Annotated in this window: 54 protein-coding genes and 2 pseudogenes (1 of these 56 only partly in view); 26 read left to right on the top strand and 30 right to left on the bottom strand. The window is 66.4% G+C overall.

From position 1 onward, the window contains the following. The 3 genes and pseudogenes from VET27_RS14225 to VET27_RS14235 form a co-directional block, all read left to right on the top strand. Window positions 1-113 (top strand): annotated as a pseudogene (locus tag VET27_RS14225) (rhodanese-like domain-containing protein); the annotation flags it as partial. Window positions 114-118: 5 nt separating this feature from the next. Then, window positions 119-988 carry a sulfite exporter TauE/SafE family protein gene (locus VET27_RS14230; RefSeq protein ID WP_526519134.1) on the top strand — a complete coding sequence of 290 codons (870 nt, stop codon included), beginning with the start codon at window positions 119-121 and terminating at the stop codon, window positions 986-988. 77 nt (window positions 989-1065) lie between these two features. After that, window positions 1066-1335, top strand: coding sequence for a metal-sensitive transcriptional regulator (locus VET27_RS14235; RefSeq protein ID WP_526519279.1), 270 nt, complete (start codon window positions 1066-1068; stop codon window positions 1333-1335). 33 nt (window positions 1336-1368) lie between these two features. Here the strand turns inward: VET27_RS14235 and VET27_RS14240 are convergent, their stop codons facing one another. Further along, the gene (locus VET27_RS14240; protein ID WP_526519136.1) at window positions 1369-2463 is read right to left on the bottom strand and encodes an Rv2629 family ribosome hibernation factor; all 1095 of its coding nucleotides are present in this window, start codon (window positions 2461-2463) and stop codon (window positions 1369-1371) included. Between the two features lie 228 nt (window positions 2464-2691). Here VET27_RS14240 and VET27_RS14245 point away from each other — a divergent pair, with 228 nt between their 5' ends. Next, a complete protein-coding gene (locus tag VET27_RS14245) occupies window positions 2692-3048 on the top strand; it encodes a hypothetical protein (protein WP_526519138.1) in 357 nt (118 codons plus the stop codon). A gap of 1 nt (window position 3049) precedes the next feature. Here VET27_RS14245 and fdxA read toward each other — a convergent pair whose 3' ends face one another. Continuing rightward, window positions 3050-3379: a ferredoxin gene (gene fdxA / locus VET27_RS14250; RefSeq protein WP_526519140.1), complete on the bottom strand. Its 330-nt coding sequence runs from the start codon at window positions 3377-3379 to the stop codon at window positions 3050-3052. Window positions 3380-3452: 73 nt separating this feature from the next. Beyond that, window positions 3453-5624, bottom strand: coding sequence for an acetate--CoA ligase (locus tag VET27_RS14255; protein WP_526519142.1), 2172 nt, complete (start codon window positions 5622-5624; stop codon window positions 3453-3455). Between the two features lie 175 nt (window positions 5625-5799). On the opposite strand from VET27_RS14255, the gene VET27_RS14260 reads away from it, so the two are divergent. Further along, window positions 5800-7188, top strand: a complete 1389-nt coding sequence (locus tag VET27_RS14260; RefSeq protein WP_526519144.1) for a wax ester/triacylglycerol synthase family O-acyltransferase — start codon at window positions 5800-5802, stop codon at window positions 7186-7188. A 30-nt stretch (window positions 7189-7218) separates the two neighbouring features. Here VET27_RS14260 and VET27_RS14265 read toward each other — a convergent pair whose 3' ends face one another. After that, window positions 7219-8109 (bottom strand): universal stress protein, encoded by an 891-nt coding sequence (locus VET27_RS14265; RefSeq protein WP_526519146.1) that lies wholly within the window; start codon window positions 8107-8109, stop codon window positions 7219-7221. Window positions 8110-8134: 25 nt separating this feature from the next. Then, complete coding sequence (locus tag VET27_RS14270; protein WP_526519148.1) at window positions 8135-9625, bottom strand: bifunctional aminoglycoside phosphotransferase/ATP-binding protein; 1491 nt, start codon at window positions 9623-9625, stop codon at window positions 8135-8137. A 158-nt stretch (window positions 9626-9783) separates the two neighbouring features. Here VET27_RS14270 and VET27_RS14275 point away from each other — a divergent pair, with 158 nt between their 5' ends. The 6 genes from VET27_RS14275 (at window position 9784) to VET27_RS14300 (ending at window position 16669) form a co-directional block, all read left to right on the top strand. Continuing rightward, complete coding sequence (locus VET27_RS14275; RefSeq protein ID WP_526519150.1) at window positions 9784-10782, top strand: Acg family FMN-binding oxidoreductase; 999 nt, start codon at window positions 9784-9786, stop codon at window positions 10780-10782. 99 nt (window positions 10783-10881) lie between these two features. Then, window positions 10882-11751: a universal stress protein gene (locus tag VET27_RS14280; protein WP_526519152.1), complete on the top strand. Its 870-nt coding sequence runs from the start codon at window positions 10882-10884 to the stop codon at window positions 11749-11751. A 31-nt stretch (window positions 11752-11782) separates the two neighbouring features. Continuing rightward, on the top strand, window positions 11783-12430 hold the full coding sequence (gene dosR / locus VET27_RS14285) for a hypoxia response regulator transcription factor DosR/DevR (RefSeq protein WP_526519154.1): 648 nt from the start codon (window positions 11783-11785) through the stop codon (window positions 12428-12430). A 53-nt stretch (window positions 12431-12483) separates the two neighbouring features. Next, the gene (locus VET27_RS14290) at window positions 12484-14196 is read left to right on the top strand and encodes a sensor histidine kinase (protein WP_526519157.1); all 1713 of its coding nucleotides are present in this window, start codon (window positions 12484-12486) and stop codon (window positions 14194-14196) included. A gap of 142 nt (window positions 14197-14338) precedes the next feature. Beyond that, the gene (locus tag VET27_RS14295) at window positions 14339-15688 is read left to right on the top strand and encodes an acyltransferase family protein (protein ID WP_526519159.1); all 1350 of its coding nucleotides are present in this window, start codon (window positions 14339-14341) and stop codon (window positions 15686-15688) included. An 87-nt stretch (window positions 15689-15775) separates the two neighbouring features. Then, entirely contained in the window at window positions 15776-16669 is an 894-nt protein-coding gene (locus VET27_RS14300; RefSeq protein ID WP_526519161.1) for a universal stress protein, read from the top strand. Between the two features lie 542 nt (window positions 16670-17211). Here VET27_RS14300 and VET27_RS14305 read toward each other — a convergent pair. Further along, window positions 17212-18102 (bottom strand): universal stress protein, encoded by an 891-nt coding sequence (locus tag VET27_RS14305; RefSeq protein WP_526519163.1) that lies wholly within the window; start codon window positions 18100-18102, stop codon window positions 17212-17214. A gap of 176 nt (window positions 18103-18278) precedes the next feature. Between VET27_RS14305 and VET27_RS14310 the strand changes: the two genes are divergently transcribed. After that, window positions 18279-19022 carry an HAD family hydrolase gene (locus VET27_RS14310; RefSeq protein ID WP_526519165.1) on the top strand — a complete coding sequence of 248 codons (744 nt, stop codon included), beginning with the start codon at window positions 18279-18281 and terminating at the stop codon, window positions 19020-19022. Here the strand turns inward: VET27_RS14310 and VET27_RS14315 are convergent. Next, window positions 19006-19596, bottom strand: a complete 591-nt coding sequence (locus tag VET27_RS14315) for an Rv1733c family protein (protein WP_526519168.1) — start codon at window positions 19594-19596, stop codon at window positions 19006-19008. The genes VET27_RS14310 and VET27_RS14315 overlap by 17 nt on opposite strands. 237 nt (window positions 19597-19833) lie before the next feature. Here VET27_RS14315 and VET27_RS14320 point away from each other — a divergent pair, with 237 nt between their 5' ends. From VET27_RS14320 to VET27_RS14330, 3 genes are read left to right on the top strand one after another with little or no spacing between them, the layout of a single operon-like run. Next, window positions 19834-20652: a universal stress protein gene (locus tag VET27_RS14320; RefSeq protein ID WP_526519170.1), complete on the top strand. Its 819-nt coding sequence runs from the start codon at window positions 19834-19836 to the stop codon at window positions 20650-20652. Between the two features lie 36 nt (window positions 20653-20688). Further along, complete coding sequence (locus VET27_RS14325) at window positions 20689-21567, top strand: universal stress protein (RefSeq protein WP_526519172.1); 879 nt, start codon at window positions 20689-20691, stop codon at window positions 21565-21567. A gap of 3 nt (window positions 21568-21570) precedes the next feature. Further along, window positions 21571-22113, top strand: a complete 543-nt coding sequence (locus VET27_RS14330; protein ID WP_526519174.1) for a GNAT family N-acetyltransferase — start codon at window positions 21571-21573, stop codon at window positions 22111-22113. Window positions 22114-22126: 13 nt separating this feature from the next. Here VET27_RS14330 and VET27_RS14335 read toward each other — a convergent pair whose 3' ends face one another. Continuing rightward, the gene (locus VET27_RS14335; RefSeq protein WP_526519176.1) at window positions 22127-23119 is read right to left on the bottom strand and encodes an Acg family FMN-binding oxidoreductase; all 993 of its coding nucleotides are present in this window, start codon (window positions 23117-23119) and stop codon (window positions 22127-22129) included. A 169-nt stretch (window positions 23120-23288) separates the two neighbouring features. Between VET27_RS14335 and VET27_RS14340 the strand changes: the two genes are divergently transcribed. After that, window positions 23289-24020, top strand: coding sequence for a hypothetical protein (locus tag VET27_RS14340; protein WP_526519178.1), 732 nt, complete (start codon window positions 23289-23291; stop codon window positions 24018-24020). A 24-nt stretch (window positions 24021-24044) separates the two neighbouring features. Here VET27_RS14340 and VET27_RS14345 read toward each other — a convergent pair whose 3' ends face one another. After that, window positions 24045-24482: a pyridoxamine 5'-phosphate oxidase family protein gene (locus VET27_RS14345; protein WP_526519180.1), complete on the bottom strand. Its 438-nt coding sequence runs from the start codon at window positions 24480-24482 to the stop codon at window positions 24045-24047. 407 nt (window positions 24483-24889) lie between these two features. Between VET27_RS14345 and VET27_RS14350 the strand changes: the two genes are divergently transcribed. Next, window positions 24890-26494, top strand: a complete 1605-nt coding sequence (locus VET27_RS14350) for a sensor histidine kinase (RefSeq protein ID WP_526519281.1) — start codon at window positions 24890-24892, stop codon at window positions 26492-26494. Between the two features lie 20 nt (window positions 26495-26514). On the opposite strand, the gene VET27_RS14355 is transcribed toward VET27_RS14350, so the two are convergent. From VET27_RS14355 to VET27_RS14385, 7 genes and pseudogenes are all read right to left on the bottom strand, one after another. After that, entirely contained in the window at window positions 26515-26604 is a 90-nt protein-coding gene (locus VET27_RS14355; RefSeq protein ID WP_526519283.1) for an SHOCT domain-containing protein, read from the bottom strand. A 265-nt stretch (window positions 26605-26869) separates the two neighbouring features. Continuing rightward, window positions 26870-28144, bottom strand: a complete 1275-nt coding sequence (locus VET27_RS14360) for an NRAMP family divalent metal transporter (protein ID WP_526519182.1) — start codon at window positions 28142-28144, stop codon at window positions 26870-26872. Then, window positions 28102-28887, bottom strand: a complete 786-nt coding sequence (locus VET27_RS14365; RefSeq protein WP_526519184.1) for a magnesium transporter MgtE N-terminal domain-containing protein — start codon at window positions 28885-28887, stop codon at window positions 28102-28104. The genes VET27_RS14360 and VET27_RS14365 overlap by 43 nt, the downstream gene beginning before the upstream one ends. Before the next feature lie 124 nt (window positions 28888-29011). Beyond that, a complete protein-coding gene (locus VET27_RS14370) occupies window positions 29012-29446 on the bottom strand; it encodes a pyridoxamine 5'-phosphate oxidase family protein (RefSeq protein WP_526519186.1) in 435 nt (144 codons plus the stop codon). Between the two features lie 230 nt (window positions 29447-29676). Then, window positions 29677-30582, bottom strand: coding sequence for a universal stress protein (locus tag VET27_RS14375; protein ID WP_526519188.1), 906 nt, complete (start codon window positions 30580-30582; stop codon window positions 29677-29679). Window positions 30583-30688: 106 nt separating this feature from the next. After that, window positions 30689-32399: pseudogene (sulP, locus tag VET27_RS14380) on the bottom strand (sulfate permease). Then, a complete protein-coding gene (locus VET27_RS14385) occupies window positions 32369-32707 on the bottom strand; it encodes a hypothetical protein (protein WP_526519190.1) in 339 nt (112 codons plus the stop codon). The pseudogene sulP and the gene VET27_RS14385 overlap by 31 nt, the downstream one beginning before the upstream one ends. 261 nt (window positions 32708-32968) lie before the next feature. On the opposite strand from VET27_RS14385, the gene VET27_RS14390 reads away from it, so the two are divergent. The 5 genes from VET27_RS14390 (at window position 32969) to VET27_RS14410 (ending at window position 36603) form a co-directional block, all read left to right on the top strand. After that, window positions 32969-33286 carry a hypothetical protein gene (locus tag VET27_RS14390; RefSeq protein WP_526519192.1) on the top strand — a complete coding sequence of 106 codons (318 nt, stop codon included), beginning with the start codon at window positions 32969-32971 and terminating at the stop codon, window positions 33284-33286. Further along, window positions 33283-35328, top strand: a complete 2046-nt coding sequence (locus VET27_RS14395; RefSeq protein ID WP_526519194.1) for an erythromycin esterase family protein — start codon at window positions 33283-33285, stop codon at window positions 35326-35328. Before VET27_RS14390 ends, VET27_RS14395 begins: the two co-directional genes overlap by 4 nt. A gap of 105 nt (window positions 35329-35433) precedes the next feature. Further along, complete coding sequence (locus VET27_RS14400) at window positions 35434-35724, top strand: hypothetical protein (protein WP_526519196.1); 291 nt, start codon at window positions 35434-35436, stop codon at window positions 35722-35724. A 94-nt stretch (window positions 35725-35818) separates the two neighbouring features. Then, a complete protein-coding gene (locus VET27_RS14405; protein WP_526519198.1) occupies window positions 35819-36184 on the top strand; it encodes a dsRBD fold-containing protein in 366 nt (121 codons plus the stop codon). Beyond that, the gene (locus VET27_RS14410; protein WP_526519200.1) at window positions 36169-36603 is read left to right on the top strand and encodes a pyridoxamine 5'-phosphate oxidase family protein; all 435 of its coding nucleotides are present in this window, start codon (window positions 36169-36171) and stop codon (window positions 36601-36603) included. Before VET27_RS14405 ends, VET27_RS14410 begins: the two co-directional genes overlap by 16 nt. A gap of 261 nt (window positions 36604-36864) precedes the next feature. On the opposite strand, the gene VET27_RS14415 is transcribed toward VET27_RS14410, so the two are convergent. The 8 genes from VET27_RS14415 to VET27_RS14450 all read right to left on the bottom strand — a co-directional run bounded on the left by VET27_RS14415 (window position 36865) and on the right by VET27_RS14450 (window position 48269). Continuing rightward, window positions 36865-38217, bottom strand: a complete 1353-nt coding sequence (locus VET27_RS14415; protein ID WP_526519285.1) for a sensor histidine kinase — start codon at window positions 38215-38217, stop codon at window positions 36865-36867. 150 nt (window positions 38218-38367) lie between these two features. Continuing rightward, on the bottom strand, window positions 38368-39924 hold the full coding sequence (locus VET27_RS14420) for a peptide ligase PGM1-related protein (protein ID WP_526519202.1): 1557 nt from the start codon (window positions 39922-39924) through the stop codon (window positions 38368-38370). 8 nt (window positions 39925-39932) lie between these two features. After that, entirely contained in the window at window positions 39933-41042 is a 1110-nt protein-coding gene (locus VET27_RS14425; protein WP_526519204.1) for an adenylate/guanylate cyclase domain-containing protein, read from the bottom strand. Continuing rightward, window positions 41042-43186, bottom strand: coding sequence for a hybrid sensor histidine kinase/response regulator (locus tag VET27_RS14430; RefSeq protein WP_526519207.1), 2145 nt, complete (start codon window positions 43184-43186; stop codon window positions 41042-41044). The genes VET27_RS14425 and VET27_RS14430 overlap by 1 nt, the downstream gene beginning before the upstream one ends. Before the next feature lie 157 nt (window positions 43187-43343). Then, on the bottom strand, window positions 43344-43856 hold the full coding sequence (locus tag VET27_RS14435; RefSeq protein ID WP_526519209.1) for an FHA domain-containing protein: 513 nt from the start codon (window positions 43854-43856) through the stop codon (window positions 43344-43346). A 101-nt stretch (window positions 43857-43957) separates the two neighbouring features. Next, a complete protein-coding gene (locus VET27_RS14440) occupies window positions 43958-45253 on the bottom strand; it encodes a vWA domain-containing protein (RefSeq protein ID WP_526519211.1) in 1296 nt (431 codons plus the stop codon). Beyond that, window positions 45250-46185 carry a PP2C family protein-serine/threonine phosphatase gene (locus tag VET27_RS14445; RefSeq protein WP_526519213.1) on the bottom strand — a complete coding sequence of 312 codons (936 nt, stop codon included), beginning with the start codon at window positions 46183-46185 and terminating at the stop codon, window positions 45250-45252. Before VET27_RS14445 ends, VET27_RS14440 begins: the two co-directional genes overlap by 4 nt. 89 nt (window positions 46186-46274) lie before the next feature. Next, a complete protein-coding gene (locus tag VET27_RS14450) occupies window positions 46275-48269 on the bottom strand; it encodes a tetratricopeptide repeat protein (protein ID WP_526519215.1) in 1995 nt (664 codons plus the stop codon). 1 nt (window position 48270) lies between these two features. Here VET27_RS14450 and VET27_RS14455 point away from each other — a divergent pair, with 1 nt between their 5' ends. Further along, the gene (locus VET27_RS14455; RefSeq protein ID WP_526519217.1) at window positions 48271-48450 is read left to right on the top strand and encodes a hypothetical protein; all 180 of its coding nucleotides are present in this window, start codon (window positions 48271-48273) and stop codon (window positions 48448-48450) included. 40 nt (window positions 48451-48490) lie between these two features. Here VET27_RS14455 and VET27_RS14460 read toward each other — a convergent pair whose 3' ends face one another. From VET27_RS14460 to VET27_RS14470, 3 genes are read right to left on the bottom strand one after another with little or no spacing between them, the layout of a single operon-like run. Beyond that, entirely contained in the window at window positions 48491-49630 is a 1140-nt protein-coding gene (locus VET27_RS14460) for a hypothetical protein (RefSeq protein WP_526519219.1), read from the bottom strand. A 5-nt stretch (window positions 49631-49635) separates the two neighbouring features. Next, entirely contained in the window at window positions 49636-50598 is a 963-nt protein-coding gene (locus VET27_RS14465; RefSeq protein WP_526519221.1) for a glutamate ABC transporter substrate-binding protein, read from the bottom strand. Continuing rightward, a complete protein-coding gene (locus tag VET27_RS14470) occupies window positions 50595-51857 on the bottom strand; it encodes a GlnX family signal transduction membrane protein (protein ID WP_526519223.1) in 1263 nt (420 codons plus the stop codon). Before VET27_RS14470 ends, VET27_RS14465 begins: the two co-directional genes overlap by 4 nt. A 408-nt stretch (window positions 51858-52265) precedes the next feature. Here VET27_RS14470 and VET27_RS14475 point away from each other — a divergent pair, with 408 nt between their 5' ends. Beyond that, window positions 52266-52622 carry a hemophore-related protein gene (locus tag VET27_RS14475; RefSeq protein WP_526519225.1) on the top strand — a complete coding sequence of 119 codons (357 nt, stop codon included), beginning with the start codon at window positions 52266-52268 and terminating at the stop codon, window positions 52620-52622. A 329-nt stretch (window positions 52623-52951) separates the two neighbouring features. Here the strand turns inward: VET27_RS14475 and nagA are convergent, their stop codons facing one another. Genes nagA through VET27_RS14490 form a run of 3 tightly spaced genes read right to left on the bottom strand, consistent with a single transcriptional unit; the run spans window position 52952 to window position 55381 of the window. Beyond that, entirely contained in the window at window positions 52952-54124 is a 1173-nt protein-coding gene (nagA, locus tag VET27_RS14480; RefSeq protein WP_526519227.1) for an N-acetylglucosamine-6-phosphate deacetylase, read from the bottom strand. Continuing rightward, complete coding sequence (nagB, locus tag VET27_RS14485) at window positions 54125-54910, bottom strand: glucosamine-6-phosphate deaminase (RefSeq protein WP_526519229.1); 786 nt, start codon at window positions 54908-54910, stop codon at window positions 54125-54127. After that, on the bottom strand, window positions 54911-55381 hold the full coding sequence (locus VET27_RS14490) for a PTS sugar transporter subunit IIA (RefSeq protein ID WP_526519231.1): 471 nt from the start codon (window positions 55379-55381) through the stop codon (window positions 54911-54913). Between the two features lie 141 nt (window positions 55382-55522). On the opposite strand from VET27_RS14490, the gene VET27_RS14495 reads away from it, so the two are divergent. Together VET27_RS14495 and VET27_RS14500 are read left to right on the top strand one after the other, a co-directional pair. Further along, window positions 55523-57112 carry a PTS transporter subunit EIIC gene (locus tag VET27_RS14495; protein WP_526519233.1) on the top strand — a complete coding sequence of 530 codons (1590 nt, stop codon included), beginning with the start codon at window positions 55523-55525 and terminating at the stop codon, window positions 57110-57112. A 151-nt stretch (window positions 57113-57263) separates the two neighbouring features. Next, on the top strand, window positions 57264-57348 hold the 5' portion of the coding sequence (locus VET27_RS14500) for an alpha/beta hydrolase family protein (RefSeq protein WP_526519235.1). 1661 nt of this gene lie beyond the right edge of the window; the window shows 85 of its 1746 coding nt (coding positions 1-85); its start codon is at window positions 57264-57266; its stop codon lies beyond the right edge, outside the window.

Here is a 57348-nt window from a genome sequence, read left to right on the forward strand (position 1 = left end):
GCGCGATGGGCATGGCCCTGTCCAAGCTGCCCTACAACCGCGGCGCCACCTGCGACGCTCAAACGGTCGTCTCCCAACTCGTCGGCCCCCCCACCGACCAGAAGGCGACGTAACCGAAATGATCGCCTTGACCGTTGCCCTGGCAGTCCTCGTCGGCGTCGCCCTCGGTCTGCTCGGCGGCGGCGGATCCATCCTCACGGTGCCCCTGCTCGCCTACGTAGCCGGGATGGACGCCCGGCCTGCCATCGCCACGTCACTGCTCGTGGTGGGGGTCACCAGCACGGTCAGCGCGATCACGCACGCCAGGGCCGGTCGGGTCCAATGGCGCATCGCCGCCATCTTCGGCGTGGCGGCCATGGTCGGCGCGTACACCGGCGGCCGCCTCGCCCGATACGTGCCCGGCACCGCGCTGCTCATCGCGTTCGCAATCATCATGATCGGTGCCGGTGTCGCCATGCTGCTCGGCCGCAAGGACGTTCAGCGGTACGACGGTGGCCAGCCGCTACCAGTGCTCAAGATCACGCTGCTCGGCGTCGGCGTCGGCGTCGTCAGCGGACTCGTCGGCGCTGGCGGCGGTTTCCTGCTGGTACCGGCGCTGGTCCTGCTGACCGGCCTGCCCATGCCCGTCGCGGTCGGCACCTCGCTGGTCGTCATCTCGATGCAGTCGTTCGCCGGCTTCGCCGGACACCTCGCAACCGAGCAGGTCGACTGGCGTCTGGCCGCATACGTCACCGCCGCCGCAGTGGTCGGCGCGCTGATCGGCGGGCGCCTGGTCGCCATGGTCAACCCGGCGACACTGCGCAAGCTCTTCGGCTGGTTCGTCCTACTCATGGCTTCACTGATGCTCGCAGAAGAAGTCCACCCGGCACTCGGTGTCGCCACCGCGGCCGCGACACTGCTGGCAGCGGCCGTCTCGGTCGCCTGTACGCGGTACGAGCACTGTCCGCTCCGACGCATTTCTCGGCGTCGCTTGTCCGCGGCGGGATGATTCGAGGCTCCGGCAACGTATATACCCCCGTAGGTACCATGCGAGTACCAGTGGAACTAGCGACGGAGGACGGACGAATGGTTGGCGACGAGGACAGTATTGCCGCTGTACTGAACCGGCTTCGGCGGGCGCAGGGTCAGCTCAACGGGGTGATCTCGATGATCGAACAGGGTCGGGATTGCAAGGACGTCGTGACCCAGCTGGCCGCAGTCTCTCGCGCACTGGACCGGGCGGGCTTCAAGATCGTCGCCACGGGACTGCGCGAATGTTTGACTGGTGAGGGCGCTGACGGTGCGAAGCCGATGACAGAGGCGGAACTGGAGAAGTTGTTCCTCGCGCTCGCCTGACGCCGTCAGCCGGGGTCATCGGCGACCGGGCGGTCAGCTGGCCCGATACCGCAGGATCGCACCGATGCCGTCCGCGGGGTGGCAGTTGGAGCCGGCACGCACCAGCGCAGCCCCGCATCCGATGGCGGCGAAGGGCAGCGCCTCGTCGGCCCGAACCACTCGGTTCACCGGCTCGCCGAGGTCGGACAACCCGTCCGCGTCTGGCGCGACCACTCGTCGCTCCGCTCCAGTAACCACCGTGGTGTCGCGGAGATCTCCGACGATCAGCGTGTCGACGTCCCCGGCACGCAGAGCTGCGCAGACCGCCGTCATCCCCTCTGCGGCGAGCCCCGACCGTCGGGCGAGCTCGGCCTCGAACTGCTCCACGCTGTGCGCATCCTCGTAGGCCCGTCGCCGACCGAACTCGGCGGCGACGGCGTCGTCGATGTCGACCTGATGGGTCATCGAGCCGCGGGGGGCCGCGTGCAACTGGGTGACACAGGACGCGATGCGTGGCGGCAAGGCCGCAACCACCTCCGTGCGCGACCGCACTGCACCCGCGACGAATACCGCCTTGGCGTCGACCCGATCGACGAGCACGGTTAGACGGTCAACCACGGCGCGGGTGTTCTTCCGAATCGCCTCGTCGGTCCGCGGCTCTGGATCGCCGTAGCCGTCGGCCCTCGCCGATGCCGCCCGATGCACCGGATGGCCCGGCCCGTCGACCTTCTCGGACCACACTCGCGTTCCCCTACTCACCACGAGGTCGGCGCCGGTGTGGTCGACGCAGGCGAATACGTAGGGCGACCGGCTGATGCCGAACTCGACGAACGGCATGACATACGGATATTCGGACACCCGTACCACCGCGGCGACCGGTGGTCGCGACAACACCTCGTCGACCATTACGCCGGAGGACGTCGCGATGATTCCGCGGCCACGCCGACCCACCGTCGGCTTCCGGTGCAACACAGCACCTTCGAGGGTCTTCATCATGGTGTCGTCAACGCCGTCGAGCTCCTTGCGCAGATCACACCATCGCGCCTCCAACTGCCTCTGCGCGTCCGCAGTGTCATGCGAGTCGTCGAAGTGCACGGACACGAACGGGCCCGGTTGGGATACCAAGGGTCGAAATTGCTGCGAGTGCACGAAGGCCTCCTAAGTGGGTCGGACGACCGACGTCAACGGGGCACCGGACCCACAGTCGTCGGTGCCCACCTCCGACCCTAGAAGTTGCTGATTGCGTTGGCGCAGAGGCCTTTGCCCCTCGAGTCAGGCCTTTGGTCCCTACTGCGGCGCGGCGAACGGGGCCTTCCGGCTCTAACACCGACGACGACGCGATGGTCGAATTCGTGGTGAGTCCACGAGAGGCTGGGCATGAAGCAAGAGACAGAACTCGTCATGAGCCCCAGCGGAATCGGCACCGGGAACGCCCGGTCGGGGCTGAACTGGGCGTTGACACTGCTGACCATCCCCGGCGCGGCGCTCGTCATGCTCTTCGCGATGGATCAGGTGATGGGCACCGCCGGATGTACCGACGAGTCGTGTCTGGACACGGGACCGGGCGACTTCTGGTTCGGCGTGTTGTGTTACGGCGCACCGATCGTCGCCTTGGCGACGATCGGTCTTTCGTTCTTCACGGCGAAGAAGAAGTTCGGCATCGCAGTGCCGCTGATCGGTCTAGCCCTTCTCGGCGCTCAGGCCGCGGTCCTATCGATCACGTTCGGACACTAGCTCAGAGACCGGCTACCAGGGGCGTGTCGACGCCCACCCGGCCGAGACCGTCCGCGCCGCCAGGCATCCCCAGCGGGTGCTCCCGGCCTGGCAACACTTCGCTGAAGAACGCTGCGTTGTCGGCCAAGTGCCGGTACTGGTCCTCGGGCAGATCGGTCTCGTAGTAGATCGCGTCGACTCGACAGGCAATCCTGCACGCACCGCAATCCACGCATTCGTCGGGCTGGATGTACAGGATCCTGTCGCCTTCGTAGATGCAGTCGACGGGACACTCCTTCACGCACGACTTGTCCATGACGTCGACGCAGTCGCTTCCGATCACATAGGTCATAGTGGGCAGACTATCCAGAGTGGCCGCTGCTCGGCGGGGGCCGAAGGGCACATTGTGGAGGGCCCTAGGGCCTTCACGGCTGCAGGATCGGGCGCAGCGCGTGCAGCACTGCCGGATCCTCGATCGTGGACGGAATGGGCTCGTCCTTGCCGTGAGCGATACCGCGCATCGCCTTCCGCAATATCTTTCCCGACCTGGTCTTCGGCAATGCGAGGACGACGTCGACGTCCCGTAGGCACGCGACCGCGCCGATCTCTTCGCGCACGAGCGCCACGAGCTCACTGGCCACACCCTCGGCGGAGGCCCCCGACTGAAGCACGACCAACCCGCGGGGCACCTGACCCTTGATCTCGTCGGCGACGCCGATGACGGCGCATTCGGCGACGGCGGGGTGCATGGCCAGCACGGCTTCGATGGCGCCGGTTGAGAATCGGTGCCCTGCAACGTTGATCACGTCGTCGATGCGGCCGAGGACGAAGAGGTAGCCGTCATCGTCGAGGTAACCCCCGTCACCGGTCAGGTAGTACCCGGGGTGTTCGCACAGATACGACGCCTCGTAGCGCGCGTCATCGCCCCACAGAGTGGGCAGAGTCCCCGGCGGCAGCGGCAAGCGAAGGCAGATGGCGCCCTGCTCACCGGGCGCACAACCGCTGCCAGAGGGGTGCAGGATGTGCACGTCGTACCCCGGCATCGGGACCGTCGGTGAACCCGCCTTGAACGGCAACGTCTCGATTCCCATGGGGTTGGCGGCTATCGGCCACCCCGTCTCGGTCTGCCACCAGTGGTCGACGACCGGAACGTTCAGCTTGTCCGATGCCCAGTGGTACGTGTCGGGATCCAACCGCTCCCCCGCCAGGAACAGCGCCGTCAGGCTCGACCTGTCGTACTCCGCCAGACATCGCCCTTCGGGATCCTCCTTGCGGATGGCCCTGATCGCCGTCGGAGCGGTCAGCAATACCTTCACTCCGTGCTCGGCGATGACGCGCCAGAAGGCGCCCGGATCGGGCGTGCCCACGGGCTTGCCCTCGTACAGCACCGTGGTCGCGCCGACCAGCAGCGGGCCGTAGACGATGTACGAATGCCCCACGACCCAGCCGACGTCGGAGGCAGCCCAGAACACGTCCCCGGGCCCGACGTCGAAGACGTGGCGCATGCTCCACGCCAACGCCACGGCATGTCCACCGTTGTCGCGGACGATGCCCTTGGGCGTCCCGGTGGTCCCGGACGTGTAGAGCACGTACAGGGGGTCGGTGGCGGCGACCGGCACCGCTGCCGCCGGCTCTGCCGTGGCCATCAGCTGATGCCAGTCCAGGTCGCGCTCGCGCACCATTTCGCACCGTTGCCGGTCGCGCTGCACGATGACGCAGTGCCGCGGTGGGTGTTCAGCGGCCTCGAGGGCGGCGTCGAGCATCGGTTTGTACTGCACGACACGGGACGGCTCGATGCCGCACGACGCAGACACGACCACACCCGGACGGGCGTCGTCGATGCGCGCGGCCAGTTCGTGCGGGGCGAAACCCCCGAACACCACCGAATGCACCGCACCGATGCGGGCGCACGCCAACATGGCGACGACCGCCTCGGGGATCATCGGCATGTAGATCACCACGCGGTCGCCTCGGCCGACTCCGAGACTTCGCAGCACGCCGGCGAATCGCGCTGTCTCGTCGAGTAACTCACCGTAGGTGTAGGTGCGCTGCGTTCCGCTGACCGGTGAATCCCAGACGAGCGCAGGCTGGCCCGCACGGCCATCGGCGACGTGGCGGTCGAGCGCGTTGGCGCACGTATTGAGTTCCGCGTCGGGGAACCACCGGTAGAACGGCGGATGGGCGTCGTCGAGAATCTGGCGGGGCGCGTGCGTCCAGGCCACGGCCTCGGCGGCACCCGCCCAGAATGCCGACGGTTCAGCGAGGCTCGCCTGGTAGATCTGGCGGTAGTCGCCCACATCGCTCACTGGCCTCGAACCGCCCGGTCGGACGGCGCCGTCCGCGGTGTCGCAGATCTCCTGCTGGATCGTCCGAAGCCGCGAACCCGTGCGTTCGTCAGCCGCCCGTTGCTCCTGCGGTGTGACGATGACCGCGTCGGGGCCGGGGAACACCAAGGCTTCGCGTCCGGTGTCGAGCCACCGCACCACGTAGGGCGCCATGCCGTCGGCCGAATGGACCTCGGTGATCAGGCCGCGCCGTTCGGCACGCCCCGTCGTCGCACTCTTGACCACCAACCAGTCGCCGACCTGGGCCCTCATCGTTCGTCCTCCTCGATTGCGCTGTCCCGCGATCGTGCGTCCCCCACGCTCGCGACGGCAGGGCATTTCGGCCGCATGACGCTGCCAAAGGTCTCCAATCGTGGCGAAAGGACCTATGGCCCTGTGCGTTCCTTGCGAAAACGGTGACAGTGAGGCTTCCGCGAAGGGAGTTGAGATGCACACCGAGCGCTTGTCGGTCTTGGACGCCGGATTCCTGGAGGCGGAGGACTCCGACAACCACGTGAGCTTGGCGATCGGCGCCTTGGCGATCCTGGAAGGGCCGCCGCCGCCGGTGGCCGATCTGATGAAGCTGATCGACGAACGGGTGCGACGAATTCCGCGCTGTACCCAAGTGGTGAAATCGCATCAGTGGGATTGGAGCGCCCCGGAGTGGATCGCCGACACCGCCTTCAACATCGAACACCACGTCCGTCGCACCGCAGTGACGAGTCCAGGCGACGAGCCGGCACTGTTCCGCGTCGTCGCCGATCTGATGGAACGGCGGTTGGACCGAACCCGGCCCCTGTGGGAGTGCTGGGTGATCGACGGAGTCGCCGACGGCAAATGGGCGATGTTGACCAAGATCCATCACTGCATCGCCGACGGTATCTCCGCGGGCAGCATCCTGACGCAGATGTGCGACGGCGAGAATGCCGAGACGTTCGCCAGCGACATTCGTGGAAGCAAGACGGCGGTCGCGCGGCGAGCCGGATTCGGCATCCCCAGCCTCAATCCGCTCAATTGGGTCGCCGACTCCTGGAAACTCTCGCTGAGTGCCGCGCGCGCCGCGTACCGCGTGACCGCAGGCGCCGCCGAGATCGCCGCGGGGATCGTCTCACCCGCCGCCCCGTCACTGACCGGCCCGGTGAGCGACCTGCGTCGCTACAGTGCCGCACGGGTGTCGCTCGCCGACCTCGAAACAGTACGGAAGAGGTTCGAGGTGACCATCAACGACGTCGCGCTGGCGGCGATCAGCGATAGCTTTCGGATGGCGCTGCTGCGCCGTGGACGCGATCCCAAGCGAAACTCGTTGCGCACGCTGGTGCCGGTGTCATTGCGCTCCGCCGATAGCCTGCACGAACCCGACAACCGGGTGTCGGTGATGCTGCCATTGCTACCGGTCGAGGAGGCCGACCCGGTGCAACGGCTGCTCACGGTGCACACGCGGTTGATGACGGCGAAGTCGAGTGGTCAGCGACAAGCTGGTGGAGCGGTGGTCGCGGGATCGAGCTACCTTCCGTTCGCCCTCACCGCGTGGACGGTGCGTCTGCTGACCAAGCTCCCGCAACGAGGCGTGGTCACCGTGGCGACCAACGTTCCCGGTCCTCGCAAGCGATTGCGGGTAATGGACCGCGAGATGATCTCGCTGATGCCGGTGCCCCCCATCGCGCTTCAGCTGCGGACGGGTATCGCCATCATGACCTACGCAGACGAGTTGGTGTTCGGCTTGATCGGAGACTTCGACGCCGACGTGGGTGTCGACGAGCTGGCTGCCGGCATCGACGAGGGGGTGCAGCGGCTCATCGGCGTCTCGCTCGCCCGTCACCGGTCACGGCGTCGCTGAAACGTAAGCGGCCGAGCGTGGTCATCGCCGTCAGTGGTCATCGCCATCGCGACAGAGCACGACCGGAACATCGGAATGATGCAACAGGTTGAGAGTGGTGGATCCGAGTAGGGCGCTGGCGAGTGCGTTGCGCCCACGGTTGCCCACCACCACCAGTTGCGCGTCCGTCGCGTGCGTCAGCAGTGCCCGGCTCGGACTGTTCGGTTCGACGAAGGTGGCCACCTCCACGTCGGGGTAGCGCCTCTGGCACGCGGCGACGGCGTCGGATACCGCTTGCCGTTCTGCAGCCTCCAGTTGGCTCCCGTCGGTGAGGAACGGAGCGATTGCTTCGTCGAGGGCTACCAGTGCGGACCAACAATGCACGACGCGAAGCGTCGCGCCGAACAGGTCGGCCAGTTCGAACGCCGCCGCCAAAGCCGCACCGCTGCTTGGCGAACCATCGACTCCGACGACCACTGGCTGCTGCGTCGGCGACATGGCATCGCCACGCCACGCGACGACCGGGCACACCGCTCGACTCGCCACTGCCAACGTCGTCGAACCCAGCAGCAGTGCGCCGGCGGGCGTCACGTCCCCACATCCGAGCACGACGAGCCGGGCTCGGCGGCTGAGGCGAGTAAGGACCTCCTTGATGGGTTCGGCGAACTCCTCCGTGGTGATCGGAAGGTCGCCGAAGTCGGCGTGGACCGCCTCCTCTACGCCCGTGAGGATCGCGGCGGCGGAGTCTCGCTGCTCGGCGATCTCGGCAGCGCGGATGGCCGCTCCGGCGTCGGACCAACTGTGCCCGAAGTAGGGTTCGGCATGAACGAGGTGCAGCGGGCTGGCCGATGCGTTGGCGACCGCGCCCGCCCATCGTGCGGCCTTGAGTGCCGACGGACTTCCGTCGACGCCCACGACGACGGGTACCGGATCTCCCGACATGTCGTCCTCCATCCTCGTGTGCCGTTCAGATGGCCAGGCAGCAGATCTGTTGTGCCTCGGCAACCGAATCGCTGAGTGGGCCGTGCGTATCGATGCGGTGAAACCCGTCCCAGTCATCTCCCTCGGCCGCCACGACGCCGGCGATTCGCGGTGTGGCATCCGAGTTGGTCCCCACTCGAGCGGCGATGCGCCGCTGCGCTTCCTGCAGCGACACGGTACAAGCCAGTTCGACGACGGGACAGGAATGTTGCCGTGCCGTGTCGTGCGCACGCTGACGCTGCTCGGGGTCACGCCAAGTGCCGTCGAGAACCACCGACTGGCCGCCGGCCAGCGCCACCGCCGCGCGGTGCAGCGCGGCGTCGTACACGGCTGCCACGTTCTCGCCACGGTAGAGGCCCGCATTCGGAATGCCGACGACGCCGTCGATCGCGCCCGATTCGCGAAGTCCCTGGCGAACGTCGTCGGTGGAGATGACCTGGGCACTAAGCGATTTCGCCAATGCGCGAGCCAGCGTGGTCTTCCCGGTCCCCGGTCCCCCACCGACCAGAATCAATCGGACCGTACCCGCACTTAGGTGCGCCACCGCGATGTCGAGGTGGCGTCGCGCGTCGTCCTCAGCCCCCACGTGCCCCTGGTCAGCTCTGATGCAATCGACCTTGGCGCGCACGACGGCGCGATAGGCGATGTAGAACTCAGCCAGTGCGACGTGGGCGACGTCACCGGATAGTCGGCGATACTCCGCTAGGAAGAAGTCCGCCAGGTCCCTTCGTTCGAGGAACTCCAGATCCATGGCCAGGAAGGCGACGTCGTCGATGCAGTCGACGTAGCGCAGACCGTCGTCGAACTCCAAGCAGTCCAACAACACCGGGCCTTCATTCGGGCAGAATATGTCGTCGGCCAGCAGATCGCCATGACCATCGACGACACGGCGCTCGGTGATCCGCCGGGAGAACAGGTCCGCCCGGCCCGAGATGAACTGTACGGCCAGCCGCTCGATCTCGGACAGTGGTTCCGACCCCAACACGGTTCCCACGTATCGACGCAACTCCGAGAGGTTCTCCTGCCATCGCGCGCCGAGCGACCCGACCGTCGCCGAGGCGTCGATTCGGCGAGATCGGTCGGCGCGCTCGTGAAACCGGGCCATCGTTTCGGCGATCGCCGTCAGGTGGCGCTCCACCGCCTCGCCGCGGACGACCATCGACGACAGCCGCAGCGAATCGGGATACCGACGCATGACGATGACCGGCTCCGCGGGCCCGCAGGCCGGTCCGCTCAGGTGGGCCACGCCCAGATAGCTGTCGGCAGCAAGGCGACTGTTGAGCGCGACTTCCCTAGCGCAGACGTGTTCGCGGCTCTCGACCGTCCGGAAGTCAAGGAAGTCGGTGACGATTGGCTTCTTGACCTTGTAGGCCCGATCTCCCACCAAAGCGACGATTCCCGTGTGCGTTTCGTGAAACTGGGGGTCCGCCGTCGTCGGTGCGGGTACCGCAGGGACTTTCGCGGAGGTTGCACTCATACCAACCATGATGTGTCCCGTACTGATGACCGAACAGCGGCCGTCCGCCCCTTTACGCGCGAGAAAGGTCCCAGATGTGAAGGGCACAAATACCCTGTTGCGGCAACGCCGCCCGGAGGCACGCTCGATGTCGAACGGATTTCCCCGGGAGGCAGATCATGCCGCAGACAGCGGTCGCGTACGAGCTCATCGAAAGCGCAGTTCAGCTTGCGTGCCGCGCGCCGTCCTATCACAACAGCCAACCCTGGCTGTGGGTCGCGGACGGAAGCAACCTCGACTTGTACCTTGAACGCGATCGCCTCGTCACGACCGACAAGTCCGGCCGGGAGGCGTTGATCAGCTGCGGCGCCGTACTCGACCATCTGCGGGTCGCCATGGCCGCTGCCGGGTGGAGGGCCATCGTCGACTACTTCCCGAATCCCAACAAGCACACGCACTTGGCGTCCATCGACTTCACCGAGATGCCGTTCGTCACCGAGGGCCACCGCCTCCGCGCCGACGCGATCTTGCGTCGGCGCACCGATCGGTTGCCGTTTGCGCCGGTCCCCGACTGGACCGCTCTCGAGGATCTACTGCGTCGCGCAATAGACGACGACGGGGCCGTGATGGACGTGCTCGGCGACGATGCCCGACCCCAGCTGGCCGAGGCCTCTCAGCTGACCGAGGCGCTACGCCTCTACGACTCTCCCTATCATCAGGAATTGTCCTGGTGGACATCGCCGTTCGACGTGTCCGACGGGATTCCGCAAAGCGCCTTGGTCTCGGCCGCTGAGAGCGACCGGGTCGACGTGGGTCGATCGTTCCCGGTGACCCGTCACCCCGAACGCCGCCTCGAGGTGCCCGAGGATCGCTCGCAGATCGTCGCGCTGTCGGCGCTTGCCGATACCCACGACGACATCCTGCGCTGCGGCGAGGCGCTGTCCGCTGTGCTCCTGGAGGCCACCCTCGCAGGAATGGCGACCTGCACGCTGACGCACTTGACGGAGGTCGCTGCGAGTCGCGACATCGTCGGCGGCCTGATCGGGCGGTCCCATCCGCAGGCTCTCATCCGCATCGGCCTGGCGCCGGCGCTCGACGAAGTCCCTCCACCAACACCGCGGCGTCCCCTGTCCGATGTTCTGCACTTGCGTTTGCAGGAGAGCAAGGGCGCTCTCTAGAGGACCATCGACGTCGGATCGGGGACTTAAGCCCCTGATCGATCATGGACGCCGCGCCTAGCGTTCAGAACACTGGCTTGCGAACGTTGGGAGCTCACGATGCAGGACACGCACCGATCGTCACCGTCCGTGGTGGTCGGCATCGACGGATCTCGAGCAGGGGTCACGGCTGCGCTCTGGGCCGTCGACGAAGCGGTGGATCGCGACGTGCCACTGCGCCTGTTGTATGCGATCGAACCGAGTGCCGAGAGCGATGAGCATCCAGAGATCGCCGCCCAGAGATTGGCGACGGCTGAACTGGCGGTCCGCTACGCATTCGCAGCCGTCGAGGCGACCAACGAGCCGGTGAAGATCGAGGTGGAGATCCTGCAGGGCCGGCCCGCCGCGACGTTGCTGCAGGCGTCCAGGTCGGCGGCGATGCTCTGCGTGGGCGCCATCGGCCTCAGGCACACGACCATGGGTCGACTCGGATCGACGGCGGCGACGTTGGCATCGTCGGCGCACTGTCCAGTGGCCATCATCCGCGGCACCGAGGCCGGAATCGTCCCGCCACGTCCCGTCGTCGTCGAAGTCGATGAAATGATCTCCAGCACAAACGTTTTGCAGCTTGGCATCACACAGGCGAGGCTGCGCGGCGCGCCATTGCGCGTCCTGACCACCTGGCAGTCCCGATTCACCGACATTCACGACGCGCGCGCCGTCACGGACGGAAACCGGCGCGCCAAGGCGCAACTGGACCGACGCTTGGCCTGGTGGATGCGGAGGAACCCCGACGTCGACATCAAATCGGTGGTGGCGCACTGCAGCACGCTGAACTATCTCGCCCACAACGCCAAGAACATTCAGCTGGTCGTGGTCGGGCGCGAGCGGGCCAGCGGGCTCGGTGACGTCGTTGGCGCCGCTGTTGAGGTCGCGCTACACGACACCGGCTGCTCGGTTCTCGTCTGTGAACCCCACAACGCGTTATGATCCCGTCGAATGACCCTCGGAGGGCGTGCACATGGTCACAGTCTTTCTCGTCGACGACCACGAAGTAGTCCGCCGCGGACTGATCGATCTACTGTCGGCCGATCCCGAACTCGACGTCATCGGGGAGGCTGGGACGGTCGCGCACGCCATGGCACAGATTCCAGCGTTGCGTCCCGACGTAGCCGTGCTCGACGTCAGGTTGCCGGACGGAAACGGGATCGAGTTGTGCCGCGACCTACTGTCGCGACTGCCCGACCTGCGCTGCCTGATGCTGACCTCGTTCACGTCCGACGAGGCGATGCTCGACGCCATCCTCGCCGGCGCCAGCGGCTACGTGGTCAAGGACATCAAGGGCATGGAGTTGGCGAAGGCCATCAAGGATGTCGGTGCCGGCCGTTCGTTGCTCGACAACCGTGCCGCCGCCGCGCTGATGGCCAAGCTGAGGGGGGCCGCCCAACGCTCGGATCCGCTGTCTGCGCTGAGCGATCAGGAACGCGTCCTGCTCGACCTGCTCGGCGAGGGCCTGACCAACAAACAGATCGCGGCCAGGATGTTCCTCGCCGAGAAGACGGTGAAGAACTACGTGTCTCGCTTGCTGGCCAAGCTCGGAATGGAGCGGCGTACCCAGGCGGCGGTCTTCGTCTCGAAGCTGGACCGGCCGCCACACTCTGAAACGTGACCCCACCGCGGTGAATGCCTCCTTCGGCGTTCCACCGGTGACAGGATGGGGGGGTGATCGAACTTGAAGGGGGCAGCGGTGCGCGTCCGCTGCGCGACACGTTGTCGCAGTTGCGGCTGCGGGAGTTGCTCAGCGAAGTGCAGGACCGCATCGAGCAGATCGTGGAGGGGCGCGACCGCCTCGACGGATTGGTCGATGCGATGCTGGCGGTCACCTCGGGCCTGGACCTCGCCGAGACGTTGCGCACGATCGTACACACCGCGATCGAACTGATCGACGCGCGCTACGGCGCTCTGGGCGTTCGGGGCCACGACCACGAGCTCACCGAGTTCATCTACGAGGGCATCGACGACGACACGCGCCGCAAGATTGGGTCGCTGCCACAGGGACGCGGCGTCTTGGGTTTTCTGATCGACGAACCGACGCCGATTCGGCTGGAGAACCTCGACGACCATCCGGCTTCGGTGGGGTTTCCACCGAACCACCCACCGATGCGGACCTTTCTCGGCGTCCCGGTCCGCATCCGGGATGAAGTGTTCGGCAACCTGTACCTCACCGAGAAGGCCTCGGGCCAACCGTTCGGCGAAGACGACGAGGTGCTTGCGCAGGCCCTTGCGGCGGCAGCAGGAATAGCGATCGACAACGCCCGCCTCTACGAGCAGTCACGGACCCGCCAGTCGTGGATGGAGGCCACGCGCGACATCGCGACGCAGCTGTTGTCCGGCGTCGATCCCGCACAGGTATTCCGCCTCGTCGCAGCGGAGGCCCTCAAACTGACCGGCGCCGAGGTGGCCTTGGTGGCCGTGCCCACCGATGCGGATACTCCCCTGGCCGACGTCAGCGAGCTCGTCGTCATCGAGACGGCGGGAGGGACGAACGACGCCGTGGCGACGCCGATAGCCGTGCGGGCAAGTACGGTTGGAAGGGTCTTTCAGCAGCGAACACCGTACCGCGGCAACGCGGTTGACGCGGGGCTCGAGGACTTTCTCGACGATCCGGGACCGACTCTGGTGCTTCCGCTGCGTGCGACGGACACCGTGGCGGGAGTGGTCATCGCGCTGCGACGGCGCGGCGCCGCACCGTTCACCGACGAGGAGTTGGGCATGATGGCGACCTTCTCCGACCAGGCCGCGTTGGCGTGGCAGCTCGCCAGCACCCAACGCCGCGTTCGGGAACTCGACATTCTCAGTGACCGAGACCGGATCGCCAGAGATCTGCACGACCACGTCATCCAACGACTCTTCGCCATCGGGCTGGCCTTGCAGGGAACGATTCCGCGTACGCGGTCGCCGGAAGCCCAACAGCGTCTCAGCGATTCCGTTGACGACCTGCAGGAGGTCATTCACGAAATACGCACCGCGATCTTCGACCTGCACGGCGGCTCGGCGGGAACGACCCGGCTGCGACAACGCCTGGACGAGGCGGTGGCACAGTTCGCGGGATCGGACGTGCGCACGACGGTGCAGATCGTCGGACCGCTGTCGGTAATCGAGTCGACCTTGGCAGATCATGCGGAAGCCGTTGTGCGCGAAGCGGCCAGCAACGCCGTGCGGCACGGCGGGGCGACCGATTTGACCGTTCTGGTCACCGTCGCCGACGATCTGTCCATCGAGGTCACCGACAACGGCTGCGGGATCGGCGAGATCGTGACGCCCAGCGGGTTGGCCAATCTGCGCCGGCGGGCCGAGGACAGCGGCGGGACGTTCGGTGTCGCGAAGGCCACCGCCGGTGGCACCGTGTTGCGCTGGTCGGCGCCGCTGCCGTAACGGCAGAGCACGCGGCGCGGATTGTCCCCGCCCGCCGAGTGGCCTTCAGCGCATGGATTGGGGTCTTTCGCCTCCGACGCAGCCGGACGTCGACCGATAGGGTCGCGTGAAGGCACTTGCTCGTTTCGCGAAGGGGCCCGTGATGATTGGTGATCCGCCAACCTCTTCCGCGGGGGCAGACGCCGAACAATCTGCTGCCGCCTCGGGAGCTCGCGAACCGTCCGTCGACTTCTACCGCGTAGCCGCCGTCGTGATCGTCGTGATGGGTCACTGGCTGGTCTCGGCGGTCACCTTCCGCGACGGCCGGTTCGGCAACGACTATCCCCTCGTCGTCATGCCGTGGACGCAGTGGTTGACCCTGGTGTTCCAGGTCGTGCCAGTGTTCTTTCTGGCAGGCGGCTACGCCAGCGTCGCGTCGTGGACGAAGCACGGAGACGGGGGCAAAGACCAAGGGCTGGAATGGGTTCGGCATCGGGTGGGTGCGATTCTGGGGCCGACCACGGTCTATGTCGTGCTGGCATTGGCAACGGTTGGGACGCTCAGCGCGGCCGGCGTCGCACCTTCGCCGCTGGCATTCGGCGGGTGGGCGATCGCGATGCATCTGTGGTTCGTACCCGTCTATCTCGTGGTCGTGGCGCTGACGCCGCTGTCGGCGGCGGCACACCGCCGGTGGGGCCTGAGGGTGCCTGCCGCCCTGGCGCTCGCCGTGGCTGCCATCGACCTCGCGGCGCGTACTACGCACGTGCCCGAAATCGGCTGGGCCAATTACGTGTTGTGTTGGGCAGCGGTGTATCAGATCGGCATCTGTTGGCGCAGTGGCGCGCTGCGTGGCCGTCGGCCGTTGCTGATGGCGGCCGGGGCGGTCGTCCTGCTGGCAGTGCTACTCGGGTTTCGCATCTACCCGATCAGCATGGTCGGCGTGCTCGGTGCACCCGTGCAGAATTCGTCACCCCCGAGCCTTGCGCTGCTGGCCTTGGCCGCGGCGCAGGCCGGACTTCTCGTCACGGTGGCACCCCTGCTGACACGTTGGCTGCGTCGCCCCCGTTTCGAACGACCACTTGCAGCGGCCAACCGAAACGTGATGGCGCTATATCTCTGGCAGATGGTTCCCGTGGTGATCGTCGCACTCGTCGGCTATCCGAGTGGCCTACTGCCGCAACCAGAGCCGGGAACCGGGGCGTGGTGGTCGTTCCGGTTGGTCTGGCTAGTGATCCTTTCCGCCGTGACGGCCGTGGAGCTCGTGATGCTGTGGCTGGCGCGTGCGGTCTTCGACAGGGCGCTACCCACCGTCGTCGTTCCGCTTCCCGGGTGGAGCGCAGCCCCTCTGCTGGCGGTCGGTCTCGCGATCGCGACGTTGACCCTGTCACGCCTGTCGGCCGAGGGCTTCGCCCCGCACGGACGCATCCCGATCGCATGTGCGTTGCTCTACGTCGCGGCAGTCGCGCTTCTCAGCCTGGTGCCATTCCAACCGCGGGATCATGGCGGCCAGTGACCTTTGGCGCGGCCCGAGGGGCCAAACGACTCCTGATTGCCCGTAAGCGGACTCCTAGCGTTGCACCGTGACGAAGGGAGTACGACCATGACCGACCATTCCACCAATCGGATCGTCGTCGGGGTCGACGGGTCCGCCGCGTCGGATGCCGCCATTCGCTGGGCCGCCAAGGAGGCGGCGATGCGCAAGGTCGTTTTGACGCTGCTGTACGCCATGAATCCTGCAGCCCAGGCGTGGAGAGTGGGATACGCGAGGGCCCCGTTGCCGCCTTCCTACGGCGAGAGGCAGCAGGAAGAAGGCCAGCGCGTTCTCGAGTCCGCACGGCGCATCGCCGAGGAAGTCGGCGCGCCCGGCGAGCAGGTGCAGGTCAAGTCCGAACTGGCGTTCTCCGTCCCGGTGCCGACTCTGATCGACGCGACCAAGGACGCGCAGATGATCGTGGTCGGCAGCCGTGGGCAAGGAGCGTGGCGGCGGGGTCTCTTCGGATCGGTCAGCACCGGACTGATCCACCACTCACATTGTCCGGTGGCCGTCATCCGCGACCCCACCGAAGCAAACGATGAGAGCCGCGGACCCGTCGTGGTCGGCATCGACGGCTCACCGGCATCGGAGTTGGCCACCGCGATCGCCTTCGACGAAGCGTCCTGGCGCGGAGCCGAACTGGTGGCACTACACGCCTGGATCGATTCCGAGCCTCCCGGCATGCCCCTGTTGTCATGGCCCGACTTCCAATCCGCAGCCGAGGAGACACTGGCCGAGCGTCTCGCCGGCTGGAACGACCGCTACCCCGACGTGGTGGTCCACCGTCGGGTGGTGTTCGACCAGCCCGCCCGCCATCTGCTGGAGGCCGCCGAAACCGGCCAGCTCGTCGTCGTCGGAAGCCACGGCCGCGGCGGCTTCGCCGGAATGCTTCTCGGCTCGGTCAGCACCACCATCGTGCACGCGACCCACACGCCGGTGATCGTCTGTCGTCAGAACTAATCTCAGCGAGCCTTCGCCGCGTGAGGAGGGCGACGATCGGGCCGGCCGCCTCCGCAAGAATGACATCGCCGGGGTGGCGCAGGGCGATCCGCATTCGAACGATCACCCTCGTCCTGTCATCCCAGCGGGGTTCCGCGAGCCACGCCCAGGTCACGTCGACGGGTACCGCTTCTTGGACCGTTCGCAGTACCAGCGACCGACCGTCGACGGCATCGACGACCGACATCGGGACGCCAGCTCGCCCGCAACTGGTCATCGGAACGCGAATCACCTCGCCGCGCGACGGATTGGCGTCCCCGGTCGTCCGGCCTTCCCCCAGCACGACGTCCAGCACCCGCGGCCACACTGAGTCCACCGGAGCGTCTATCCACTCGGCCGCGGTGCTCTCCGCGGCCGGTTGGTGAATGAACCCGTCGCCGAGCATCGGAGCCTGGCTTTCTTCCTTCGTGGCGCCCCAGTTGCGGTAGTACCGCCGAGCGGTCCAGAGCCCAGCGACACCGACGAGCATCAGCGCGTGATCCCTCCTCACGTCGCGGCCGCCGTCATTGCTCGCGGGCGACGATCACCGGTGTCCGCACCGCTTGCACGACCGCCGAACTGACTGACCCGAGCAACATTCCGGCGAAGCCACCACGACCGTGGCTGCCGACGACGGTGAGCTGCGCCGTTTCGGATGCCTCCAGCAGTTGATACGCCGGCTCCCCGTAGACCAGGCGTCGCTCCACGGCGACGTGTGAATACCGCTGCTCCCACGCGGCCAGGTGTTCGGCCAGGGCCGCCTTGCCCTGGCTGAGTTGCTGTTTCCAGTCGATGCTCGCGACCTGGTACGGGCCGTACGCACCCCAGGAGTGCATGGCGATGAGCCCGACTTCGCGTCGGGACGCCTCGTCGAAGGCGATCGCCGTCGCCTGGTCCGACGCCGACGAACCGTCGACACCGACCAGCACCGGCGCCTTCGTCGAATCCACGATCGACCGGACTTCGTCATGAACGATCGCGACCGGGCAGTGTGCGTGGCGAATCAGACCCGTGGGAATGGATCCCAGGATCGGGCGGTCCGCCGCATTCCGGCCTCGGCATCCCACCACGACCATCGCCGCGTCCTTCGACAGGTCGATGAGGGTGGACAACGTGTTCCCCGATAGCATCTGATGCTCGACCCTGACAGAGTCGCTGGTCCCCGACTGCTCGGCGACCTTGACGGCGTCGCCGATGATCTGATGGCCATGCTGCTCGTGGTGCTCCCTAATGCGGGCCCGTGATCTCGGAGGCTCCGGCCACATCGTGATGAGTGGCGCGGGAAGCACGTGGACGAGGGTGAGCGGCTCCCGTCGGATGGCGGCGTCGCGCGCCGCCCAGTCGACAGCCACCTTCGACGCCGGTGATCCGTCAACGGCGACGATGATCCCGTGATGCGTTGCAGTGACGACCATTTCGCACCCCTCTCCCGGCCAGGCGGTCGCAGACGCGGCCCTGTCCGAGATCGACGCTAGTTCCGCCCAGGATCGGGGTCTGCGGGCGGAAGTCACCGCTGCAGTGGTCTTTCGACTCTTGGAGCCGGCAATGCAGTGGTGAAGCGTCATCTGCTGTGACTTCTTCCTCGCGCCCCGTGACCATCGACGCCCGTAACCACGACGCGGTGCTGTTCGACCTCGACGGAGTGCTCACCGACACCGCGTCCGTACACGCCATTGCGTGGACGGAGCTGTTCGATCGATTCCTGGCCGAACGCCCGGCGCGGGCGGGGGAAGACCACTCGCCGTTCACGGCAGACGACTATCGCGCGCACGTCGACGGCAAACCGCGTGAGGACGGCATCGCCGACTTTCTCTCGGCGCGAGGCATTTCGTTGCCCGTCGGGCAACCGACGGACACGGGCGGCGATACCGTCTGGGGCCTGGCCAGGTCCAAGCAGCGCAGCTTCGAGCATCTGCTCGACACCGGTCTGACGGTCTTCGATTCCACGGTGGCGTTGGTCCGACGTCTCCGCGACCTGGCGTTCGGCGTCGCCCTGTACTCGTCGAGCAGAAACTGCCGCCGGGTTCTCCATGCGGCGGGCCTCGACGATTTGTTCGCGGTCTGCGTCGACGGGGTCGTCACCGAGGCGCTCGGCCTACCCGGAAAGCCTGATCCGGCAGTACTTCTCGAGGCCGCACGTAGACTCTCTGCGCGGCCGGATCGCTGCGTCGTCATCGATGACGGGCAGTCGGGCGTGGCCGCTGGCCGCGACGGAGGGTTTGCGATGGTCATCGGAGTCGCCCGCGTCGACGGAGCGGAGGACGAGCTACGCGCCGCCGGAGCGGACGCCGTGGTCCGCGACCTCGCCGACGTGACGGTTACGAACCGCTCGTGAAGCGGCCCCCGCCGGAGAGGGTTTGAAGCTCTCGGTCCCACTCGGCATAGCGAGTCCGATTCAGCCGCCGTCGCGACAGCATCGCGAAGCTGGCGGAGGCCCCAGCCACACACAGCCACATCGGCACGGCAGCGCCAAGGGCTTCCTGACCCGCCCGGCCGGGCGGACTCGGGGCCGCCACCTGATTGCCCCGTTCGTCCACCCAGACATCGACGCGCTCGCCGGCCTTGACCCCGCTGGTGACGGGAACCACCTCGACATGGTTGCTACCGAACACATTCCAGCGTGCCCGTACGTTGACCTCGACCGAGTTCGCGTGGGCGATCGCATCGGAGTCTGCGACGGCGGTCGCCGTGACCATGTGCCGACTCTGCGCCTCCTCGGCGAGCACCCGCGAACGGGTGTCGTGGATCGCAGTTCCCATCGCGGCCGCAACGGGTACCGCGATCACGGCCACCATCACGGCGACGACGAATGCCAGTGCCTCGATTCGGTCGCTGGTACGGATGAGCGGATGCTGACCGAACATCCGCAGGAACCAACTCCGGCCCAGATCGATGGTGAACGTCTGCATGACATCTCCCTCCGGAGAAGAGCGGCCGCGGCCTCTCACCGTCCGATCCTGGTCTTCGGGCCCTGTCCCCCCAAAGGGCCCAACGTCCCGTCACCGTCGGCAGACGTCACCAGGGCGAGCAACCCACGGGACCTCCGGCGAACGATGAGGGACCAACGGCCCCAGCGCCCGCGTTGCGGCGCCGAATATCGTCCGATCATCAAGCGTCGCGAATGCGGCCGGATAGAAGGAGCCTTCATGCAGGCCGACTCTTCTGCTCCCGTAGTAGTGGGCATCGACGGTTCGGATGCTGCGACCGACGCGGCGCTCTGGGCCATCGACGAAGCGATTTCCCGTAACGTTTCGCTGCGTCTCGTCCACGTCATCCCGGTGGCACACGCCCCGGAGAGGCCGATCGACCCGACCATGCTCGAAGGTGAGTATGCGGAGAGCGCACTCCGTGCAGCGTCGGCCGTCGTCAACGCCGCCGACCGTCCAGTGAAGGTCGAAACGGACATTCTCTGGGGTCGACCGGATCTGGCGATGATCGAGCAATCCAGGCAGGCGTCGCTCGTCTGCGTCGGGTCGGTCGGCATCGGGGTCGTCGCCCGCAGGTTCCTCGGTTCGACGGCAGGTGCGCTAGCGGAACGCGCGCACTGCCCGGTTGCGATATTGCGCTCGCCACACCAGGTTCCGAGTACTGGCGCCGATTGGATCGTAGTGCCGGTCGACGGTACGCCAGACAACGCCGACGTCGTCGAGTTCGCCATGAACGAGGCGCAGCTGCGGCACGCACCGGTCCTTGCTGTCGGCGTGTGGGACGACGACTTCGGCGATACCACCTATGACGAGCTGGATCAGCGAGTCAGCGAAATGACGAAGCGTTACCCCGGCGTCCACGTCTATCCCGTGGCGACGAGGTCACGAGTGTCTGGCTTCCTCGCCGAGAATCGCGATGAATCCATTCAGCTGGCCGTCCTAGGGGCCAACGCCGCCGGCCAGGTCGCGCAGATCATCGGTCCGCACAGTCGCCCATTGATCGCGCACGGCGAGTGCTCGGTCTTGGTCGTTCGATAGTTCGATTCCCGAAGTTCGCGGAAGGTGACCGACGCCATGAGCACTCCGTCAACGGAATTGGACGTCGTCGTCGGGGTCGACGGCTCGGAGTCCTCCAAGTCGGCGGTGCGCTGGGCGGCCCGCGAAGCGGTCATGCGGCACGCGCCCTTGATGGTCATGCACGCATACACGTCGGCGATCATCGACGGCCATGATCCGCGGATCCAGGCGCGAGTCACCAAGTGGCAGCGTTACCAGGGCCGCCGGATCGTTGCCGAGGCGCTCGCGATCGTCGCCGAGGTCGCCAAGGAACACATGCCGGTCCTCAAGACCGAAATCATCTCGTCCCGTGCCGTGCCAGCGCTGGCGGGCGCGTCCAAGGACGCACAAATCATCGTGGTCGGCAGCAGGGGCAACGGCCGCCTCGACCGATTGGTGCTGGGTTCGGTCAGTACGGGCCTGTGCCATCATGCACATTGCCCGTTGGCGATCATCCGCGGAGACGTCGGTTCCGTGCCAGACCACCGACCGATACTGCTGGGCATCGATGGCTCACCCGCTTCCGAATCGGCAACGGCCATCGCCTTCGACGCGGCATCACGACGGGGCGTCGGGGTGGTGGCACTACATGCTTGGAGCGACGCCGGGGTGTACAGGCTGCTCGGCCCTGACTGGCACACATTCCAGAACGCCGCCGAAGAAGTACTCGCGGAACGCCTTGCCGGTTGGCAGGAGCACTATCCCGACGTCCGCATCGAGCGGAAACTCGTGTGTGACGAACCCGCCTATTGGCTCATCACGGAATCCGAAAACGCCCAGCTGGTGGTCGTGGGCAGTCACGGCCGCGGCGGTTTCGCCGGCATGTTCCTCGGGTCGGTGAGCACCGCGGTCGCACAGTCGGTTCACGTCCCCGTCATCGTCGCACGTCGACCCTGATCCATGACGGAGCAGGCCATTCCGGGGCAGATCGGGAGTTCCCCGTCGTCACTTACCCTCATCGACGGCGCGAGGGTCGAAGTTCGGCAGCTCGCCTCCGATGACTACGACGCGGTCGTCGCGCTTTCGGAGACCCTCACCGAGAGAGAGCGCTACATGCGGTTCTTCACGGTGCACCCAGGTTATCTCGATGAGTGGGCCCGCACGCTCACCACCCGATCCGCCGAGCAACACGCCCTCGGCACCTTCGAGGACGACGCGTTGATCGGAACGGCGAGCTACGTCAGGACGACACAACCTGGATACGCCGAGGTCTCCGTCGTCATCGCGCATCTGCAGCACGAACGTGGCGTCGGCACCGCACTGCTGCGATCACTTGGCCGCGTCGCCCGCGACAACGGCATTCACCATCTGGTGGCCGACGTGCTGGCGGAGAACATCCTGATGCGCAAGGTCATCACCGACGGTGGTTGGCCTTGTACGCAGCATCTCGACGGATCAGTCCTGAGTGTCGATCTGGACCTCGACTCGGTCGTTGACGGCTGATCCGTCAACTTCGTCACCCGAAGTCCGACCCGTCCAACATCGTCGCGATCTCCGCCAGCGCGCGTCGCGGCGTAGCCGGCAGCGGATCGGCGTTCACCGGCGCCCAGCCAACGCGAATCAGCATCTGAGGAAAGGCATCCAGGCCAAAGACTTCGGCTTGGATGGCATCCCGCGTCGTCGGGATCTCCAGAACCTCCGTCACCGGGCACGTGGCCATGCCGACCGCCGTCGCCGTCAGCAGCACCAGGCTCGTCGCCTCACCGGCCCGTAGTCTCGCGAGCGCATCATCCTCGACGGTGCCCAGCGCCAGAAGTATCCCGTGGTCTTCCTCGACACTGGTTTCGGGGGGCTGGGCCAACGCCGGGCCCGCGAACAACCGGCCCGGTATCTGCGCATCGGGTTCCGAGATCGGCGTGTTCCGAGCGGGCACACCAGCCGTCGCGGCGTGCCGTCCGCTCCACATCGCCAGTTCGGTGAGGTACTCGGCGTCGTTGACGTGTTCGTGTACCGCGTTGGCCAGCATCACCTTCAGGTCGGCGGCGGACTCGATGCGGCGAACGGAGACTCCCGCTCGAGCAGCCCGTGCTCCCATCAGCGCCACGTCACCGTGCGGCACGGGCCATGAGCTGTAAAGCCTTCGATCGGTACGCCGCCGCGGAATTGCCGCTGCCAGAGCCACATCCACCTCGCTGGGAGTCCAGCGCTGCATCTCGATGGACGCCAGATGGTAAGGGTCGCCCGCATTGGGGAATCGGTGAATCTTGCTCTGCCATCCCAAGGCGGCCAACGCGAGCGTGCAGTGGTTGAGCGCCGCACCGCAGCTGACGATCAGATCGCGGCTGTCAGGATCGGTGTGCCGCAGCTGCAGCGACGGCTCCGCGTAGAGATGCAGACTCTCGTCGCCGACGCGCCACCGCCAGGGCTGCGTGTTGTGCACGGATGGCGCCCGCGCAGCCAGGGACAATGCGGTGCGTACGGTTTCGGTTTCAGGGAAAAACGAGCTCATCTCGACCTCCTTCGCAGCAGAACATTCGTCATTGCTCACAGTGCCGTGCCTATCGTTCGGCCGCGAGAGTACGAAGTCCCCTGTCCGAGGGAACAAATCAACACCTTGTTCGCACCTCTGATGACGAACGACCCTGTCAGGGGGACGTCGTCGGAGATAGCGTGACGCAATGACCAAGCAAAGAGCATGGCTGGCAGGTGCTCTGGCGGTTGCCGGGATGAACCTGTGGTACCGCGCACACCTACGGCCCTGGATGTACCGGTGGGGATCGACACCCGAGGAGTACGCGGAGGGCCTTCCCGGTGACGACATGGTCAAAGAAGGCGCCACGCGGACAACGCGATCGATCACCATTCACGCGCCCGCCGACGCCGTCTGGCCGTGGCTGGCGCAGATCGGTGAAGACCGTGCCGGCTTCTACAGTTACTGCCGACTCGAACGAGCCGCCGGTGCACGGATCCACGACACGGACGACATCCACCCCGAGTGGCAGAGCGTCCGGGCGGGTGACACGGTGTGGATGGCGCGGCGGTACGGCCGCAGCGCCTCTCAAGCGGTGGCAGCGGTAGAACCGGGATCATTTCTGATCCTGGTTTCCCAAGACGACTTCGACAAACTCGAGAACGGTGGAAAGGCCGCTGGCAGTTGGGCCTTTCACCTGTGCCAGGACGGCGAGAACACCCGTCTGATCGTTCGAGGCAACGGGGGTGCGGTCGGACACGCCATCTTCGACATACCGCACTTCGTGATGGAGCAGAAGATGCTGCGGGGAATCCGCGACCGGGCCGAAGGCTTCCGCCGAAACTACGTACATCCGAAGTTCCGTGTCGCTCATCTCTCCGACGACACACGGACCGAGACGGCTCCCGGCGAGCACGTGGGATTCAATCGCATCGTCTGAAACGAGATGCTCGGGGGCAGAGGATCACGACGAATCGGACCAATCATCGGGTTCACCACCGAAGCGAAACCGTCGCCCACTGATCTCACTGGGCGTGATCCGCAGGAAGCGACGCTTGATCGTCGGGATCCACGGCAGAACCTGCGCGCGCTCGGCCTCGGCGATGTCAGCGGAATCGTCCAGGACTTCGGCCTGCCCCTTGACGACGACACTCCATCCCTCGTAGACGTCGTGATCGTCGGCTTCGAACGCGACGCGCTGATTGATCAGCGCGCTCAAGAGCTTCGTGCCCTCCGCGGTGCGCAGCAGGATCGTGTGCCGCTGCACGACGAAGTTGACCGGAAAGATCTCTGGTTGGCCCCCAACGCTGGTAGCCAGCCGCCCCAGCGTGACGCTGGCCAGTTTGGCCCAGGCCTCGTGCTCCGTCAGCTCGAGGACGGGGTCGGGATCGAAAGCCGTCATCGGTGACCCTTCTTGTCTGTCAGTGCCATGCGACCCCCGAGCGGTCCCCGAGAACCTTAGTTTCAGAAGGTAAAACACCCGAGCCGACGTGTATCGGGGCATGCGTCACCACTCCAAGAGCACAAAGTCCCTATCTTGACCTGCTACGACGACGGCTCGAGGTACTCACCGGGCCCGACGATCTCGTCGCCGAGAGAGAGCCCCCGTTGTCCGGACGGCGCCAATCCGCGATGCCGACATAAAAGTCTTTGTGCGAGGGTAAAATTCGCTCATCGCTCGCGGAGCGAAAGGGGAGAAGAGGCATGGAGCGAGCTCAGCGAGAATCGGCGTTCGCGCAACTGGGGCGCAGGGGCCTCGTGGGCCGCATACACGAAGACCTCGACGAGTTGCTGGCGGCCCGCGACCAGATGGAGCGACTGCTCCAGATCTTCCTTGAAATTGGTGCCGATCTCGATCTCGAGGCGACGCTGTCGCGGATCGTCACCGCCGCCATCGAACTGACCGGAGCCCGATTCGGCGCTCTGGGCGTACGGGCCTCCGACGGCACCCTGAGTTCGTTCGTCCACGTCGGGATGAATGCCCAGACGGTGTCCAAGATTGGTCATCTCCCGGCCGGCAAGGGTGTCCTGGGCCTGTTGCTGGACAGCAACGACGTGATCCGTCTCGACGACTTGACCGCCCATCCGGTGGCGGTCGGACTGCCAGAACATCACCCGCCCATGTCCGCCTTCCTCGGTGTCCCGATCACCATCCGCGGGGATCCGTTCGGCAGCCTCTACCTCACGCACTCCGACCCGAGTCGTATGTTCAACGAGGCCGATGAGATAGCGGCACGTGCCCTGGCATCGGCCGCCGCAGTCGCGATTCACAATGCGAGCCTGTTCGAGCGGGTCCGTGCCGGTGCGAAGTGGGTGCAGGCCAGCCGCGAGATCACCACGGCGTTGCTGTCCGGGGCAAATCCAGCGGTCAAGCCCATGTGGTTGATCGCCAAGCGGGCCTGCGAACTCGCCGAGGCCGAGCAGGCGATCGTCCTGGTGGCGGCCGATGCCGAAGCGTCGCAGGACGACGTGACCACTCTCGTCGTGTCAACCGCGGTGGGCCTGCACGCCGACGACGTCATCGGGCGTCGGGTCCCGGTTGACGGGTCGACCACGGGCGACGTATTCACATCGGGTCGTGTGGTGATCACCGACCGGTTTCGGCATCCGATCCAGTCCTTCACCGACGTGGGTGAGCGGCCCGCGATCGTGATGCCGCTGCGGTACAAGGACAGCGTCGTCGGTGTGATCGCCGTTGCCCGCAATAAGGATCAGCCGCCGTTCGACAGTAGCTACCTCGAGCTGATCGGCGACTTCGCCCACCATGCCGCAGTGGCCTTGACGTTGGCGGCTGCGGGCGAGAGAGTGCGTGAGCTGAGCATCCTCGCCGACCGCGAGCGCATCGCTCACGATCTGCACGACCACGTCATACAGCGACTGTTCGCCACTGGTATGCACTTGCAGGGCACCATCGCCCGCGCGCACTCCCCCGTGGTCGTCGAACGACTGAACCGCACCCTCGACGACCTGCAGGCCACGATCGAGGACATTCGCACGACCATATTCGGCCTGCAATCACCGTTGCACGGCGAGGGTTTTCGACAGCGAATCCAGCACCTGCTCTCGGATCTAACCGAGGACCTCGGCATCGAGACGCGTCTCCATCTGTCCGGGCCACTCACTGCCGTCAGCGGCACCTTGGCCGAGCACGCCGAGGCCGTCCTGACCGAACTCATCAGCAATGCCGTGCGACATTCGGGCGCGGGACGCATCACCGTCGATGTTGCCGTCGCCGATGAACTGGTCATCCAGGTCACCGACGACGGACACGGCATCCCCGCGGACAACCAGCGCCACAGCGGCTTGTTCAACATCGAGCGCCGCGCCGAACAGGCGGGTGGCCGCTGTGAAATCTCGACGACTGCGGGCCTCGGCACGTCAGTCAGTTGGCGCGCGCCACTGACGGGGAACTGAACACGACGCCCTGGCATCCGTCACCGCTGGGCAGCATCCCCCAGAACGGCACGCCGTTCGCGATATTCCGTCTCGGTGATCTCGCCGCGGGCGAAGCGACTCGCCAGGATGGCTCGTGCCGATGGGGTTCGTAGGGCAACGGCAACGGCCTACTCACAGCGTGCGCGGCGGTCGCCCGCGCAGGCAGGGCCGTCAGCCACGAGGAGCGACGACTACTGGCCCTACTCGCCGGCTTGCCCGAAGCGACGATGCTGACATGCGACATGACGCCGACCAGATTTCTGCGCGCCCACCTCGCGCGCAGCGACTGCGCCGGGCAGTCAGACCGACGCTCTTGGCCTCGACCCTCGCGGCGCTGGTGGGCGCGGACACACTTCAAGGAAGCGATACCAGCCCCAGAGCGAGCACGCACAGCACCACCAAGGCGATCGTCAGTCCGTAGGCTATGGTTCCTGCACGTCGAATGGTGAAGCGGCCCATGAGATCACGATCCCGTCCGATGCCGATCATCGCAAACAGCAACGGCACCAAGAGGACGGCGTTGAGTATCTGAGTGGCCACGAGTATCGTCACCAGGGGGACGTTGGGGATGAGCACGGTCACTGCGCCGAGGAACGTGACGATGCCGAACGTGAGATAGAACGTCCTGGCGTCGCGGAAGGTGTCGTCGATGGCCGCCTCGATGCCCGCATACTCGCACACCGAATAGGCCGTTGACAGAGGCAGTATCGACGCAGCCAGGAACGCTGCCCCGATGAGACCGGTGGCGAATAGCTGCGAAGCTGCGGTGCCAGCGAGGGGTTGGAGAGCGACGGCGGCGTCGGCGGCATCGTGGATCGAGCGGCCGTTGCGATGAAGGGTGGCGGCACAGGCCACCACCACGAAGAATCCGATTACGCCGGTGAGCACGGCACCGGTGATCACGTCGATCCCAACGAGCGCGAGATCTTCGGTCCGAAGCTTCTTGTCCACCGCGTAGGACTGGATGAACGACAGTCCCCACGGTGCGAGCGTGGTGCCGACCGTTGCGGTGATGATCGCGATGGCTTCGCCATTCATGGGCATGGTCGGAATCAGAAGTCCGCGGCCCGCAGCACCCCAGTCGGGCCGAGCCAGAACACCGGACGCGATGTAGGCCACGAAGACCGTCGACAGCAGCAGTAGGAAGTGCTCGACGCGACGGAAGCTGCCGCGGAGCACGAGAAGGGAGACGGTCACGGCGGACGCGGGGACGCTGATGTAACGGCTGATCCCAAAGAGCTCGAAACCCGCAGCGATGCCTGCGAACTCAGCGCAGGTGGTCCCGACGTTGGCGACGACCAACGCGATCAACGCACCGCCACCCAACCGCACGCCGTACCGTTGACGCACCAGACCGATGAGCCCCTGTCCAGTGACGACACCCATTCGAGCAGCAAGCCCGTGGAACAGTACGAGGGCGACGGTGGACAGCAGCAGGACCCACAGCAACTGGTAACCATGATTCGAACCGAGCACCGAGTAGGTCGTGATGCCCGCCGGGTCGTCGTCGGAGAGTCCAGCGAGCAGTCCCGGCCCGACCACCGCGAGCAGCGCCCCCAGGGCCACGCGCCTTCGACGCAGCAGCGTCACGAAGCCCGTCGATCCGGAAACTGCCGTCGACGGGGCCACACCCGGGTGCGTTCGAGCCGTCGCCCGATGAGCGCGGGAGCACGCCCCAGGCGGGCTCGCCAACTGGCTGCGTGCTCGACGGGCATGGCGGCCACGATCTCAGCGGCATCGTCTTCCTGCATTGCCCTCAGCAGCCGCTCGGCCATCGCGGGATCGACGATTCGCACCGCATCCGCGGCCAGGCTGGGCGCCTTGGCGACGAGAACCTCGGTCGCGGATTCCAGGTCGAGCCGGGCGATCAGCGAGGCCAGCCCGCGAACGTCCAAGTGGTGCACGGCGGACCGCGGTGAAGCGAGTTGCACGGCATGGCCACGTTCCGAGGTCAGGTGCACGTCGCTCCACGCCACGGCGTCTTCGCCTGCGCGAGCCGCCTCCCTGCGCAGACCGAGCCTCCGAAGCACCCCGCCAAAACCGACCTCGACGCCGACGAGGTTGAGGCGCCCATCTGGTGTCCGCGCCAGCACCACGTCTGCGACTCGGGCGAGCCGTTGGCCCACCACATCGACGATCTGAGTGTCGAGAACGTCGCGGCCGAGCAGGATCTCGTCCTGGAGCAGGGAATCTGTGAGGGAGGTGACGGTACACGCGGCCATGTCGTCGACGCCCAGCGATAACTCGATGCCCAAACGGCGGACACTCTGGACCGCGGGCCACGGCACCAACAGATCCTTTGCGCGACGGCGCTCTACCAGGAGGCGTTGGATCGCGAGCGGGCCGGCCTCATCACCAAGGCGGACCGTCATGTCAGCGAGACGGCCAATGGACCCGCCGTCATGGGTTCGCACTTCCCTGCCGATCATCCGGCTGAACAACCACACTTCAGAAGCTTCCCGCAGCGATGACGGCCCGCGGCCCGGTTTGCACTCTTCAGCCGGCAGCTTGAACGTCGTCGAGCGCGGGACCGAACTGAAAACGGCGGCCGGTGACATTGAGCGGAAGAATTCGCACGAAGTGCTGCTTGGTCGAAGCCGTCCACGAGAGTAACCCGGCCTGATCGGCCTCATCGAGTTCTTCGTCGCTCCGGAGTACGCGAGCGGTTCCCTTGACGATCACGCTCCATCCCGCGACGAGGTCGTGCTGATCGGCCTCGAAGAGCACGTCGTGGTTGATTGCGGCACTGACCAGCTTCGTGCCCTCGGCAGTGCGGAACAAGATCGTGCGGTGTTGGACGGCGAAGTTGACCGGAAAGATCGCTGGATGACCGTCGACGCTGGTGACGAGTCGCCCCAGCATCACACTCGACAACAGATCCCAACATTCGGTCACCGACAGGATGGAGACCGGTTGAGGCAGATCGGACATGGCCGCAACGTTATCCGGCTCGCCGCGCGCGCGACGGGGCACAAAGTCACTTGTCCGCCGTACCAACGGCCCGCGGGGGTGAAGCGAGCGACGGCCCCGGAGCCGCTAGGGGGAGAGCTCCGGGACCGTCGGGTCGGTGGCGCCTAGAGTCACGCGCGCTGGCGACTCGGCGCATCGTGGAATTCCGATCTCAGCACCGAATCGCGTTCTTACGAAAGGGCCGAAGGTCATCAAGGCTTCGCGCCGGCATGGAGCATCACGGGACAAGAGAGAACGCTGAGTGCGCACTCGGCGGCAGGATCGAGCACGGTGCCGATGTCGTGTGACTGCCGGTCGGCTGCGATGAACAACGCAATCTGGCCGATGCGATCATGCAAGTACTGCCCAAGCACCACGTTTCGTTCCACCGCGACGTCGAGGCCGGGTCGTCTGGTCACCCACATGTCGAGTTCACGAGCCAGGCGCGCATCCAACTCGGTGGGGTCCGTCGCGCCTTCACGAACTGCCCAATTCACCAACAGTCGCAATGGCATCCGACGCAGAACCGACTCTTCGACGGCCACGCGCAACAGGTCAATAGCGGCTGGGTCGCTGCCGAGCTGGGCGACGACCCACCCGTCGGCGAGCGGTTCACCTCGTACGATCGTCACCGGGCAGTCAGCCTCCAGCAAGACTTCCGTGGTGATTCCCACACGGTGACCTGGATGCGGCGCGCGCGGACCGTTCGAGCCGAGGCAGATCATCACCGCGAACTCGCGTGCGAGCGCGACCGAAGTCGGCGCATAGGCGATCTCGGCGGTGACGTCGATCGCGCTGCTCACCTGTCTAGCTCGTGTGGTCGCTTGCACCAGTGCCACATCGTACTGTCCGGCGTGCAGTGGTTTGGCTCCAGCCGCCGCGGCGTCCGATGGGTCGACCGCAAACACCAACCGCAGTGGCACGCAGCGCAGTTCCGCCTCGATCGCCGCCCAGGTCACCGCCTTCAGTGCACCGGGCAGTCCGTCCACGCCGACGACGACCGCAGGGCGATGGTCGGCGGCAGCGGGCTGACGGTGGTGTCGTTGAAGGGTCAGCGAGTCCGCAAGCGCTGAGCACACGACAAAGGCCTCGAAGCGGTGGGTCTGAGAATTCTTCACGGGCCACTCCCCCAGGTCATTTCCTCAACGAACTGTTGATCAGCATCCACCGTCGGGATCCTCGGTGACAGAGCAGGCTTGCCCGCGGGGCGGGGACCAAAGGCCTTCACGAGGCCGGAGGATCGTCGTGAACCCGAGACCGCTGGTAGGCGTCGACGGCAGTTGGCAACGTCATGAACAACCGATCGCGGCCGATCTTGTCGAGCATGCCAGCTGCCTCGAGTGCGTCGAGCAAGTCCTGCTTGACCCTTGCCATGGCGAAGACGATCCGTCGGCTCGCGAGTTCCTCGCAGAGTCGTGCCAGCGCATCGATGGCCGTCATGTCGACCTCGACATTGGCCTCCACACTGAGCACGAACCAGGTGACGGGCGGCAGCGACCGGTTGACGGCGGCCAGTGCGCGAAACCGGAAGTCCTCGGCGTTGGCGAAGCACAACGGCGCGTCGTAGCGGTACGCGAGCAATCCCGGGATGACGGTCGCTTGCGGATAGTCGTCCACGTCGTGCATGCCCGCGAGTCCCGGCACGAACCCTTGGACGCTGTCGTGCGCGCGGGCCAACCGGCGCAGCAGATCGAGAATCGACAACGCGACCGCGGCGAGCACCCCGTACAGCACGCCGAGCACGGACACCGCAACCGCGGTGGTCAGAGCCAGCACGAACTCGCTTCGCCGGAATCGAGCGAGCCTGCGAAACTCAGCCACGTCGACGAGCTTCGTTGCGGCGTAGAAGATCAGCGCACCGAGGGCAGCTGACGGTATGTATGCGATGAAGCCTCCACCGAACACCACCACGCACGCCACCGCAACGAAGGCGACCAACGAGTACAGCTGCGTGCGCGACCCCGACGCGTCACCCAACGCGGTCCGACTGCCGCTGGAGCTCACCGGGAAGCCGTGGGTGAAGCCCACGGCCAAGTTGCACACTCCGAGCGCACGTAGTTCCGCGTTGGCATCGATGTCCGCTGATTGACGTGCGGCAAAGGAGCGGGCCGTCAGTACATTGTCCGAGAAGGCCACGACCGCGATTCCAAAGGCCGGCGCGATCAGGTCGTGCAGGGATTGGCGCGTCAATTCGGGTACGTCGAAGGGTGGCAATCCGACGGGTACGGCGCCCACGACGTCGATGCCGTGGCGCCGCAACGCGAAGACGGCGACCACCGCCGCGGCACACAGCACCCCGATGAGCGGCCCGGGTAGCCGCGGCGTCCAGCGCTCCAGCACCACGATCAGCACGAGAACGGATGCCCCGAATACCATTGTGGGCCAGTGTAACTGGTCCACTCCGGCGGCAAGAGACAGCAGTTGCGCGTAGACGGTGTCACCCGAGGCGGTTACTCCTGCCGACCTGGCTGACGATCATGACGATCGCAATGCCCGTGAGGTAGCCGATGAGGACGGATCTGGACAGCAGATTGGAGAGGAAGCCGAGCTTGAGCAGCGCGGCGATCAGGCAGATGGCTCCAACGAAGACGGCCAACGTGGCCGCATAGTGCGCATGCCGCGTCGGGTCCCCAAGGGCCAGGGGACCCAACACGGCCGCCGTCATCAACGCCGTCGTCGACTCGGGTCCGACCGACAACTGACGGGAGGACCCGAGGAGTGCATGGACCAAGAGCGGTGGCAACGCCGTCCATAGTCCGGTCACCGGACTCAGCCCCGCCAACGCCGCGTACGCGAGTGCCTGTGGAACGAGATAGGCCGCAACACTGAGACCCGCCTGCACATCGCCGCTCAACCATGATCTCGAGTACCCGCGCATACTCGCGAGGTTCGGTAACCACGAGGTCAGCCCGTGCGCCGGCTCAGCGCTGAACATGGCACCGCACCAATGTCTCGGCTTGATTCCTTGGTCGATTCACGCATCAGTCGGAGACTGCGGTTCAGGGTCAGGGGGATCAGGTGCGCCGTCACGGTGGCGCGCGCCTTCAGGTGCTGAAATGCTGCTGCTACCAACGTCTCGACGCCGGTGCGAGAGGAATTCGGAAACTTGACACACACGGCCGCAACGATTCCGGCGAGTTCGTCGGTCTCCAGTTTGGTGGCGTCCCGGCCAGTCGGCCCGGCAGCATCCGGTAGCACGACCAAGCCCAACGACGCGTCGGCACCGGCCCCGAACTCGGTCATCACGGTCTTAACCCGCGCCTCTGTCGGCTCGGCGTCGTGGCCGGATCTCGATTGCCATGATCATCCTCCCGGACGTGGGTGGGCACGCGTCCTATCTCATCGCCGAGCTCACGCTAGATCGCGAACCGCCTTCCGCCCTAGGGCCGAAGGGCTCTCAGCGTCACGCCGTGTGACCCACGCCGTGCTGGCTCTCGGACCCAAGACGATTTGAGATGACCTTAGGCACTACTGGGTAGGGCCCAACCCACGTACGAAGGAATCGTGCGTCTCTTGGAAACCAAGTCGACCATCGACGTCGACGTCACCGTTCAGGGATCGCTGCCCGGTGCCGCCGACTACGCTCGGCGCAAGATCGGCGGCTTGGCAGCGTTCACCCATCAACCCGCCGCCCATGCGCGGGTTCGGTTGACCAATCTCAGCCACAGTCGACTTCCCGGGCCCGTGGTCGCGCAGGCCAACCTCGAGATCTCCATCCCACCTGGTCCGACAGCTCTTCACCGAGGCGGCCCGCGACATCGAGGCCGCATCGGCCCGACGTTCGGCATGACGCATCCGGTCGGCCTCCAGGAGCAGCGATGACCACTCACCCAAACCGCGACACCGGTGCTGCGGTGTTTCGCAGCCGCCAGGAAGCCGGGCGAATCCTCGGTGACCTCCTGAGCGCTTACGAGGGTCGCGACGACGTGGTCGTGTTGGGGCTGGCCCGAGGCGGCGTTCCGGTGGCCTTCGAGGTTGCGTGCGCATTGAGTGCTCCCCTGGACTGCTTCATCGTGCGCAAGCTCGGGGTGCCCGGTCGCGAGGAGTTTGCGATGGGCGCGATCGCGAGTGGGGGGCGCACCGTGCTCAACGACGACGTCGTTCGTGGACTTGGGCTCAACTCCTCGCAAATTCGCGCGGTGTTCGAGCGCGAGGGCCGCGAGTTGATTCGACGCGAAGCCGCCTACCGGGGAGACCGACCGCCACTGCAATTGAGCGGCAAGACGGCGATTCTCGTCGACGACGGCCTCGCCACCGGATCCAGCATGCTGGCCGCCGTTCTCGCCATTCGCGACCAGGAACCAGCGCATGTCGTGATCGCCGTGCCTGCCGCGCCCGAGTCGACGTGTCGCGAATTCGCCGAGATGGTCGACGACGTCATCTGCGCGTCGATGCCCACGCCGTTCACCGCCGTCGGCGCCTCGTACTGGGACTTCGCCCAGGTTACCGACGAGCAGGTGCGCGAGCTGTTGACCACACCGACCGCATCGACGGTATCCCCTGCACCCCAGCGGCATCGGTCCGCAGAAGCGGTGCGCCGCAGCGCCCTACCCGCTCCCGACGGCGTCCCCGCTCCCGAGGTGCTGGCTGAACTGATCGGCGATTCCCGCGTGGTACTCATCGGCGAGAGCTCGCACGGAACGCACGAGTTCTACCGGGCGCGCGCCGAAATCACGCGGTGGTTGATCGAGCACGAAGGTTTCACCGCGGTCGCCGCCGAGGCCGACTGGCCCGACGCGTACCGCGTGAACCGCTTCGTCCGTGGGGCAAACGACGACGCCACTGCAGAGGAAGCGTTGAGCGGGTTCCAACGATTTCCGGCGTGGATGTGGCGCAATGTCGTGGTCCGCGATTTCGTCGACTGGCTGCGCCGACACAACGAGCTTGGCCGCAAGGAGGGCCTGATCCAGACGGGCTTCTACGGGCTCGACCTCTACAGTCTGCACCGATCCATGCAAGCCGTGGTCGACTACCTCGACACGGTCGATCACGTCGCTGCGGCGCGGGCGCGTCACCGCTACGCGTGCTTCGATCACGCAGCCGGCGACGACGGCCAGGCCTACGGCTACGCTGCCGCGTTCGGGGCGGGCGACTCGTGCGAAAACCAGGCGGTGGCACAGCTGATCGAACTGCAACGCGATCGCCTCGCCTACCTCGGCCGGGACGGCAGGCAGGCCGAGGACGACTTGTTCTGTGCCACGCAGAACGCCGCGGCGGTGCGGGACTCCGAGGCCTACTACCGCTCGATGTTTCGCGGGCGGGTGGATTCGTGGAACCTTCGCGACTCGCACATGGCCGAAACCCTTGACGCCCTGCTAGCTCACTTGGACGAGCAACGGGGAAAACCGGGCAGTACCCGAATCGTGGTGTGGGCGCACAATTCACACGTCGGTGACGCGCGGGCCACGGAAGTGGGCGCCGACGGTCAACTCACCCTGGGCCAGCTGGTGCGCGAGCGTCACGGCGACCAGTGTCGCCTCATCGGGTTCAGCACCTACGAGGGAACCGTCACGGCGGCCAGTGAATGGGGCGGACCCTCAGAACTCAAGACCGTCCGACCGGGCCTGCCCGGAAGCCTGGAGGAACTCTTTCACGAGGCCGGGCCATCGCCGTTTCTCATACGGATGAACCAGGACCATCCCTCCGACGTCACTGAAGCGCTGGCTTGCGTGCGGCTGCATCGCGCCATCGGTGTCATCTACCGACCCGAGACCGAACGTCACAGTCACTACTTCCACGTCCGACCCGCAGACCAGTATGACGCGATGATCCACTTGGACGTCACCACGGCGCTGACGCCGTTGGAGCCGACGAGCCCACGGGCCGAGGGACAGACGCCCGAGACGTTTCCCAGCGGTCTGTGACGGTGGACCATTGGCTCCCCAGTAGGGGACCTTTGCCCTTCATCGGCTGAATACCGTAGCGACTAGCGTCGAAGGCGACCACAACGAAGAAGGGACATTTGACCAATGACGGACCCCACGAAGACGGACATCGCAACAACCCGAGTAGCGGACCTCGCAGACGAGGTGCGCGAATCGGCCAGGGCTGGACAGCACGCAGCAAGCGAGGCTTTGCGCAAGTTCCGCCACACAGTCGATGAGGCCATTCCCGAGTCCGTGCAACCGCTACGCAAGAAGATCGTCGACGCCGCAATCGAATTGGCTGATCAGCTCGTCACCGCCCAGTACAAGTTCAACCGCAGCATCGTGCAGACCGCGGACCGCGCCTTGACCAAGTCGGACAGCGAAGAGCAGTAAACGGGCGCCGCACCTCGCGTCCAGCGGGGCGCGGTGCACCACTGACGGTTCCCGCGATTCAGATTCGTGGCGCGGACCCGAACAGGATGGAGCGATGACTGCAAAAGACGCACGTCACGTCGCCAAGAACTGGACGGTATGGGTATCGGTCGACGAACACGATGGAACGACGCGTGCCACCGCTCGTCTACGCGGCCGGCGCAAGGACGCGGTCGGTATCGGCCTCGCTCATCTCCGCGGCGAGCGCAAGGAGACGGTCGGCACCGGCTCGGCCCGCCTCAATCCTGCCGACCAATACGTCCCGGGCATCGGGGATGAACTGGCCGTTGCCCGCGCTTTGGCTGATCTTTCGAAACAACTTCTGGGTGCCACGGCCGATGACATCGAAGAGGTGACCCACCAGCCGGTGACTCCGTTACGGGGTAGCCGAGAAGGTGGCCCGTCATGCTCGGAGTGTTGAGTCCGGCCGAAGTCGAGGATGTTCTGACCAAGGGTACGATCGGACGTCTCGGCTTGGTTCACGACGGCCGCCCGTACGTGGTGCCCGTGTGTTACGCGTACGCCGACAACCACGTCTACGGCCATTCGATGGCGGGCATGAAGATGGCTGCGCTGCAACGAACCCCAGAAGTCTGTTTCGAGGTCGAAGACGTAGCGGACCTGTCCAACTGGCGGTCGGTGATCGCCTGGGGCGCGGTGGAGATGCTCAGTGGCACGGCCGCTGAACGGGGTATGGACCTCCTCGTAGATCGCATCGTGCCACTGCTCGCGCCCGGTTCAGTCGCCGCGCATGCGGCGCATGGCGGCACGAATCAGGTTCATGCGACGGTGTACCGAATAGGACTCGCCGAGAAAACCGGCCGGTTCGAGAGACAGTAGCGTCGACGGGCGACGGCCCCGGAGCCGCTAGCAGGGACTCCGAGACCGTCTCGACAGTGGCGTCAGTGCCACGGCTCTTTTCCGGTCGGCGTTGCGACTCGATTTCAGCACCAACGCATCGCCTGAAAAAGGGCCGGAAGTCACTAGTGCGATGGACGACGCGCTTCACGATCCGGCGCGACCAAAGTCATTGCCGAGCGTGCGCAAAGTGCGAATTTCGTCCGGCGTGTCGCCCGCAGACACGCACGCTCGCGGGGGTGGTCATCCCGGCGAAGACGTAAGCGTGCCATCCCATTTCGGCTCCTGGCTGGGTAGCCGGAGCAGCAGTCGGGCGCCGCCCAAGGGACTGACGTCGAGCTGCGCCGAGCCGCCGTGCAGTTCGGCCTGCTGAGCGACCAGTGCCAGACCCAGCCCGGAGCCCGACCGCGACGCCGTCGTACCGCGGGCGAAACGCCCGAACACTGCGGCCCGCTCGTCCTCCGGCACGCCTGCGCCATTGTCGTCGACCGCAATCTCCACGCCGGCAACCGAACTCACCACGCTCAGCCGTATCTCCGAGGCGCCACCATGTTTGACGGCGTTCGCGATGGCGTTGTCGATCACCAACCGCAGCCCCGCCGGTAGCCCGACGATCAGCTTCGACGGCGACGGCGACAGGGTGACGTGCAGGCCGGGATAGATGCGCAGGGCGTCGTGCGCGGCACGGTCGAGTAACTCGGTTACGTCGAATGCGACGAAGTCGTCGGCGGTCGTGAGCTCCCCTTGCGCGAGCCGCTCCAACGCAGTCAGCGTCGCCTCGATCCTGCCCTGGGTCCGCACGACGTCGCCGATCACTTCGTCACGCTGCTCGGGGGCCAGGTCCAGCGTGGACAGCACCTCGAGGTTGGTGCGCATGGCGGTCAGCGGGGTGCGCAGCTCGTGGGACGCGACGGCGGCGAAGTCGCGGGCGGATTCCAGCGCGGCCCTGGTGCGCTGCTGCTCCGTGCCGATGCGGGCGAGCATGCCTTCGACGGCCTCGGCGATCTCGACGGCCTCCCGCACGCCGCGAACCTGGACCTCGTCGGGCATGGACTGGGCGTTGATCGCGCGGGCCTGCTGGGCCAGCAGGCGGAAGGGAACGATCATGAGCAGCGAGATCACCCAGCCGACCAGCACGGTGCCGGCGATGACTCCGCTGCAGATCAGCAGCACGCGTAGGTGAAGCTCGTCGATCCGGTGCTGCGTCTCGGCCAGCGGCGCACCAAGCGCGATCGAGCCGGGACCAGCAGCGAAGGTGCGCACCCGGTACTGCACACCGTCGATCTCGGTGGTGGCGTAGCCGTTGGCGAGTTCGGGAAGGACGACGTTGCTCGGCACGGAGACGGTGACACCGCCGATCCGTGCGGTCCGGACCACGTTGCCGTCCGGCATCGGCTGGCGTGCGTCGGCAGCGGGTGAGCTGTTCAGCAGATTGCTCACGTCACCGAGGCTGCTCACCGAGTCGAGCCGACGGTCGAGCTGACTGTACTGGTCATCGGTGACGCCGACCCACACCCAGGTGCCCAGGACGATGACCAGGATGATCACCGCCAACGCGGCGACCACGACGATGCCCCGCAGGGAAAGAACCTTGATCAGGGGCCGCAGTAACCGGTAGACCCGGTCGTTGAGTTCCACTATCGAAGCCGCGGAATGAATCCCGCGCGATCCACGGTGTGCGGGTACCCGGTCGACATCTGCACCAGGTTACTGATCATGCACACGGGTGCCGCCGCGGGCGTGGGCTCAACCGATCACGGACCCTTCCTCGAGGGCGACGTCCGCCTCGTGAAGCAGGACGGACTGCACCTGCTCGTAGATCCGCTGGGCATCCTCGGGGTCGTCGCCGACGGCGGTCAGACCGACGCGGCCACACTCGGTGAGGCAGTTGATCATGTGAAACACCACGCCGGTACGACGGGCCTGGTCGAAGTGAAGACCTTCGTTGACGACGATGTCGAAGAGATCCGCGACGGTCAGTGCCTTGAGCCGGTCATCCTCGAAGTGATCGGTCGCGACAAGGTACTTCCTGCTGCCGCTTGGCGTCAGGAAGACCCCGCGCTCACCGTCGTAGCTTCCGTCGGTGAGAAACTGCAAGGTGAGGAACGGATGGGTGGTCCCGCCCTTTCGGAGGTTCAGCTCGATGGCATAGGGCGTCCATCCGCCGCTCTCGTCCTGCACGGTGACGAAGTCCACCGCGAACCGCCCCAGGACGCCGAGCTTCGCGAGGTGTCGTCCGATCACCATCGCCGGCTCGGCGATCATCGCGGCATAGCCGGGGTCCGCCGGGAACACACACCCGAGGTACTTCTGACCGCTCGCACCGCCGAGCAGCTGGTCGTGGGTGGACAGCAGTTCGACGGTGCCGTCGGGCAGTGCCCGCATCTGCACGCTCGGACTGGTTAGCGTGACGCCGGTGATGCGCTCCTCGACGATGCCGCCGTGCTCCTCGAAGGCGGCCAGATAGACGTCGAGAGTGAGCTTCTCGGACTCCAGCTGCATGCCGAGTAGTCGCTCCTTGATCGCGGCCGCCTCGTCCGGCGAGCCGGAGGGCGGCAGCCCGTGCAGATCGACCAGCGCGTTGCCGGATCCCGAGACGCCGTCGTTGAGTTTCACGATCGCCTGATCGAGCGTGGGCCGTTTCACGCGCATGCTCTTCACGCTGGCCACGATGTCGTCAAGCGTGTGGAGGTCCTCCGCCCCGACCGGGCATTGCACGCCGAGCTCGTCGAACATCCTGCGGCAGCCGGTCTTGGTGCCGAGTTCTTCGAGCCGGGGATCGGCACCGTACATGGGGATGCCGAGGCTGAGCGCCACATCGCGTTCGAGCGGTGTCGTGTTGTATGGGATCAGGTGACTCTTGGCCGGGTTGGGAATCAGGGACCGTATCGTGCGCAGCAGCCGTGGTCGCGCCAGCAACTTCGAGCTGAGCGACGCCGAGGACGCGTCGCCGACGGGCACCAGGGTGAGGCGGGCCCTGGCATGGCTCGGTATCACGCCGGGGAGCAGACCGAGGTAGTACTCGATGGTGGCTTCCGACACCGGCTGCGAGGTCACGTAGATCATCCGCAGCCGTGGTTGGCGGAGCAGCAACAGCAGGAAGAGCGCCCGCTCCTCGAGCGCCTGCATGACGGTGCCGCTCCTGGAGCTCGGCCCGTCCATGCTGACCGACGGCACCACCACCACCGATTCGTCGTCGAACCCACGCTGCATCGATGCCCACACTGCGGGCATCGACAGTTGGAGACTGTCGAAGACGCGGTATCGCTCGTCTTCGTCGAGCTCCGACAGCTTCTTTGTCATGTCCTCGCCTAACCTTCCTTGAGTGCCGTGATGTCGTGGACCCGCACCGAGCGGCTGAATCCCTTGGGCTTGAGGTCGCCGACCCGTTCCGAAACCGCGACGTGCTCGGTGGCGGCCAGCACGCGATCGGTGACGAGCACCTGCCACGGACCGGCATCTCCGCACAGCCGGGCCGACAGATTGGTGACGCTGCCGATCGCGGAGTAGTCGAAACGGTCCTCGAAGCCGATCCTGCCGAGCGTCGCGAAGCCCTGCGCGATGCCGATGCCGAGGGCAAGGTCGTGGCCCTTTCGAAGCCATTGCCCGGCAAGCTCTTTCACAGCGTCCCGGATGCCGATCGACATCCGAACGGCCCGCTCGGCGGCGTCTTCCTGCAGGACCGGATCGTTGAAGAACGCCATGATCCCATCGCCGGTGAACCGCTCGAGGGTGGCTCCGTACTCGTGCACCAGGCCTCCGATGGCGCGGTGATACTCGGCGAGCACACCCATCACCTCTTCGGGCTCGCTCGCCTCCGCGAAGGGCGTGAAGTTCCGCAGATCGCAGAAGACGACCACGATCTCACGCCGATGGCTCTGCAGGAGGTTCTCGTCGCCGACGACCAGGTCGGCCAGTTGAGGCGACAGGAAGCGGCGCAGACGGCCGGCCCGTTCCAGCTCGTCCACCTGTTGCGCGACCCGGTTCTCGAGCTCCGTGTTCCACTGCGCGAGCTCGTCGGCCTGTCTCAGGATCGTGTCGTGATAACGCTTGATCCGCGCCAGCGACGCCACGCGGGCCAGTAACTCGCTCTGGTCGAAGGGTTTCGGGATGAAGTCGTCGACCCCCGCTTCGAGGGCGGCGAGGCGTTGCTCGCTACCGCTGGCCGTGATCATCACGACCGGAAGGAACTCCGTCGCAGGCGTCGCTCGGATCCGGCGGCAGACTTCGTACCCGTCCATGTCCGGCATGACCACGTCGAGCAGGACCAGGTCGACGTCGCCGGACTCGAGCAATGCCAGCGCATCCGGTCCCGACGACGCGGTGAGGACGCGATAGCCGCGCGGTGTCAGGACCGCATCGAGGAGCCTCAGGTTGGCCGGCTGGTCGTCCACGGCCAACACGGTTGCGAAGATGTCCATCACGCCGCCCCCACCCGACGAAGCGCATCGACCAACTCGTCCCGACGAACCGGCTTGAGCAGGTACGACTCCGCTCCGAGCGTCAGACCCTTGGACCGATCGTCGACGACGGAGGTGATGATCACGGGGATCGCGGCAGTCGCCGGGTCCGCCTTGAGCTCGGCCAGCACCTGCCACCCGTCGAGGCGAGGCAACCGGATGTCGAGCACGACAGCGGTAGGCAGCACTCGGCGAACCATGTCGAGTGCCTCGACGCCGTCCCGGCACCGAACCACTTGGGTGGGTGAACCGTCCAGGTAGGCCGACATGAGGTCCAGCGACGCCCGGTCGTCGTCCACCACGACAAGGACGGGAAACTCGCGGCCTCGGGCCGCGACCTCGTCGCCGCCGTCCTCGAACCGAACTGGGACCGAGAAGCCGAACGTACTTCCGGAACCCACCGCGCTCTCCAGCCACATCCGGCCACCGAACAGCTCGACGATGCGTCGCGACAGCGTCAGTCCTAGACCGGTGCCCTCCTCTTGAGCACCACGACGCCCACCCTGCTGAAAGGTTTCGAAGATCCGTTCCCGATCCTCGGGGGGCACTCCGATGCCGGTGTCGGTCACGGTGACCATCAGGTCGGCTGCCTCACGCCAGACCCGGACGCCGACGCTGCCACCGTCCGGGGTGAACTTGACGGCATTGGACGTCAGGTTGAGCAACACCTGCTTGAGGCGGAGTTCGTCGGCGGCGACCACGCCGACGTCGGCGGCGATCTCGACGGTGACGGCGATGGCGTGCTGGTTCGCCCGCTCGCGGACCATGGTCAACGTGGAATCGAGCGTGCTCGCGACTCCGAAGCTGCTGGGCTCGAGGTCCATCTGACCCCTCTCGACCTTCGACAGGTCCAAGATCTCGTTGAGCAGTTCGAGGAGGTGCCTGCCGGAGTTCCAGATGTCGCGCAGATAACCGTCTTGGCGATCATTGATCTCACCAAACGTCCTATCCAACAGCACCTTCGAGAAGCCGATGACCGCGTTCAACGGGGTCCGCAGTTCGTGCGACATGCTCGCGAGGAATTCCGACTTGTGGTGGCTGGCGATCTCCAGCTCTCGAAACAGGCGGGCGTTGACGATGGCCAGGGCCGACTGGCTGGCGAAGGTCTCGAGCAACTTGATGACGTCGGGAGGGAAACTGCCCGTGCCCCGTCGCCCGATCACCAACACGCCCACCATCGAAGCGCCGCGCAACATCGGTACCGCGAGAACCGACCGCCACCCGTCCCGGAACAGAATCTCCAGGTGGGGGTCGCGCTCCGCGCGGGCCAGATCGGGAACTTCGAGAGGCCGATGCGCCATGACGCTGCGGCCCACCAACGTCGACCCCCGGTCGATCGTGATCGACCGCAGCTCCTCGAGAAGCCCACTACTCCTACCGAAAACCGAACGTACGTAAAATGATTCGCTGGAATCGTCGTACTCCAGAATCGAGCCGCCATCGGTTCTCAGGGTGATGTCTCCGAAGCCGAGGTTGGTGAGCCGCACCGCGTTGCTGACGATCTGGTCCAAGACCACGTCGAGGTCGAGGCTCGAGCCGATGGCCTCACCCACCTCCCGCAGCGCCTCCAACTGCTCGACCTTGCTCGACAGTTCGGCTTGCCTGGCCTTGAGTGCGCTCATCAGGTTGGCCTGACGCAACGCGAGTGCACCCTGAGCGGCAAACTCCTCGAGGCGTTCGCGCTCCTGTTCGTTGAAGGGCGCGACATCCGTGCGCCACATGGACAGCACACCGACGACCTCGTCCTCCAGGAGCATCGGCGTGGAGAGAAGGGTGCGGAAGCCGGTCCGCGTCTGGAGGTCTGTGCGTCCGTATTCGGTGTCGCTGAGCACGTCGGCGATCTGATTGGTGCACTTGTCCTCGGCCGCCCGCCCGACCATCGACGAACGGTCCCTGGCGATCGGGTGGTCCACCAGGTATGCGCGGTACTCATCCGGGGTGTCGCCGGAGACTCCCGAGACGCGGAACACGTCGCCGTCGGCGAGAAAGAGCTGGGCGGCCTTCGCCCCGCACAGTCGTGCGGCGAACTCCACGACGGCGTCGAGCACGGCCCCGGGATTGGCCGCATCCCTACCGAGAGCCGCGAGGATCTCGCGGCTGGCCAAGGACTGGTTCCGGGCGTCCTTTAGCTCCTGGTGAAGTTGAAACGATTGTCTCGACGTGCGCGACGTCCGATCGTTCGGCTCGGTCACAGTGCCCCCAATTCACGGACCTACCGACAGTCTGGGCCTAAAAACTGCTCAGAACAGTCGGATGCGTAAATTAGGGGTCTCTTTCGATTTTGATCGTCGTCCATGCGCCGACGTGGATTCGGTCACCGTCGGCGAGCGGCGTCTCCTCGCCGTTTGCCAGGAGGTCCTCGCTGTCGTTGAGGCTGGTTCCGTTGGTGGATCCGAGGTCGGTGATGGTGGGCCCGGTGTCACGGACCCGCAGCACCGCGTGCTGTGTGGACACACCGCGGTCGGCGGGCTGAAGGCCGAGGTCGATCTCGGGCGCCACGCCCTGATCGCGGTTGTGCCTCCCGATCAACGCGGCGTCGCGCTGCAGGGTGATGTGGCGTTCGGGGAAGAACTGGGGGAAGTCGACGGTGTCGGGGCCACCGCGAGCGATGACGCGCTCGTAGAACGCCCGATCGGCCGTCACGACCGCGGTCCACACCACAGGGGTCTGCACGGGCGTGGCGGGCGCGGGCAGCGCGGAATCGTGACCACACGTTTCACAGAAGCGCCCGCTGACCGACGCCCCGCACGCCGGGCACGCCTTCGCTGCGGTCACGGGCGACTCAGCGGCTCCCGCGGCGGAAGCTCCGATCGAGGCCCCGCACACGTCGCAATAGTCTTCGGCGGTCGAGGTGTGTCCCTCTGGGCAGATCGGCATCAGGCCTGCTTCTCCTTCCGTACCCGAGCGGTCTTCGTCGAGCGGGCGTCGAGGGCCATCTCGTCGGCAGCCGCCACCTCACGCTTGAGACGAGCCGTTCCCGAGCGCTCGTCGACCTCGATGACCTTGCCGAGCTCCGCGACCTTGTCGTCGTTGCCCGATTCCACGGCAAGTTCCATGGCCCGCTGCAGTTTCGCGGTCGCGGTCGCCACGTCCCCGTCCCTGCGCGCGGCCAACCCGTCCTGGACCGCTTCCGCCAGTTCTGCCTGACCCGTGTAGTGCGCCACCCGGCGGTTGATCCTCGCCGACAGCGCCGTGTCGGCGGTCCACACCGCGTTGACGAGACCCTGGCCCAGAATCTCCTCGCCGGCAACGACACTGACTCGGGCGGCCAACTTCTCCTTGCCCGACACCGCTGGATCGACCGCGACCTGAAGGTGGTAGTCGCGGTCCTCGGCGCCCCAGGAGCCCAGCGGGTACTCCGCCAGCTGAGTGCCCGCTTCCACGCGACGGTGAGTCAGATCCTCGACGGTCGGTGCGACCTGTTTGACGAACTCGACGGTGGCGCCGGCCGGAGTCCACAGCCGCAGGATCAGATCCGGGATCGACTTGCCCATCGACGTCCGCATCATCGCCGCGAAGTCTGCTGCGAGGTCTTCGGGATCGGCGACGATGTCCACGGTCCCCATCAATGCGGACGAGATCGAGCGCAGTTCGTCGACGCGCCACGCGGTGCCCACGCCACGGCAGTCGCAGGTGAATCGGCCCACGCTGAGGGCGATTTCCTGCTGCAGCTGTTCGGGCGTTTCGTGCTCGTCCTTGCCGTCGGTGAGCAGGATCGCATGGGTGAGCGCCCCCGGGTATCGCCCGACGATGTCGCGGACATACGCAAGCCAGGTACCCATCGCCGTTCCGCCATTGGGCCGCAGCCCGTCGACCGCCCGCGCCGCCTTGGCCTTGGTCGACGCGCTCGCCCGCGTCGGCACTCCCTCGGCGGGATAGACGGCGGCGGCCTGCCCGGTTCCGGCCACGATGATGAAGTACGTGCCGTCGCTGAGCTCGTCGATGGCAGCGGCCGTGGCGCGTTTGGCGGCATCGAACTTGCCCGCCGGCTTCAGCATCGACGTCGAACAGTCGATGATGATCGCCTCGACGCGTTCCGTCGGCGTGGCCGCCACCGCGACGTCGCTGCCGACGGTGATGCTGACGATCGCATCGACCGTGCCGGACCCTTCTGGAAGATAGGGATTGTGGTCGACGTCAACCGAAATGCCCTGCTGCTCCGTTGAACTCATGTAGGTCCTCCAATCGGGATCACTGCGACGGTGATGTTGTCCTCACCGCCGGCCTGCAAGGCGTGTTCAGTGAGCGCACGCGCCGCCGCCGCCGGCTCGACCCCTGAACAGAACCGCGCGATGTCCGCGGCGTCCGGCAGGTAGTTCCACAGTCCGTCCGAACACAACAACAGCGAACCCGGCCCGACGGCCGTGATCGTCTGCACGCTCGAATCCGACCACGGCTTCGCCTCGGAGTCAGCGCCGAGCCAGCGGGTGATGGTATGCGCACCGCGCAGCACGAACTCCGAGTTCGCCGCGGCACCGGCAGTCATCAGTTCCTGCGCCACCGAGTCGTCGACCGTCAACTGTTGCTGGAGTTCCGGCGGGTGGGGCAGCCAGTAGGCCCTGCTGTCCCCGACGCTGCCCACCGTGATCTCCACCGTCCCCTTGGGATTCGGCACGAGGGCGGCAGCGGTGTAGGTACAGGACGGCGCATTCGCCGGGTCCACTCCCGTCCCAGCCTCAGCCGCTGCCTTCGTCGCCTCTGCCAGTCCGGCCAACACCGCCGCGCGTGTCGTACTGGAAATGGCGAGTGCCGTGAGCATTCCCTCCAATCCTGCCTTCGACGCGGCGACGGCAGCCATCTGTGGTTCACCCGAGGTGGACACCCCGTCGCACACGGTGACGGCGAGGGCGTATTGCCGTCCCGGGACGCCGGTCACCATTCCCGCCGCGGCGGCGTCCTCGTTGCGAGCATGGTGCAGACCGCGGTCGGTGACGAGCGCCATCACGCCGAGGACGGCCTCGTCGCGGTCGGGCTCGGCGCGCCGATGGCCGCATCCGGTGCAGTACCCGTCGGAGAAGGCATCGTTGCCGCAGTCGACGCACGGCCCCTCGACGATCTGCCCCGTCCGCGGTATCGCGACGCGGCTCACCGCTGGCTTCGGCACTTCGAAGAGGGGTCCGCCGCAAGTCTCACAGAACCGGTCCGATTGATCAACCACCGCAGCGCATTTCGGGCACGCAGCCTGCTCACCCGTCATACCCGTGTCCTCGGCCTGATCGCATTCGCCTTCTCCACCAACTCGATGCGTTCCCACGTGCCCGTCGTCTCGTGGGCCAGTTCGCGGTAGCAGCGTTCCATCCCCGAGCGGACACCGGGCTCGTCGAAGTCGGCACCGAGCAGGCGCGGGGTCTTGGTCTGGTGGCCTGCCCGTAGCCAGCCCAACGCCGCCCCCAATACCCGCAGCCGGACGGTCGCCCGCTTGGCGGCGGACTCCAGGGTGAGCGCGCCGGCCCGCTTGTCGGCGTCGAGCAACGTCTGCTCGTCGAGGTTGTCGGATGTTCGTCCTTCGAGCAGGATCTCGATCCCGGTGGCCCCGGCATCGGTGAAGTGCGCTGACGCCGCCGGGATCTGGTCCAACGCCGCTATCGCACCGGTGCGGTCTCCCGCTCGCTCCCGCTGCCTGGCCAGCCCGAAGGCGGCGCTGACATAGCTGCGATCCGTGCGCCACACCGTCTCGTAATAGCGCATCGCATCGTCACGTGCGTCACGAAGCTCGGCCGTCGCCGCGATAGCCAGCTTGGGAGCCAGCTCCCCTGGCAACGTAGCCAGAACCGTGTCGAAATCGGCTGCGGCGCGGTCGAATTCACACTCGATCAGCGCGCACTGCCCGCTGTACCACAGCAGTCGCCAGTCTCCGGGTATCACCGACTCCAGCTCGGCGAGGCGCGTGCGGGCGTCCTTCGAGGCGCCAAGCTCGAGTGATGCACGGACCAGTCGCAACGGGATCTCGACCGCGGCGCCCATGAGCTGGTCGGCTCCGCCGCGGGCCAGGTTCAGCGCCTGCTCGAGTTGCGCAGGCGGCGTACCGCTGGTCGTCGCGAGCACGGCGGCACCCGGGTCCGTCGGGTCGACCACGGGGACCGGCAGCGCGGCGATCACGCGTGACGGCTTCACCGGCACGTCCCGGCCCGCACCGTAGACCTCGCGTTGCGGGCTGAAATAGGTCGACATCCGCGGCTGCGCGACATTGGTTTCGGCAGAAGCGATCTCGTGCAACACCCCGGTCAGTTGATCGGCCATCTCCTCCATCGACGCGAAGCGACGCGCCGGGTCGGGATCGGTGGCGCGAAGGATCGCGCGGTACAACGATTCGTGCTTCGCGAGCGCCGGCACCGTGGCGGGCCCCGGCAGCTGGTCGACGAAGCGTCCGTGTTCCTGCGGCACGTCCATGACGAGAACGGCGAGGGTGCGACCGACGGTGTAGACGTCGCTGGCGACGGTGGGCCCGGTCTGCGCGATCTCCGGCGCCTGATAGCCGGCGGTCCCGAAGATCGCGCTCTCCTCGTCATCCATGGCGATGACCGCTCCAAGGTCGATCAGCTTGAGCTGTTCATCGGTTTGCATCACGTTGTCCGGCTTGAAGTCGCAGTAGGCGAGACCCAACGTGTGGAGGTAGGCGACGGCGGGTGCGATCTCGACGAGGTAGGCGACGGCCTGGTCGGGCGGAAGCGGGGCGTTGCGGGCCTTGCGGATCTGCTTCAGCGACGTGCCGCCGACGTACTCCATCACGATGTAGCCGACCGGGGCGGCGGCGCCGGGATCCATGTGCTCGACGAAGTTGTAGATCCGGACGATGTTCGGGTGTTCCACTTCCGAGAGCGTGAGGACCTCGGCGGCGGCGGCGGCCATGGCGTCGGCGTCGGTGGAGTTGATCAGGCCCTTGAGAACCACCCAGCGGTTGTGCACGTTGCGGTCGACGGCGAGGTAGATCCAGCCGAGCCCACCGTGGGCGATGGCACCCTGCACCTCATACTGGCCACCGACGATGTCGCCGCGAGACAGCTTGGGAACGAACGAGTATCGCGTCCCGCACTGTGTGCAGAAGCCCTCGACGCGCCCTGGGCTTCCGTCGCCGCTGCGCCCGACGGGCTTGCCGCAATCGGTGTTGCCGCAGAACCGACTGCCCTCCGGAACCTTGGGATCGGTCAGGATGGCCGCGGCCGGGTCTCCCTTGGGAACCCGCGGCATCGTGACGACCCCGGCGCCGAGGTGGCCGCGTGCACTGGAGGATCTCGAGGAACCGGTGCGTGCCGTTCCCGCCGATCGGGCGGTCGGACGACTGGCCGCGGTGACCTTCGCTGCGGCGGTGGATACGGGCAACGGCGCCGAGCCTGGCGGTGGTGGGGCCGTGCCGCAGACATCGCAGTAGCCGTCGACGACGGTTCCCTCGCATCCCCGTTCCGCGCACCTCATTTCGCGCTCCCCTGCTTCTCGACGAGCAATTGCTGGTAGTCCGCGACCGCCCGGGTGACGGCGCGGAGGTCGCATGGCTGCCGGTGCAACAGGCCGGAGGCGATCCGACTGCACGCCAACAGGTCTCGATCCTCACCCAGATCGAGCCGGGCGGCCTTCGCCTGGTATGCCGTCAGTCGCCCCTTCAGCTCGATGCGGCGGTCGAGCAGCCCCTGCGCAAGCTCCTCGTCCTCGGCAACGCAACGCAGCGCCGCCTCGATCCGCCGTCGCAGCGACCGAAGGGCAGGTGGATCGGGTGTGGTGATCGCACCGAACTGGGCTCGCAAGTCCGGCTCGGCGTCCTCGTGTACGGGGAGCGGGCTGGACAACACGTCGTGCACGGCGCGGGCTCGGACCTCCACCATGCGGTCGAACCCTTGCCGCAACGCATCGAGTCGGGCCGCCGTCTCCGCGAGGGCGCTGGACCAATTCGCCCGCAGCGCCGCCAGTTCGGCGAGTTCGACCGACCGGCGTTCGACTTCGTCGGCAATGACGCGGATGCGCCCGTCGACGTCGCGCGTCGTCAGGGATAGCGGGTCCGTTGCCGACACGGCCAGCAGTTCGGCGACCTCCGCGGGGAAGGCTGCGCCGGCGTCGTCGAGTCTCTGCTGCAACGGCGCGAGCCGGTCCACGATCAGTGAGTTCACTCGGTCGACGTCGTCGAGGAACTCGACCACTGCGGGGAACGCATCGCGCATGCCCGCTGCCATGTCGGCGAGACCGACATAACCCACGGCCTCACCCGGCCCGGTGATCTCCCTCTGCGCCAGAGGGATTCGCTCCCGGGAGACCTCGAGTGGACGTTCGCGCAGCCATCTCGTCAACTCGACGCGGTCGTCCTCGTCCAGCCTCGACCGCCGCGCCCGCACCGCCTTTGCCGAATCCAGGATCGACGTCATCCGCCCCACGTCCTGCCACAACTCGTCGAGAGACTTCTCCACCGCACTCCACCTCTGCAGCGTCACGCCGGTCGGCGGATAGCGACGCACGTGCTGCAGTCCCGGGTGGTTGTCGAGCTCCAACAGCGTCGCCGAGGCGGCGTCGATCTCCCTCGTACGCGACTCCAGTTCACGGTCGATTTCCTCTGTGGTCAACATCGACGTCAATCCTGGTAGCGCGCCGGCGGCGGGCCGGGTGAGGGCGCGACTTCCTGCAAGTTGGCTTGGTACAGACGCTCCCACGTCCCGTCCTCGCGCATCTCCGCCAAGGCGCCGTTGACGAATCGCACCAAGTCGACGTTCTCCAGCTTGATGCCGACGCCGTACGGTTCGTCACCGATGCTGGCGCCCACCAACTCCACGTTCTTCTGGTCCTGGGCCTCTAGTCCGGACAGCACCACGTCGTCGGTGCTTATCGCGTCGACCTGACCCTGCTGGAGCATGACCAGACAGTCCGTCCACTGGCTCACTCCATAGAGCGTCGGCCTCGGATCGAGCGCGTACAACGCCGACAGCGAGGTCGTGCCCTTCACCGCACACACCCGCTTGCCGGAAAGATCTGCCGCAGAACTGATTCCCGAACCCTTCACCGCGAGAATCCGCTGCTTCGCGACGTAGTAGGGCGTCGAGAACGCGACCTTCTCCTTGCGGTCACATGTGATCGAGTAGGTGCGGACCACCAGGTCCACCTGACCTTCCTGCAACGCTGGTTCCCGTTGAGCCGCGGTGACCACCCGAAGATCGACCCGGTTGGGATCGCCGAAGATGCGCCGTGCGATCTCGCGGGCGAGGTCGATGTCGAAGCCCTCGAGCTCCCCCGTGGCAGGGTTCCGCGAGCCGAACAGATTCGTGGCCTGATCGACGCCGACGATGAGTCGTCCACGCTCGACGATGGCCGCCATCGTCGAACCGGGCGGCATGGCGCCCGGACTCGGCAGCGGACCCGGGCGCAGACTCGCTTCCCTGTCGCAGTCCGCGTTTCCCGCAGCGGGCGCCTCCGTTACTTCTTCCGCACCACCCGGCATGGCGTTGACCGGTGACACCGTGACCGCCTGCGGCGAGTCCGGTGACCCGCATGCCGCCACGAGAGCGAGCAGGACCAGCCCAACCACGAGTCGCGCCTTCACAGGAACTCCTTGAGCCGTGGCCACAATCCGACGACGGCAGCCGCTGCGGCGATCACCATCAACACCAGCGCGCCCGTCGGACTCCACGCCAGCCGGGCTCCCGCCGCGGACACGTCGTCGCGCAAGGTGGCGCGGGTCTGTTCGATCGCGTCACTGAGACTGGATTCGACGGCGGCGAACTGCGCCGCCGAACCGCCCGGATCGCCCCCGATTGCCTGTACGACGGCGGCCGGATAGTCGCCGCCCTGATAGAGCTCCACCTGCTTGCGGTGGCTCGCCGTCCAATTGAGCACCCCGTCGGCGGCGGCAACGGGGCCTTCGTCGAGCAGTGCGGACAGCTGGCCGATGTGGTCGTTGAACGCCTTCTCCCCCGCCGTGACGTCGCCGCGCGAGATCAGCTGCAGCGTCTCATCCGTCCTGGCCTTCTGGGCGATGACACGAGCGTTCGCGAGCTTCTCGAACTTCGCGGTGCCGTCGGTTCGGCTCTGCTCGATGCTGCTTGCCGCGAACCGGTTGGCCACCACGATCCACGCGATCACCAGCACCACCACGACCGCCGCACCGACGAGACCCCTGTTGAACTGCCGGTTCGTCCGGCCGATCAGGATCAGCGAACCGGCCGCGATTACCACCAGCACCATGGCGAGCAGCACCAGCCCGACGATCGGCAGGGCACCCACCGCGCGCTGATCCTCGTCGACCGCGGCCAGGCCTCCCGTGTAGATGCGCTCCGCGCCGGGAAGCATCGAGGTCTGCATCAGGGACGACGCTTCGCGGAAGTATGCAGCCCCGACCGCGAAGCCCTGCCGGTTGTTGGCCCGTGCGGCCTCGACCTGCCCCGTGTAGGCAGTGAGGTCGGCCGATATCTGCGCCAACGCGGTGCGGGTATCTCCGTCGGTGGCTCCCAACGTGGCATCGGTCAGCGCCTCTGCCGCGTCGGCCAGGGCTTGTTGATACCGCGACCGCATCGCCGCCGTCTCGAGCCCGCCGGACAGGTACTCGGTGGCGGCGGCCGCATCGGCGGCCGACAGTGCGGCGTAGAGCTTCTGCGCCGAGTAGGCGAACGGCTCGGAACGGTCGAGAACTGCGTTGCGTTCGGCGATCCGGCCGTCGAGCTGACCCCCGACGACGACACCGGCGATCACGCAGCAGGCTGCGACGACGACCGCGATCAGGCCGACCACGCCGGGGGTCGTGCGGGCGAAACGCCGCAACCACCCCACCGACGCACGCGCGTTCAACGTGGGCGTAGAGCTCATATCGTTCACCCCCAATCGCAGATCGTAACCGCAGGCGATCGGCGCGACGGATCTTGAACCTGATTCGACGCCCACTGCTGCGTTCCGAGCGCGCCTCGAAGCTGGCCCTCGCTGACATCGGCCGTGGACATGGCCGGCTCGGGACGGACCGTGACGTCGACCCTCTCGATGGTGGCGTTGAAGCGAAACTCGTTGGGGTAGTCACCAACCGGTGAGTCGGTGTCGACGTCGACGTCTCTCCGCTTGTGGAGAAGAGGAACACCGTCCCGCGGCGCCGGCGGGAATCCGCATCTGGGCGCTTCTCCCGCTTTGGGTTTCGCCGAGCGGCCGATCGCAGAGAGCGACACTCGCACGGTCAAGATCAAGACGAGATAGGCTCTGACCATGCGATCAGGGAGAAGACGCGCGATGCCGGCTGCATACGACGCGGTGCGGGCGATTCTCGGCGGCGTAGCAATCGCCAGTGCTGCGGCAGTCGCCGCCGCACCGCCAGCGTCCGCCGATCCCGTGCCCAATTGCACCGCCGGTGACCTCGCCCAGATCGCAACGGGGGTATCGGCGGCGACTTCGGTGTACCTGTTCAGCCATCCAGACGTCAACGCGTTCCTCACGAATCTCGAAAGGGCACCGCGCGATACCGTCCGCGCTCAGGTCGACGACTACATGGCGGCCAATCCACGGGTACAGGCCGACCTCGAGGGCATCCGTCAACCGCTGCTCGACATGAGAAACCGCTGCGGATTCAGCGGCGACGAAGAATCTTGATCCACTCGCGGGAGGGCCTCCCGAGAAAGAGTCCGATCATGGGGATTGAACCGCGCTTTACCCCGTTGCTGGCAGGTCTTGCGATCTCCGCGTTGGCGGTCGCAGTCTCGCCGTCGGCCGGAGCCGATGATCGTACGTGTACGAACACCTCGGCCAATACGACCATCTGTTCGAGGCCTGGCGGCAGCACGTCGATAAACACCTCGCCACCACCCGTCGTAGGTCCCTACTCTTCGTGTGCATTCGGGGTCGGCATGGAATACATGTGCGGCGGCGGCGTCAGCTGGAACATCGGCGGCATCTTCTCTCGACGGTGACACCGATCATCGCTACGGAATCGAATCCTCGTGACTCGAATCCTTCTCGGGTTCCACGACCCACGCCCCACGGCGCACCACACCTGCCACGGCAAGGCTCGAGTCCAGGAGCACCACGTCAGCAGTGGCCCCCTCGACGAGTCCGGCGAATGACAGGCCCAACGCCCTCGCCGGGTTGAGTGAGGACTGCCGTACCGCCAGTTGCAGTGCCTCGTCGCGAGACAACCCGCTGTTCTCGACGGCGAACCTGAACACCCGATCCATCGTCGCGGTGCTTCCTGCGATGGTGTCGGTCCCCGCCACCTTCGCCACCCCGTGGACGACGTCCACCGCCAACGGCCCGAGGTGATAGCGGCCGTCGGCCATTCCTGTCGCCGCCATCGCATCGGTCACCAATGACACCCGGTCGGGTCCGACACTCCGCATCACGTGTCGGTAGATGGCGGGATCGACGTGGACGCCGTCGGTGATCAGCTCGACGGTGACCCGGGGGTCTTCGAGCAGCGCGATGATGGGTCCCGGCTCACGTCGATCGATGGGACGCATCGCATTGAAGAGGTGCGTGCCCACGGTCGCGCCCGCTGCGATCGCCGCCCGCGTCTGGTCGTAGGTCGCCTCGGTGTGGCCGACGGCGACGACGACACCGGCCTCGACGAGTTGCCGGATCGCCGCGGGCGCCCCGTCGCGTTCCGGCGCGATGGTGACCATCCGGATGGCGCCCCGACCCGCCTCGAGAATGCGGGCGATCTCGGCTGGATCCGGGTCACGCATCAGCGACGGCTGGTGGGCACCGCAGCGCGTGGTGGAGAGCCACGGGCCTTCCAGGTGAATGCCGTCGATCGAACCCGCACGGACGTCATCGGCCAATTCGCCGACCTGCCTGAGCAATTCGTCCGGGCCGGCGGTGACGAGAGAGGCGACGAGTGCGGTGCTGCCGTGCCTGCGATGCAGCGCGACGGCGGCGGCGGTGTCGGCATGGGCGCCGGTGGAGAAGTTGGCTCCCCCGCCGCCGTGCAGATGGGTGTCGACGAAGCCAGGCACGGCAGTCATCTCGCCGAGTTCCAGGTCGGCGGGCCGGGGTGCCTCACCCGCGCCGATGGCCTGCACCGTGCCGTGAGATACCTCTATCCACCCCGGCCGCAACAGTTCTCGGCCCGTCAGCACGGTGTCGGCGGTGATCAGCACTCAGATCCCTTGCCATTCCGGCTTGGAGCTGTACGTCTCGCGGTAGTAGTCGACGAGCTGCAGCCGACGGGCCGCGGCGTCGTCGAGCAACACGGTGACATGCGGGTGATGCTGCAGGATGGTCGCCGGCCACATGGCGCTGACCGCCCCCTCCACCAGGTGATGCACCGCTTCGGCCTTGCTACGACCGGTGGCCACCAGGACCACGTGACGGGCCTCCATGATGGTCGCGAGCCCCTGCGTCAGGCAATGCGTCGGCACCGATTCGACGTCGTCGTCGAAGAATCGGGCGTTGTCGATGCGCGTCTGCCTGGTCAGCGTCTTGATCCGCGTCCGTGAGGCCAACGAGGACCCCGGCTCGTTGAACGCGATGTGCCCGTCGGTCCCGATCCCGAGGATCTGCAGATCGACGCCCCCGGCGTCACGGATGGCGTCCTCGTACGCCGCGCAGGCGGCCGGGACGTCGGCAGCCCCGCCGTCGGGGCCCTGCACCGCGCCGGGAGCGAAGTCCACGCGGGACACGAAGACCGTGTCGATGACCGTGCGGTACCGCTCGGGGTGGTCGGGGGGTAGACAGACGTACTCGTCGAGGGTGAATCCGCGGGCTCGCTGGAACGAGACCAGCCCGGCCTCGCAGCGCGTCGCCAGTTCGTCGTAGATCGCCATGGGCGACGAACCCGTGGCCAGTCCCAGGACCGCCTCTGGCTTGCGAGCGAGCAGGGCGCCGATCGCGTCGGCCGCGATGCCGCCGATCTCCTGGGCGTCTCGGCAGATGACGACTTCCATTTACTTGTTGGCGATGAAGAGGCCTGCGCCGGCGGCGATCTCCGCACCCTCGAAGACAGCTTCGGAGGCGACGACGTTCCCGGCTTCGCGTTCGTCCATGACCACCACGGGGACAATGGGATTGAGGCCCTTGGCAACGATCGCCGGGACGTCGTAGGTGATGACGAGTTGACCCGCGGTCACGTCGTCGCCTTGGCTCACGTGAGTCGTGAAGCCCTCGCCCTTCAGTGCGACGGTGTCCAGACCGAGGTGGACCAGCACGCCGACGTTGTCCTGCGTCATGACGACGAAGGCGTGCGGGAGCAACTTCAAGACCTTGCCGCTGACCGGAGCGACCGCCTCGACCACTCCGTGCGGCGGTTCGATGGCCGCGCCGTAGCCCACCATGCCCTGCGAGAACACGGGGTCGGGGACGTCGCCAAGAGGTACCGCGCGCCCTGCGACGGGGGCGAGGACGTGCGTCGTGCTCACAGGCGTGCTCCTTCGTGGAGGGCGATGCGCTCAACAATACGAGCGCAGCCGCAAGTCAGTCTCGTGTTCACGGGTTCTCGTCTAAGCTTCCGCACAGCTTCGGTGGCGGGCGACGTGTGCGGCAGAGGAGGGTGACCGGAGATGAGCGGCACGACGGAAACAAAAGGGACGCACAAGAAGTCGGGTCTACGAATTCCCGGTTTTGCGCAGTTGCAGCGACTGGGCAAGAGCCTCATGTTGCCGATCGCGGTGCTGCCGGCGGCGGGAATCCTGCTCCGACTGGGCCAGGACGATCTGCTGGGCAGAATCAAGGCGCCCGTCATCGGGCCGTTCTTCCAAGCGATGAGCGCGGCCGGTGACGCGATCTTCTCCAACCTCCCCCTACTCTTCGCGGTCGGCGTGGCCATCGGATTCGCCAAGAAGGCGGACGGTTCGACCGCTCTGGCCGCCGTCGTCGGCTACCTCGTAGTGCAGGCCGTGTTCAAGGCCATGTCGCCGATCGTGCTGGCGGGCGAGGTCGACAAGGCGGGCGACCAGGCCCAGATCAACTACAGCGTGTTTGCAGGAATCGTGGTCGGTCTGCTCACCGCATGGCTCTTCGATCGCTACTACACAATCCAATTGCCGTCGTATCTCGGCTTCTTCGGAGGTCGGCGGTTCGTTCCGATCGTGGTGTCACTGGCCTGCCTCTTCCTCGCGTTCGCCATGAGTTACTGCTATCCGCTCTTCGACGCGGGCCTGACCGGCCTCGGCAAGTTCATCGGCAGCTCGGGAGCGATCGGCGCGTTCATCTACGGGTTCGCCAACCGCATGCTGATACCGCTGGGCCTGCATCACATCGTGAACTCGTTCGTCTGGTTCATCTACGGCGATTACCAGGCGCCCGACGGCAAGGTCGTCACCGGTGAACTCACCCGCTTCGCGGCGGGCGACCCGTCGGCGGGCATCCTCACGTCGGGCTTCTACCCGATCCTGATGTTCGGTCTGCCCGCGGCCGCGTTGGCCATGATCCACGTCGCGAACAAGAAGCAGCGCAAGGTCGCCGTCGGCATCCTGTCGGCGGCCGCCCTGACCGCATTCCTGACCGGCGTGACCGAGCCGCTCGAGTTCGCGTTCATGTTCGTGGCGTTCCCGCTGTACGTCATCCACGCCGTGCTCACGGGGCTCTCGCTGGCCATTGCGTACCTGCTCGACATACATCTGGGGTTCTCGTTCTCCGCGGGCCTGATAGATCTGCTCCTCTACGGCACCGCGCCCGCGGCGAAGAACATCCCCTTGCTCATCGGCATGGGCGTCGTGTTCTTCGCCATCTACTACCTGATGTTCCGGTTCGCGATCACGAAGTGGAACATGCGGACTCCCGGCCGGGAGCCGGAGAGCGAGTTCGAGGCGGAGGAACGCGCCAACCTGGGTGAGGGGACCGACGCCGCCACGGCCGTGACGGCCGGCAGCTCCGCCATCGCGACCGAGACCATCACGGCACCCGCGCCGACCGCCACCGACAGCAAGGCCGAGCAACTCATCGCGGCCTTCGGCGGCCGGGAGAACCTCGTCAACGTCGACGCCTGCATCACGCGCCTGCGGATGGAGGTGGCCGACACGGCCAAGGTGGATCAGGACCGCCTGAAGAGGCTCGGGGCCGCCGGTGTCATCGAGGTCGGAAACAACGTGCAGGCGGTGTTCGGCACGCAGGCCGAGGCCTTGAAGAACGACATCATCGACGTCCTTTGACCGTCTGGAAACCCCCATTCGACCCGCACGGCTGGCCGAACAACGGCCCGCCAGCCAGGGCGGTAGCCGTTCGAGATCCGCGACACGGTAATTGACACGACCGTCAGGAATTTGCGTGGAACAGCTGTCAGTGTGGGTAGGAGCGGGTCTCGTGACCGCGGGGGTTTCGGCGGCTTTGCTCGCCGGCGCCGGCGCGGCAAGTGCGGACTCCGGTTCTGGAGCGGGTCCGAGCGGTT

It is taken from the genome of Mycobacterium sp. (assembly GCF_035633495.1).
Taxonomy (GTDB): domain Bacteria; phylum Actinomycetota; class Actinomycetes; order Mycobacteriales; family Mycobacteriaceae; genus Mycobacterium.

Excerpts from the sequence above, each read along its gene's own strand:
- VET27_RS14235 (WP_526519279.1), top strand. The coding sequence starts at position 1,066 with ATGGTTGGCGACGAGGACAGTATTGCCGCTGTACTGAACCGGCTTCGG.
- VET27_RS14340 (WP_526519178.1), top strand. The coding sequence starts at position 23,289 with ATGACCAAGCAAAGAGCATGGCTGGCAGGTGCTCTGGCGGTTGCCGGG.
- VET27_RS14495 (WP_526519233.1), top strand. The coding sequence starts at position 55,523 with ATGAGCGGCACGACGGAAACAAAAGGGACGCACAAGAAGTCGGGTCTA.
- VET27_RS14420 (WP_526519202.1), bottom strand. The coding sequence starts at position 39,924 with ATGACAAAGAAGCTGTCGGAGCTCGACGAAGACGAGCGATACCGCGTC.
- VET27_RS14410 (WP_526519200.1), top strand. The coding sequence starts at position 36,169 with ATGCTCGGAGTGTTGAGTCCGGCCGAAGTCGAGGATGTTCTGACCAAG.
- VET27_RS14400 (WP_526519196.1), top strand. The coding sequence starts at position 35,434 with ATGACGGACCCCACGAAGACGGACATCGCAACAACCCGAGTAGCGGAC.
- VET27_RS14475 (WP_526519225.1), top strand. The coding sequence starts at position 52,266 with ATGCCGGCTGCATACGACGCGGTGCGGGCGATTCTCGGCGGCGTAGCA.
- VET27_RS14425 (WP_526519204.1), bottom strand. The coding sequence starts at position 41,042 with ATGGACATCTTCGCAACCGTGTTGGCCGTGGACGACCAGCCGGCCAAC.
- VET27_RS14280 (WP_526519152.1), top strand. The coding sequence starts at position 10,882 with ATGCAGGACACGCACCGATCGTCACCGTCCGTGGTGGTCGGCATCGAC.
- VET27_RS14265 (WP_526519146.1), bottom strand. The coding sequence starts at position 8,109 with ATGTCGGGAGATCCGGTACCCGTCGTCGTGGGCGTCGACGGAAGTCCG.
- VET27_RS14450 (WP_526519215.1), bottom strand. The coding sequence starts at position 48,269 with ATGCCGCGGGTTCCCAAGGGAGACCCGGCCGCGGCCATCCTGACCGAT.
- VET27_RS14440 (WP_526519211.1), bottom strand. The coding sequence starts at position 45,253 with ATGAGTTCAACGGAGCAGCAGGGCATTTCGGTTGACGTCGACCACAAT.
- VET27_RS14300 (WP_526519161.1), top strand. The coding sequence starts at position 15,776 with ATGACCGACCATTCCACCAATCGGATCGTCGTCGGGGTCGACGGGTCC.
- VET27_RS14245 (WP_526519138.1), top strand. The coding sequence starts at position 2,692 with ATGAAGCAAGAGACAGAACTCGTCATGAGCCCCAGCGGAATCGGCACC.
- VET27_RS14460 (WP_526519219.1), bottom strand. The coding sequence starts at position 49,630 with ATGTTGACCACAGAGGAAATCGACCGTGAACTGGAGTCGCGTACGAGG.
- VET27_RS14305 (WP_526519163.1), bottom strand. The coding sequence starts at position 18,102 with ATGGTCGTCACTGCAACGCATCACGGGATCATCGTCGCCGTTGACGGA.
- VET27_RS14275 (WP_526519150.1), top strand. The coding sequence starts at position 9,784 with ATGCCGCAGACAGCGGTCGCGTACGAGCTCATCGAAAGCGCAGTTCAG.
- VET27_RS14260 (WP_526519144.1), top strand. The coding sequence starts at position 5,800 with ATGCACACCGAGCGCTTGTCGGTCTTGGACGCCGGATTCCTGGAGGCG.
- VET27_RS14395 (WP_526519194.1), top strand. The coding sequence starts at position 33,283 with ATGACCACTCACCCAAACCGCGACACCGGTGCTGCGGTGTTTCGCAGC.
- nagB (WP_526519229.1), bottom strand. The coding sequence starts at position 54,910 with ATGGAAGTCGTCATCTGCCGAGACGCCCAGGAGATCGGCGGCATCGCG.
- VET27_RS14350 (WP_526519281.1), top strand. The coding sequence starts at position 24,890 with ATGGAGCGACTGCTCCAGATCTTCCTTGAAATTGGTGCCGATCTCGAT.
- VET27_RS14335 (WP_526519176.1), bottom strand. The coding sequence starts at position 23,119 with ATGAGCTCGTTTTTCCCTGAAACCGAAACCGTACGCACCGCATTGTCC.
- VET27_RS14255 (WP_526519142.1), bottom strand. The coding sequence starts at position 5,624 with ATGAGGGCCCAGGTCGGCGACTGGTTGGTGGTCAAGAGTGCGACGACG.
- VET27_RS14345 (WP_526519180.1), bottom strand. The coding sequence starts at position 24,482 with ATGACGGCTTTCGATCCCGACCCCGTCCTCGAGCTGACGGAGCACGAG.
- VET27_RS14470 (WP_526519223.1), bottom strand. The coding sequence starts at position 51,857 with ATGAGCTCTACGCCCACGTTGAACGCGCGTGCGTCGGTGGGGTGGTTG.
- VET27_RS14325 (WP_526519172.1), top strand. The coding sequence starts at position 20,689 with ATGAGCACTCCGTCAACGGAATTGGACGTCGTCGTCGGGGTCGACGGC.
- VET27_RS14315 (WP_526519168.1), bottom strand. The coding sequence starts at position 19,596 with ATGCAGACGTTCACCATCGATCTGGGCCGGAGTTGGTTCCTGCGGATG.
- VET27_RS14405 (WP_526519198.1), top strand. The coding sequence starts at position 35,819 with ATGACTGCAAAAGACGCACGTCACGTCGCCAAGAACTGGACGGTATGG.
- VET27_RS14385 (WP_526519190.1), bottom strand. The coding sequence starts at position 32,707 with ATGACCGAGTTCGGGGCCGGTGCCGACGCGTCGTTGGGCTTGGTCGTG.
- VET27_RS14330 (WP_526519174.1), top strand. The coding sequence starts at position 21,571 with ATGACGGAGCAGGCCATTCCGGGGCAGATCGGGAGTTCCCCGTCGTCA.
- fdxA (WP_526519140.1), bottom strand. The coding sequence starts at position 3,379 with ATGACCTATGTGATCGGAAGCGACTGCGTCGACGTCATGGACAAGTCG.
- VET27_RS14270 (WP_526519148.1), bottom strand. The coding sequence starts at position 9,625 with ATGAGTGCAACCTCCGCGAAAGTCCCTGCGGTACCCGCACCGACGACG.
- VET27_RS14320 (WP_526519170.1), top strand. The coding sequence starts at position 19,834 with ATGCAGGCCGACTCTTCTGCTCCCGTAGTAGTGGGCATCGACGGTTCG.
- VET27_RS14230 (WP_526519134.1), top strand. The coding sequence starts at position 119 with ATGATCGCCTTGACCGTTGCCCTGGCAGTCCTCGTCGGCGTCGCCCTC.
- VET27_RS14295 (WP_526519159.1), top strand. The coding sequence starts at position 14,339 with ATGATTGGTGATCCGCCAACCTCTTCCGCGGGGGCAGACGCCGAACAA.
- VET27_RS14370 (WP_526519186.1), bottom strand. The coding sequence starts at position 29,446 with ATGTCCGATCTGCCTCAACCGGTCTCCATCCTGTCGGTGACCGAATGT.
- VET27_RS14365 (WP_526519184.1), bottom strand. The coding sequence starts at position 28,887 with ATGACGGTCCGCCTTGGTGATGAGGCCGGCCCGCTCGCGATCCAACGC.
- dosR (WP_526519154.1), top strand. The coding sequence starts at position 11,783 with ATGGTCACAGTCTTTCTCGTCGACGACCACGAAGTAGTCCGCCGCGGA.